General features: G+C 40.8%; 27 protein-coding genes and 2 riboswitches. Of the genes, 22 read left to right on the plus strand and 5 right to left on the minus strand.

All coding sequences use genetic code 11. The features are described 5' to 3' along the window. Positions 1-295: 295 nt before the first annotated feature. Positions 296-646: a hypothetical protein gene (locus V3595_RS26380; RefSeq protein WP_485910737.1), complete on the minus strand. Its 351-nt coding sequence runs from the start codon at positions 644-646 to the stop codon at positions 296-298. 1,457 nt (positions 647-2,103) lie between these two features. Between V3595_RS26380 and V3595_RS26385 the strand changes: the two genes are divergently transcribed. Next, positions 2,104-2,796: a hypothetical protein gene (locus tag V3595_RS26385; RefSeq protein ID WP_485910739.1), complete on the plus strand. Its 693-nt coding sequence runs from the start codon at positions 2,104-2,106 to the stop codon at positions 2,794-2,796. Between the two features lie 37 nt (positions 2,797-2,833). Beyond that, positions 2,834-6,019 carry a biotin/lipoyl-containing protein gene (locus V3595_RS26390; RefSeq protein ID WP_485910741.1) on the plus strand — a complete coding sequence of 1,062 codons (3,186 nt, stop codon included), beginning with the start codon at positions 2,834-2,836 and terminating at the stop codon, positions 6,017-6,019. A gap of 332 nt (positions 6,020-6,351) precedes the next feature. Here V3595_RS26390 and V3595_RS26395 read toward each other — a convergent pair whose 3' ends face one another. Genes V3595_RS26395 through V3595_RS26405 form a run of 3 tightly spaced genes read right to left on the minus strand, consistent with a single transcriptional unit; the run spans position 6,352 to position 10,248 of the window. Then, on the minus strand, positions 6,352-7,566 hold the full coding sequence (locus V3595_RS26395; protein WP_485910743.1) for a Ger(x)C family spore germination protein: 1,215 nt from the start codon (positions 7,564-7,566) through the stop codon (positions 6,352-6,354). Next, entirely contained in the window at positions 7,550-8,653 is a 1,104-nt protein-coding gene (locus V3595_RS26400) for a spore germination protein (RefSeq protein ID WP_485910745.1), read from the minus strand. Before V3595_RS26400 ends, V3595_RS26395 begins: the two co-directional genes overlap by 17 nt. A gap of 26 nt (positions 8,654-8,679) precedes the next feature. Beyond that, on the minus strand, positions 8,680-10,248 hold the full coding sequence (locus V3595_RS26405) for a spore germination protein (protein ID WP_485910774.1): 1,569 nt from the start codon (positions 10,246-10,248) through the stop codon (positions 8,680-8,682). A 620-nt stretch (positions 10,249-10,868) separates the two neighbouring features. Between V3595_RS26405 and pbp4b the strand changes: the two genes are divergently transcribed. The 6 genes from pbp4b to V3595_RS26435 all read left to right on the plus strand — a co-directional run bounded on the left by pbp4b (position 10,869) and on the right by V3595_RS26435 (position 20,219). Then, positions 10,869-12,242, plus strand: a complete 1,374-nt coding sequence (gene pbp4b / locus V3595_RS26410; RefSeq protein WP_485910747.1) for a penicillin binding protein PBP4B — start codon at positions 10,869-10,871, stop codon at positions 12,240-12,242. Positions 12,243-12,501: 259 nt separating this feature from the next. Further along, positions 12,502-12,951, plus strand: coding sequence for a histidine utilization transcription antiterminator HutP (gene hutP, locus V3595_RS26415; protein WP_095392619.1), 450 nt, complete (start codon positions 12,502-12,504; stop codon positions 12,949-12,951). A gap of 114 nt (positions 12,952-13,065) precedes the next feature. Beyond that, positions 13,066-14,583 carry a histidine ammonia-lyase gene (hutH, locus tag V3595_RS26420; protein ID WP_485910749.1) on the plus strand — a complete coding sequence of 506 codons (1,518 nt, stop codon included), beginning with the start codon at positions 13,066-13,068 and terminating at the stop codon, positions 14,581-14,583. A 322-nt stretch (positions 14,584-14,905) separates the two neighbouring features. Then, positions 14,906-16,303 carry an amino acid permease gene (locus tag V3595_RS26425; RefSeq protein WP_485910776.1) on the plus strand — a complete coding sequence of 466 codons (1,398 nt, stop codon included), beginning with the start codon at positions 14,906-14,908 and terminating at the stop codon, positions 16,301-16,303. Positions 16,304-17,281: 978 nt separating this feature from the next. Then, positions 17,282-18,487, plus strand: coding sequence for a quaternary amine ABC transporter ATP-binding protein (locus tag V3595_RS26430; RefSeq protein WP_101225643.1), 1,206 nt, complete (start codon positions 17,282-17,284; stop codon positions 18,485-18,487). Further along, on the plus strand, positions 18,480-20,219 hold the full coding sequence (locus V3595_RS26435) for a glycine betaine ABC transporter substrate-binding protein (protein ID WP_485910752.1): 1,740 nt from the start codon (positions 18,480-18,482) through the stop codon (positions 20,217-20,219). The genes V3595_RS26430 and V3595_RS26435 overlap by 8 nt, the downstream gene beginning before the upstream one ends. 62 nt (positions 20,220-20,281) lie before the next feature. Here V3595_RS26435 and V3595_RS26440 read toward each other — a convergent pair whose 3' ends face one another. After that, positions 20,282-20,464 (minus strand): hypothetical protein, encoded by a 183-nt coding sequence (locus V3595_RS26440; protein WP_101225656.1) that lies wholly within the window; start codon positions 20,462-20,464, stop codon positions 20,282-20,284. A 359-nt stretch (positions 20,465-20,823) separates the two neighbouring features. Between V3595_RS26440 and V3595_RS26445 the strand changes: the two genes are divergently transcribed. The 14 genes from V3595_RS26445 to ptsG all read left to right on the plus strand — a co-directional run bounded on the left by V3595_RS26445 (position 20,824) and on the right by ptsG (position 44,060). Continuing rightward, positions 20,824-21,738 carry a nucleoside hydrolase gene (locus tag V3595_RS26445; protein WP_485910754.1) on the plus strand — a complete coding sequence of 305 codons (915 nt, stop codon included), beginning with the start codon at positions 20,824-20,826 and terminating at the stop codon, positions 21,736-21,738. Positions 21,739-22,176: 438 nt separating this feature from the next. Continuing rightward, positions 22,177-22,467 carry a WXG100 family type VII secretion target gene (locus tag V3595_RS26450; RefSeq protein ID WP_034306171.1) on the plus strand — a complete coding sequence of 97 codons (291 nt, stop codon included), beginning with the start codon at positions 22,177-22,179 and terminating at the stop codon, positions 22,465-22,467. 95 nt (positions 22,468-22,562) lie between these two features. Next, positions 22,563-22,802, plus strand: coding sequence for an ESX secretion system protein YukD (gene yukD / locus V3595_RS26455; protein WP_053537134.1), 240 nt, complete (start codon positions 22,563-22,565; stop codon positions 22,800-22,802). 71 nt (positions 22,803-22,873) lie between these two features. After that, positions 22,874-24,223: a type VII secretion protein EssB gene (essB, locus tag V3595_RS26460; RefSeq protein ID WP_485910756.1), complete on the plus strand. Its 1,350-nt coding sequence runs from the start codon at positions 22,874-22,876 to the stop codon at positions 24,221-24,223. Positions 24,224-24,253: 30 nt separating this feature from the next. Continuing rightward, positions 24,254-28,735 (plus strand): type VII secretion protein EssC, encoded by a 4,482-nt coding sequence (gene essC / locus V3595_RS26465; protein WP_485910758.1) that lies wholly within the window; start codon positions 24,254-24,256, stop codon positions 28,733-28,735. Further along, on the plus strand, positions 28,728-31,655 hold the full coding sequence (esaA, locus tag V3595_RS26470; RefSeq protein ID WP_485910759.1) for a type VII secretion protein EsaA: 2,928 nt from the start codon (positions 28,728-28,730) through the stop codon (positions 31,653-31,655). Before essC ends, esaA begins: the two co-directional genes overlap by 8 nt. Next, positions 31,642-32,124 carry a type VII secretion protein EssA gene (essA, locus tag V3595_RS26475; RefSeq protein WP_485910761.1) on the plus strand — a complete coding sequence of 161 codons (483 nt, stop codon included), beginning with the start codon at positions 31,642-31,644 and terminating at the stop codon, positions 32,122-32,124. The genes esaA and essA overlap by 14 nt, the downstream gene beginning before the upstream one ends. A 706-nt stretch (positions 32,125-32,830) precedes the next feature. Further along, a complete protein-coding gene (locus tag V3595_RS26480) occupies positions 32,831-33,787 on the plus strand; it encodes an AAA family ATPase (protein WP_485910763.1) in 957 nt (318 codons plus the stop codon). After that, on the plus strand, positions 33,787-34,980 hold the full coding sequence (locus tag V3595_RS26485; RefSeq protein WP_485910765.1) for a DUF58 domain-containing protein: 1,194 nt from the start codon (positions 33,787-33,789) through the stop codon (positions 34,978-34,980). The genes V3595_RS26480 and V3595_RS26485 overlap by 1 nt, the downstream gene beginning before the upstream one ends. Continuing rightward, on the plus strand, positions 34,977-37,181 hold the full coding sequence (locus V3595_RS26490) for a DUF4129 domain-containing transglutaminase family protein (RefSeq protein ID WP_485910767.1): 2,205 nt from the start codon (positions 34,977-34,979) through the stop codon (positions 37,179-37,181). The genes V3595_RS26485 and V3595_RS26490 overlap by 4 nt, the downstream gene beginning before the upstream one ends. Positions 37,182-37,217: 36 nt before the next feature. Continuing rightward, positions 37,218-37,319: riboswitch (purine riboswitch) on the plus strand. A gap of 178 nt (positions 37,320-37,497) precedes the next feature. Next, a complete protein-coding gene (guaA, locus tag V3595_RS26495) occupies positions 37,498-39,018 on the plus strand; it encodes a glutamine-hydrolyzing GMP synthase (protein WP_164855120.1) in 1,521 nt (506 codons plus the stop codon). Positions 39,019-39,243: 225 nt separating this feature from the next. Then, a riboswitch (purine riboswitch) is annotated at positions 39,244-39,345 on the plus strand. A 100-nt stretch (positions 39,346-39,445) separates the two neighbouring features. Then, positions 39,446-40,777 (plus strand): NCS2 family permease, encoded by a 1,332-nt coding sequence (locus V3595_RS26500; RefSeq protein WP_063235528.1) that lies wholly within the window; start codon positions 39,446-39,448, stop codon positions 40,775-40,777. A 157-nt stretch (positions 40,778-40,934) separates the two neighbouring features. Next, a complete protein-coding gene (glcT, locus tag V3595_RS26505) occupies positions 40,935-41,777 on the plus strand; it encodes a glucose PTS transporter transcription antiterminator GlcT (protein WP_485910770.1) in 843 nt (280 codons plus the stop codon). 213 nt (positions 41,778-41,990) lie between these two features. Beyond that, on the plus strand, positions 41,991-44,060 hold the full coding sequence (gene ptsG / locus V3595_RS26510; RefSeq protein ID WP_485910772.1) for a glucose-specific PTS transporter subunit IIBC: 2,070 nt from the start codon (positions 41,991-41,993) through the stop codon (positions 44,058-44,060). Positions 44,061-44,447: the final 387 nt, after the last annotated feature.

The raw sequence follows: 44,447 nt of genomic DNA on the forward strand, positions 1-44,447 counted from the left end.
TAAAACTGCATTTGATTTTTCGTCTATCGTATATTTAGTCAAAAAAACTGCACCTCCAATTGTTAGATGTTGTCTAACAATTGGGGTGCAGTTCACTTGGCAGCTCTTTTTTTATGTAACAAAAGGGGGTCCAAAAAAAAGTTGATTGGAACTGGTGTGAGACTCCTGCGGGGAAAGCGTGTCAAGGGAGACATCAAAGGCGCCGAGGGCGGACCGCCCGCGGAAAGCGAGTTTCTTGAGAGGTAAATCAACGTTCAAATTGTACAAGCCTTTAAATAACTGTAGACTCGAAATTTTAGATGGGAAATTTAATTGGTGTATTTAATTGATAATAATCCCTATATGATCGATAAGATACCATTTTTTTATTCTCATAATACCCATCCAATTGCAAAATTTTGGATTTGTTGGTTTCTAAATAATAATGATACCCTTCTGTTTCTAAGCTATAGAAGGCATAGGAAATTCCAAGCATTTGTTTCTTGGTGACTTTTGTATCAGGGTGATGTTGTATAAAATCAGCCAATTGCTGTACAGATGTTGCTGGAATTTCTGCGATATCAAATAATGTTTCCTTAATATTAGTCTTTATTTTATTCAAAGTAGTTTTTGCTTTATGTTTGATTTTTTTGGAATGTCTTTTCAAAAATATCACTCCTACTCTATTTATAGTTAAAAGATTTATTATGTTATTTCCAATCAGCAAACGGAGTAAACGCAAATTTGAATCCTGGGAGAAATTCTACCAAAAGAGAAAAAATCTTGGTGAAAAGATTGACGGCAACGAATAATGTTTTTGGGGGAGGTTTAATACTCAGGTTAAGTGGTATATAAATGATAGCGGTTTATTCCCCTGTTGTGCCTTTATTAATGGTCGGGGTTCTTTACGAAGAAAGAGTATCGTTTCATGAATGATGTCGACAGGTAACACATATTCTACTTTTGATTATTACCAATTATTTCTGCATGAAAAAGGAGTGATATATCATGAGGCAAATGTGTATTTACTGTTTTAAATGGGCTGACATAGATATGATGACACCACTTTTTGAACAAGGTAGAGAGTTCGTCAATTATTATTGCGAGGATTGTGTTACTGCTGTTATGGATAATTTGTTTAAGCTCCCATACAAACATGGTCGTTCCTTTACCGATGTATGCGAACAATCAAGAACACACTAGCATCAAGCAATGCGTTTAATAAGTTAAGTGATTGCTCATAAAATGTATAGCTAAAATCATATTTTTTTCAATTACCGACTAGTTAGGTGAGCAATACTGCAACTTATAACGTATTGATCACCAGCCGATTCCTTTAAATATTGAAAGCGTCATTGGCAATAACTCCACTTATTGTAAAGGGCTTGTTGTTGTCATTATTTGCTATCGAAATGAATTAAGCTAAACTAAACAGCATAACTAGAGGCCATCTCAAACGAGAAGGGCTTTTTTTGTTCGCGTTTGTCCTCTTCTTAATCATATCGATTTAAAATTATCTAGTCGAACTCATGCGGAATAATGATATATAGTCCTTTTCTTATCCAGTAAGCAGGCGGTTTAAACCTAGTTATTTCAACCCACTAAAACAATATGATCATACCGAATATTATTAAGTAGTACTTATGAGACAGTATATCGGATTGAGGAAAAATTACATGATTTAATACTGCTAATTATTGAATTTGGATTAGATATTAACAATAAAAACAGATAAAGAAACTAAAGCATTTAAGGGGAAGATTAACCTGTTAAAGGAATTCAATGTTTGTTATACTCTTGACGCCGATGTTAAGTGGGAGAAAATAAAAAAAGAATTGAGCAGTAAAAAAGAGGATGTTTTACAAGAAGTCTTGAAAAGGCTGGAGCACTGTGAGTATTTTATCGTGAAAAGTGATAGTAAGCATCATATTATCAATACTTCATTAATACGGTATATACGCATTTTTGAAAATAAGTAATCTCACTACTGCTTTCTTGGAATATAAGTTATGGTTGTATTCTCCTAACAGTCTATCTGGGAGGGGATTTTTCTATGGCAAAAAAACCTTTTCATACATATACAGAGCGAGTAGGGTTGGTTAACACTTTGAAAGGAGTGTAAAGATGAATAAAGAATGGGATGATGGTTTTATTGAGGCATTAATGGTTTCTCTTCAAGACGAAAGAGTCATTGAAAAGATACAAGCAATAGCAGAATCTGGCTCGTATAGTCAATTGGGGGAGCATAAGGAGCTGCTGAAAGAAAAAGAAAATGAAATAGCAAAACTTCAACAAGAGCTTGCCTCGAAAAAAGCAGAAATTAGTGAGTACCAAATAATGATCCACCATCTAAATGAGAAAATGGAATCCTATTATAATGAATTGCAAAAGAGAAGAGCGGACTATCGGGAAGCGGAAGAACTTTACGAAGCTGTTCAACAATTATCCGAAACCACTAAAAGTTCGTTAAAAGGTATTTTCAAGGGCGGGTCGGTGCAGGAATTCATTGTTTGTGGCGTGCAATATGAAAACATTTCATCTTTGTGGGATTTTATCAAAAACGAGATTATGGAAGGACGGGAGCAGGAAAGAGAGACTTTGCTCGCCCTTTTTCTGTATTTCTTTCAAGAGTACAGTAAAACATACGATACCCCTTTATATAAAATACAGCAAGTGAAAATGAATGAGGTCTTCAGAGAGGACTTGTACATAAGGGCCCTCAATAGCAAAATATCCGGGAACATCTTGGACGTCCTGCTGCCGGGTTATATAAGCATTAATGGTAAAACCATTAAAAAATCCGTTGTGAGAATCTAGCAGGCGAAAAAGAGAATGATAGTAAAGGAGAAATACAATGACATCGATTATTATCCCAGAGATTGAAGAAGGCATTGAAAAAATCCTTCTTGTGCAATGGTATAAACAGCCAGGCGATTATATTACGGTGGGCGAAAGCTTAGCCAAATTCAGCTGTGAGGGCATCGAATTTGACCTCTTTTCAGAAAAAGAAGGTACCCTTAAAGAATTGAACGTAGCGGAGGACACTATAGTCAAGATTGGTGACCTGATATGTTATTTGGATTCTGGTGATGCAATTTCTGAAGAATTATTAAAAGAAGTTGAAAAACAAGAAACGATGGAAGATAAAGAGCCGATTGAGAACGTAACAAGCTTAGCTGAAAAAAATAACATAGACAGTTCCATATACTTAATGAATAAGAACGAAGAGCAGGTTCTATTCTCACCTGATTCCCAAACCGTTCCGGTCTCTGCCATTTCAATGACTTATAAAGAAGTGAGATCGTTAATCAGCCATTTATATCAGAGTGCAGAAGAAACCTTCTTCAAGGATGAAGCGAGCTTCTTTCAAGACATTAAAAAGATGCTCCGTTCCAGATGGGTTTACATGAATAATGGGAATATTATATATGATCACAACATCGCAGCGGTATTTCCTTATAGAAAATACTATGAATTAATGGAAGAGGATTTTGACTACAAAAAGCACCTGGACGTTTCCGGTTTTAATGGTGATGTCATGACACGGGAAGAGGCTGTGAAAAGTTTCAATACAACCGATCACCCTGTATATAAGAGAATACTAACTTTAGACGATTATTCCGCGAGTAAAAATCCTTCCATTTCAAGGATATTTGCCAATCAAACGGCTAACTCTTCTAAATCGATAGCGTTTAAATCCAACGGGTACGACATTCAAAGCTACGATGTAGTAAATCAAAAAAACAATTTGCTAGGAAAAGGGTTTTTCGTTCCCGTTTTCCGTTTAAATGGGGAAAATGCTTTTGAAATCAATGACCGAAAGGCTCTCCATCTCTGGCTGGAAAACCGGTTAGTTCCAAGCGGATTAAGCGCAGAACGCCAGAAGGAGTATGAATATTTGCTGGAATTGTATCAATTAAAGGAATTAGATCATGAAAGTTTTCTTAAAGAATTGCCATCGATCGCTATCGATTCCAACACGTTTTATGAGAAGCTTTTAAACTCTGAAAAAGTAAGAGCTGATATTGATACATATGATGAAAAGATGTTAACAGATCCAAACCGGGGACATTGGGATTTATGGCCTGTCACCTCTGATGAAAAACCTTTAACGATAAAACTGAACGAAGAAATAATGGCCAGAAACCCTAAAATGGATATTAGGGAGGACGGCATAGTTGGCATTGATTTTGGAACGAAAAGTACAGTGGTCGTTCATCAAGAAGAAAGTGATTTTACTCTTCCCATGCGTATTGGGGTTGGCTACCATAACACGGAAGTACAAGACTGGCATTATGAAAATCCAACCGTGATTGAATTTATTGATTTAGAACATTTCCTGGAGCTTTATCTAGAAAAAGAAGGAAGACCAGATACAAGGTGGCAGGATGTGACGGTTTCCCACAATGCTCTTAACAACTTGATGAATGGAAAGAGTGACCATTATTATTCCATATTGAATAATCTAAAGCAGTGGGCTGGAGAAAAGAATAACGAACTCCGATTAAAAGACAAGAGGGGATATGCCGTTGTACTGCGTTCCTTTTTGGACTTAACCGATCAGGAAATCAACCCAATCGAGTTATATGCCTACTACCTCGGTTTGTACATCAATAACCAGAATAATGGGATTTACCTCGATTACACCCTTTCTTTCCCGGTGACGTATGAAAAAGAGGTAAGGGAAAAAATTCTAAAATGTTTTGAACGTGGGTTAAAAAAGACGCTTCCTATGCCGATTCAGCAGGATGAAGAATTAATGAAAAAGTTTCGTGTCACTGCTGGGGCGAGTGAACCTGCTGCCTATGCCGTTTGTGCGTTACAGGAATACGGGTTTGAACCGGAAGAGGATGAAAAAACGTACTATGGTGTGTTTGATTTTGGTGGAGGAACGACAGATTTTGATTTTGGGATTTGGCGTGAAGCGGGCTTGAAAGAGAGCAGATATGATTATGTCATTGAGCATTTTGCAGCGGGCGGGGACCGGTATTTAGGCGGTGAGAACATGCTGGAGCTTTTGGCGTTCCAAGTGTTTAAAAACAACCAAAGAACAATGCGTGAGCTAAACATTCCTTTTACCCTCCCAGCGGAATGTGTGAAATTTCCCGGAAGTGAAACGCTGATTAATGAGTCACAAGAATCCTATTTAAATACGAAACAATTGGTAGAAAAATTAAGGCCGCTTTGGGAAAGGCATGAACGGTATGAAGAACAGTTTGGAAAAGGCATGATCCGGGCAGACTTGTTTGACAAAGCCGGCCACGCAAAACTCAATGTGGAACTTTTGATCGATCAAGATGAAATGGAACAACTGATTGAGGAAAGAATTGAAAAAGGCATTAAAAATTTCTTTGAGTCATTAAGGCGCGCTTTTGCCCGGTCAGAACACAGTAAAATTAATAAAGTGAATATACTGCTTGCGGGTAATTCAAGTAAATCCCCAGTCGTTATGGATCTATTTAATAAATGGATTGAAAGGGAAGTGCAGAACACTCAAAACTGGGGAGAAGTGTCTAGTGATCTTTTTGAGATTCTCCCGCCACTGGGGACAGAAGGCGCTTATTTAAAGCAAGAAGAGAGAAACAGAGTGGTTAACCGAGATACAATAACCGCTCCTACAGGAAAAACAGGCGTTGCCTTTGGACTTGTACAAAGCAGAAAAGGCGGAAGTATAAAAGTTATTGACCGCGATATGGTGAATGGTGAATCAAAGTTCAAGTATTTTCTTGGCATCGGGAGAAAAGGGAAATTAAAAACAGTGATTGATCAAGAAGAAGAGTATAACAAATGGCATCTTTTCATTGATGCGTCAGAAGAAGATTTTGAAATTTATTACACAAGCCTGCCGGAAGCTAGTACCAACCAGCTTGATATTAAACAGGCACAGAGGAAAAAGCTTCGAATTGACCATGTAGACGATTCAGCTTTTGTTTATATTCGAACCATAAGCCCGACTGTTATTGAATATGTTGTTGCAGACGAAGGCTCGATTTTAAATGGGGATTATTTATCTGAAATTACTAAAGTGGAATTAAGCTAATAAGATATGTTGAACGAAAAAATTTCGTAAACACACAACAGATCATTCATTTGTATGGGCTAATTGAATATATCAAGATTAAAGATGTTATGTTCATTTGAGTGGTATATAAATAGAAGATATCCTCGCTTGGTGCATCGGTTAAGGTTTTATGTAGGACCTTGAGTGACTTTAAAGTTAAAGACCTCCCACAGTATACTGTGGGAGGTCTTTTCATGCTCATCGTAATATGTATTCCCATGGACCCCGTTTTAATAGCCTTTATAATGTTTAAGAAATAGTATTCATTTCCAACATTTAATGCTGGAAGCTCTATTTTTTATCCTGAGGGTTCACTTCTTTGATCCTCCTGATGCTCCATAATCATTAATAGTTAATTTTACATCGTAGTTGATCTGAGTTTCACTAAATGTTTGGTCCCAATCGTTTTTGACTTTCTTCCATACTTTTGGGTGCTCAATTCTCAATCGATTTCCGAAGCCAGCAACGTCCACCTGGTATTCTTTTTGCATTTTTTTCAATACATTCCCCACCATGCGTTTCACTTCTTTTTCGGATGATTTTTCTGCTTTTTTGAGAAATTCATTTTTAAAAGAATCCCCTGAAACTACCCAGTTTTCAGACAGTCTACCCACTGATTCAATGTTTACATCAAAAGAGATGCTGTCTCCTTTAACTAGAGGTACGATACTGCTTTTCATGGACTCTATTTCATATACAATCTGCTGACCGGTTTCTTTATCAAAGCTTTTCACTACACCGCCTTTCCCCTTACCTGTTATCCATGTTACGCCCTCCAGTTCTTCCTCATTTAAAGTACCAGTCATTTTGTGTGTCTTTCCATCGATTACGGCAGCTCCCGCAAATTTGACTTGCCCATCCACTGATAGAACTTTTTGCATTAGAAAACTAGATCCTGATTTGATCTTGCTTTCTGCTTTAATATGCGACATGGGAGGTAAAATCCTCGTTGTTCGATATGCATTTTCTACAATGCCAGCCAGACGAAACGCTGGAATTTCTCCTGCTCTCTTTGTTTTCAGTGTCTTGCTTGCTCTTCCTTTACTTATGAGCAAAAGACAGCTTGGTCTAATCTCACTTTCTCGAAAGTTTTGATCAAGTAATTGTTCCAACCTATACAATTTTGCAAGATCTTCGCCGATAACAACCACTTTCATATGGTGAGCGGTTACCGGTTGTTCACTTCTCAATGATAATTCACGAACCATTTGATGGAAGGAATCTCCAGTTTCAGAAACGTTAATATAAGATTTTTGTTGTGGTCCTGATTGTTTCGTTGTTGAACTTGCTACTTGTGGAGTGATAAATTGATAGGTTGCAGTAATCAGGTCCTTTTTTGAATAACCATCCCCTTGTTCGTTTAACTTTTTCTCGATGGAGGACTGCTTGGCTTTATCGAATGCCAAACCTATACCTAGACTTTGCTCTTCAATTTCATGACTGCTCCAACATCCTGTAAGGGATAAGAACAAAAGAACGGAGAGGGAAATGAAGAGGGGGCGTATATTGTTATGTGATTGTTTCATATTTTCCTCCCTTTATTCTTGAGATAATAAGCAGGAGAAGCGGGAGAAAACCAAATAAAAACAATGCCATATGGCCGACGAAATCCCCTTGTTTAAATAGGTCATTCATATTTTTCGGAATCATGGCAATGATGTATAGAATCGGAAGCAAGCCATACATAAATGGGTGAATGCTCTTTTTCGTAAGTTGAGCCAGCCCTAAAGCAGCTGCAAAGTATGAGATGGTAAATGTAGCAAATATTTGCATGATCCAAACCCCGAGCAATAAAGATTCAAACCGTTCAAAGATTAAACCGGAGATTTCAAAACTCCGTATAAGATCCAGTGTCGGCCATGTTCTCAGGACCACTCCATCAACAGATAATGCCCCGATAACCATTACGACCGTTATCACATAAAAAATCAATGGAATGGAAACTCCAACAAGCAGGGCTTTTACTGCTTTTTTTGGCTGATTCATAAACGGAACAAGCAGTAACATGATTTCAGGCCCTGAAAAAGCGAGAGCCGTTGTTTTTACTCCTTTTAGTACAGGGATGACTCCGTCTCCTAATACAGGACGCAGATTATCGATCTCAAATATTTTGAAGCTCATAAAGGTAACAACCAAAAAAAGGATAACTGCCAAAGGTAATATAATCTCAAAAAGACGGGCGAGGGGGTTAACTCCGCCGATGATGAGATAAAGACTTACCCACATGAAAATCATAATAATTGCCCATGTAGGCGTACCTTCAAGAAGTAAATACCTTACTACCTCAGCCATTGCACGGAGCTGAAATCCGGAAGTCATAAGAAAATAAAGTATTATAACTAAACTAAGTAAACTCCCCAACCATTTTCCTACAATTTCATTGATGTATTGATAAACGGTTTTTTCGGGAAACTGTTGGCTTAATTTGACCATGATCACCCCCGCGATTATAGCGATAATCCCGCCTAAAATAACGCTTATCCATACATCTGGTGTATGCACCTTCTCGGTAGCTGATCTGGGTAGGGTGAGTAATCCTGTGCCGAGTACAAAGTTGATGACAATGACAGCTGTTTGAGGAGTTGTAATTTGGTCTTTCGGACTGAGAATCATTCTTTAACCACCCTTTCACCGATAGGTTATCCTTTGCGTATGGGATTTTTTGTATGCATCATCTTTGGACGGCGTTTCATCATCATAAGTGGCATGCGAACCATCAGGTCTTTCCACTCACTTAAGCGATAAGGAACGGCTGGACTCAAATAGGGCACACCAAAGCTTTTTAATTTAACTAAATGGCTGGCCATTAAAAGAAAAAAGAGAATGACCCCGTATAATCCAAATGTGGCAGCACATAGCATTGCGGGAAAACGAAGCATCCTTAATGTAATCCCGATACTATAGTGCGGAATGGAAAATGATGAAATAGCAGTTAAAGCTACTACAATCACCAAAACAGGGCTAACGATCCCTGCTTGTACAGCAGCTTCCCCAATGATTAAACCTCCGACAATTCCCATTGCGGGACCGATTGGCTTAGGTAATCGCAGTCCTGCTTCCCTCAAAATTTCGATGGCTATTTCCATGAATAATGCTTCGATAAGTGCTGGAAACGGAACCCCGGACCTGGTTCCAATAATGGAGATGGCCAGTTTGGTCGGAATCATCCCTGAATGAAATGAGATGAAAGCTATATACAAAGACGGTGTGAAAAGAGCCAGAATAGCTGCGAGGTAACGAAGCATACGGATGAATGTACCAGGAATCCACCTTTCATAATAATCTTCCGGTGATTGTAACATCATGCTTAATGTTACTGGAACGATCAAAGCGAAGGGCGTCCCGTCTAATAAGATGGCCACTCGACCTTCCATTAAAGCAGCGATCACGCGATCCGGACGCTCTGTATTCTGTACCTGCGGAAAAGGACTAAGGTAATTATCTTCGATAAGTTGCTCTACATAACCTGATTCAGGAACATTATCAATATCGATTTTCTTAATTCGGCTTTCCACCTCTTGAACTAATTCGGGATCAACAATATCTTTTATGTAAGCGACAACTAAGTCTTTTTTTGAACGCTTTCCTACTTGGAATTTTACTAACGATAAATTCTCAATTTCACCACTACCCCTTAACAAAGATGTATTATCACTCAATGATTCAGTGAAACCGACCCGTGGGCCTCTGACTAATGCCTCTGATACCGGTTCTTCGATCGTCCTTGTTTTAAGTTTTGTAGTTCCAAGGATCAGCGCATCCAATGATCCATCAATTAAAAGAGCAGTAGAACCTGTTAGTACTTTAGATGCTAATTCTTTAATGGATCGAACTGCTTCTATTTCACTAATGGATAACACTTCGTTTTTTATAAATTCTTTTGAAATGCTTCCTTTGAGGTAGGGAAGGTTCTGTTTATATTCTGCTGAAAAATCAACCATCAATGATGGCATAATATGCTTATCAATGAGATCTTTGTCCGATATTCCATCCACAAAAATGATGATTGACCGTATACTGGTTCGCCCTAGATTAAATTCCCGAAAATGCACATCCCAATTATGGCCAATTTCTTGCTTAACACATTCAAGATTAAAATTAAGATTATCTGTAAACTGATGTGTTGGATCTTGGGAGGTATATGCTTCTTGTTTGTCTTTTTCGTTACCTTTTCCTTTTTTACCAATCTTTGATATCCACTCTTTCATCATCATCACTCATCCTTTGAGGTGCGAAGCAAATTAAACAATTTGCTGATTAGATACGGAATAACAAACACAATGAAAGCTTGTATAAAAACCTGCCATTCTGGAAGGTAGGAAACAATCGTTTTCCACATTTTCATCACCCTATACTTGTCTCAAATAGCAGCTGGAATTCCTTTATTTCTCAAATAGTATTAATATCTTCTGTGTTTCTTATGCAATGAAGTTAAAAAACCATTAGCCGTATTAGCCATCAATTTATACTTCGTATTAGCTAAACGGGAAAGCTGATTTAGAATATAGTAGAGGAAAAATCGATGTCTGGGACTTATACGAATAATTATAGTGAGCTTTAATAAACATTGGTTTTTCCTCTTTGAACTGGGGATGACTTATGCTCATGATTTGAAATATAATTTTAAAAATATCAATATCAAATTGAAATGAAGCTCGAAATAACATATACTGAAAATTGAGAATTATTTGTAAATATTATCCGCTTTTGGAAATTGTGCACTTTTATAAACTTAAATATGAAAAGAGACGGAATGAATGAGATTATTATTATCTTTCGGTAAAGTTGTTCTTTATTTTCTAAAGTGATTTCAAAGGGGTGGAAAATGATGAATATATGGACAAGCTGCACAATTAGTTCAATTCTGGCACTTTCCTTACTAGCACCATCCGTGTCTGTTGCTAATGAAAATTCAAATCATGAAGCCGCTGTGAGTAAGGAGACTGCCAGCCAGTATCCAATATTAAAGAAAGCAAAAAAACCAGAAGAAGCGGGCTTTTCGTCTGAAAAGCTGGAAAAAGTGGATCAGCTTATTGAAATGGAAGTGGCAGCCGGTTTCCCTGGTGCAGCCCTGATTGTCATAAAGGACGGAAAGATCGTTAAAAATGAAAGCTACGGGTACAAACAGAAGTTTAATGAACATACACCTCTTAAGAAGTTTCAGAAAATGGAAAATGACACGTTATTTGACCTTGCTTCAAACACGAAGATGTATGCAACCAATTTTGCCATTCAGAAATTAGTCAGCGAAGGCAAGCTGAATATCCAGGCAAGAGTCCAGCAATACATTCCTGAATTCAAAGACACGGAGGAGGATGTGATCAAAGGAAAGGATAATCTGAGGATCATAGATGTTCTTCATCATACAGCAGGGTTTAGACCCGATCCGCAATACCATAATCCAAAGGTTTCGGAAGAACTTTATTCCCAGGAGCGGGACAAGACCATCGAGTTCATTTCCAAAACACCGCTCACATATGAACCTGGAACACAGAATGTATACAGTGATGTCGATTATATGCTGCTTGGTGCCATTGTTGAAGAAATAACGGGTCAGCAGCTTGATGCCTATGTTGAAAATGAATTGTACAAGCCGCTTGGTTTGAAAAATACAAAGTTCAATCCTCTTCAAAAGGGCTTTAAGCCAAAGGATTTTGCCGCAACTGAATTGCTTGGCAACACCCGGGATGGCGTGATAGACTTCCCTAACATTCGCACATACACACTTCAAGGGGAAGTACATGATGAAAAAGCCTTTTATTCGATGGGAGGCGTTTCAGGGCATGCCGGTCTTTTCTCCAATACGGAAGATATGGCTGTCCTTCTGCAGGTGATGCTGAATGGCGGGGGATACGGTAAACATACTTTGTTTGATCAAGAAACCATCGATGAATTCGTCGCACCTTCCGAGATGAATCCTACATATGGGCTTGGGTGGAGACGAAATGGCGATGCAAGCATGGAGTGGATGTTCAGTCCTCATGCAAGCGACAGTGCCTACGGTCATACTGGATGGACTGGTACGGTCACGATCATTGATCCGGAAATGGATTTAGGGATTGTTTTACTTACAAATAAAAAACACTCTCCACTCGTTAACCCTGTAGCCAATTCCAACCAGTTTTTTGGCGACCTTTTCAAAACAGGAAGCTATGGAAGTGTTGTAACTGCTATTTATGAAGCATTGGAAACGAATGAATGAATGTATATTTCCCATAAAGTTTAAGGCCTCCTATTAATGGAACAAAAGTCCATTTTCCAGGACGTTTATGGGGATGGGCTTTTTTACAGTTTTCAAAGAATATTGATGAGAACTGTACGGGCATAAAGCGGCTTTCGGGAGTGATGAATCATCCCCTAAAAGAACTATTTTAAAAAATATATTGACCGAACAGCTTGTATCCGCTTACAATTATATTTAGTTATTAGTGTATTTAGAAAATTGTAAAAGAGGTACCTGCATGACAAAGGAATTCGACAGAAGAATCGGGCGCCATGCAATCATGTACGCGTTTGCGAACGAAGAAGAAGAAGTCATATTGACGAATGACCTTAAGCGGATGGATTGGCTTTATGGAAAAGGTAAAGTCGGTTCAATGGAGCTGCAGAAAATAGTTGCGGCCATTGAGACATCAGCGAAAAGACTTGGATTAGTCAATCCCGATATGTATCGTGAAATGCATGCGCTGTATCATGCGATCATCGAAGCACTCCAAGGAGTGACACGCGGCCAAGTTGAGCTTGGCGGTCTTTTGAGGACTGCGGGCCTTCGGTTTGCCATCGTTCGGGGCAGGCCGTTTAAAAACGGGGACGAAGGTGAATGGATTGCTGTAGCCGTGTATGGAACGATTGGAGCACCGGTTCGGGGATTTGAACATGAAGCCGTTGGCTTGGGAATTAACCACATTTAAATAATTAGAAGCCTATAGTTATTTAGTGAAATAGGGGGCTGTATTGAAAGACTGGATAAGTCTGTCAATACGGCCTCCTTTTGTTTGTTTAAAAAAAGAATAGGGGTGCATGAAATGATTATGTTAACGGGCCAAACTTTAACGATTGAAGAAGCGAAAAAAGTGTTGTATGGGGAGGCATTTGTCACGGCTTCTGCCGAGAGTGTCAAGAAAGTTGAAAAGAGCCGGGAAGCGGTTGAAAATATCGTGAAACAAAAGAAAGTCATCTATGGCATCACAACAGGTTTTGGAAAATTCAGCGATGTATTGATTGATGCAGAGGACGCAGAGCAGCTACAGTGGAATTTGATTCATTCCCATGCTTGCGGAGTCGGGGAGCCGTTTCCTGAGGTCGTTTCGAGAGCTATGGTCCTTCTCCGTGCCAATGCGCTATTAAAAGGGTTTTCCGGCGTGCGTCCTGTCGTCATTGAACGTTTGATCGATCTTTTGAATGCTCATATCCATCCGGTCATCCCTCAGCAAGGTTCTCTTGGAGCAAGCGGGGACTTGGCGCCGCTTTCCCATTTGGCGCTAGTATTGATGGGAGAAGGGGAAGTGTTTTATAAAGGAGAGCGAATGGAGGCCATCGTAGCTTTATCTAAAGAAGGCATTCTTCCTCTGACACTTAAAGCAAAAGAAGGTCTTGCATTAATTAACGGAACACAGGCCATGACTGGGATGGGCCTCGTCAATTACATTGAAGCCGAACAGCTGGCCCATCAAACTGAAGCGATCGCTTCACTGACGTTAGAAGGTTTACGCGGCATAGAAGATGCCTTTGATGCCGATGTTCATCTAGCACGAGGCTACCGCCAGCAAACAGACGTCGCGGAACGGATTCGTCGCATGATCAGCGGCAGCCAGCTCATCACCAAGCAAGGAGAACTGCGGGTACAGGATGCTTATTCGCTCCGCTGCATTCCGCAAGTGCATGGGGCATCATGGCAAACACTTGATTATGTAAAAGAAAAACTGGAAATCGAAATGAATGCTGCGACGGATAATCCGCTTATTTTTGACGATGGGGAAAAGGTTATTTCAGGGGGTAACTTCCATGGCCAGCCGATTGCATTTGCGATGGACTTCATGAAAATTGCTGTTGCCGAGCTTGCGAACATTTCAGAGCGCCGGATTGAGCGACTCGTCAATCCTCAGCTGAATGATTTACCGCCATTCTTAAGTCCGTCACCTGGCTTGCAGTCGGGAGCGATGATCATGCAATATTGTGCCGCTTCATTAGTTTCTGAGAATAAAACACTCGCACATCCTGCAAGTGTTGATTCCATTCCATCTTCAGCGAACCAGGAAGATCATGTAAGCATGGGAACTATTGGGTCCCGACACGCACATCAAATCATTCAGAACGTACGCCGCGTTTTGGCGATTGAGCTTATTTGTGCCTTACAGGCGGTGGAATACCGCGGAACAGAAAAGATGGCTCCGTTTACAAAAGAGTTTTATACGGAAGCAAGAAAGCTCATTCCAAGCATTACACAAGATCGTATCTTTTCTAAAGATATTGAAGCAACGGCAAGCTGGTTACATCAAATCGATTGGAATTCATTTATTCATAGAAGTTTACCTACAACATAATATAGTGCGGAATACCCGAATGAACGTTAGGCTTATAGCCCTTTGACCTGGGTTTTAAGCCTAACATCGTTATGTAAATGCTACATAGATCCCAGAAATCCAAAAAGGTCTCAGCATTAGAGAAAATGACCTTGAAATAGTAATAAATGCAGGAAATGACAATTGATGGAATGATCGGCTTTACCTATTCGTGCTAGATTAAAAATGCATTTTTGGAGGGGAATCTAATTTGGAAAATCGGCAATTGCAACCACCTGTCGTAAATGAAAAAAACCAGCCGTCAAATACTTTACAAAGGAAGCTGAAAGCGCGCCACCTTACGATGATCTCGCTAGGCGGTGCAATTGGTACAGGGCTGTTTCTCGGAAGCGGGCCGGCCATTCACTCTGCAGGACCTGGTGGTGCTTTGGTCGCTTACGCCGTAATAGGTATAATGGTTTATTTTATTATGACAAGCCTCGGGGAACTGGCATCATTTATGCCAGTCAGCGGAGCTTTCAGTACCTATGCTACGCGTTTCATCGACCCGGCATTAGGGTTTGCGCTTGGTTGGAACTATTGGTTCACTTGGGCGATGACACTTGCCGCGGAACTATCTGCCGCAACGATGGTAATGAAGTTTTGGTTTCCTGACAGCTCGTCTTTTTTATGGAGTTCTTTGTTTTTAGTTTTGATATTCTTATTGAATTACGTATCCGTTAAAGGGTATGGCGAAGGGGAATATTGGTTTTCCCTCATTAAGGTGGCAACCATCATCATTTTTATCGTTGTCGGAATATTGATGATATTCGGGATTATGAACGGAGAGGCGATTGGTTTTAAAAACTTCACAGTTGGTGACGCGCCGTTTGCCGGTGGTTTTTTGGCTACATTGGGGATTTTCATTGCTGCTGGATTTTCTTTTCAAGGTACAGAAATAGTAGGTGTTGCAGCCGGTGAAAGCGAAGACCCGGCAAAAAATGTACCTCGTGCAGTTCGCAGCATTTTCTGGAGGATCTTCCTCTTTTACATCCTGGCCATACTTGTTATTGGACTGATCGTTCCTTATACGAATGGCAGTCTGCAAGGACACACGATCATGGTTAGCCCATTTACGATGGTGTTTGAAAAAGTGGGACTGGCATTCGCTGCTTCCGTGATGAATGCCATCATTTTGACAGCCGTATTATCCGCTGGAAATTCGAGTCTTTACGTGACGAGCCGAATGTTGTACTCAATGGCAAAAGAAGGGCTGGCACCGCGTATTTTTGGGAAGCTTAACAAGCGCGGCGTTCCCATTTGGGGACTGGTAATCACTTCACTTGTAGGGATGCTGGCCTTTTTTGCTTCCGTTTTCGGTGATGGAGTTATTTATATTTGGCTAATGAATGCGGTTGGAGTCACTGGATTTATATTTTGGCTGGGTATAGCGGCGAGCCATTACCGGTTTAGAAAAGCTTATATTGCTCAAGGGTATTCACTGGACGATCTTCCCTATAAGTCAAAATGGTTTCCTTTCGGACCGATATTTTCCTTTGCTCTTTGTTTTTTCGTTTTAGCTGCGCAAAACTATCAGGCCTTTATCGGCGATGAAATTAACTGGGCCAGTGTGTTCGCTGCCTATCTTGGCATCCCATTCTTTCTGGTAATGTGGCTTGGATATAAGTTCATTAAGAAAACAAAAGTAGTTCCGCTAAAAGATTGCAAAATTGATTTTGATGAACATAGGAATGCCAATTAATATGTATCGATAGACCTTGAAATGAAATAGTTGTTTCAAGGTTTTTTTCTGTATATGTGACACATTTCCATGGATGTCTGCATAAAACATAACCTATAAAAAAATGTATAGATTGCCCGTTATTTTTGACTGAAAATCGCTTTTTCCGTTTTATGGATCATTTTGAAATTAAAAAAAACTGAAAAAAATTTATGGCGGATGATGGGCGTTTATGATTATGGGAAGCCAAAGTGTTGGTACATCAAGGTTTTTAGAGTCTTTCGGAACCTTTAGAATCGGTGGCGTAAATGGGCTTTTTAGGCAAGAATTCCGTTCCACATCATTTGAACTTATATTCATTCTTTGTTAAGGTAATTAAGTACTTTAGGGATACAGGTTCATTCCGTGTGCTGGGACTGAACAAAACTCTAAAATAAAAAAACCATTATATTTCAGTTGGTATATGCTGTGCCTGTTAGTTTCCTCAGTTGTATTGCACCTCTTTTCCCTGCAAGCTCAAATTAGACACATTGGGAATCCCATAATCATATTTCTATGCGTTTTGGTGTTATACTGCACTGCAAGTATCATTCCACCTGGTTAAGGAAATGAAGTACTTTAGAGGGTAGTCGTAAGTCCATCTGGACAAAACTCTAAGTGGAAATCGTTTATATTACAGTTGGTATATGTTGTGCCTGCTTGTTTCCTCAGTTGTGATTGCACCTCTTTTTCCCTATCTGAAATGCTCAATTAATCACACATAATATAATCCAAGTAAAGAATTACTTCTTGGGAATAATAAATATAGATTATTTTTCTATGCACGTTATGCCTCTGCCACTGAATAAGTGTCACTTCCGCTTTTTTTGAAGAAAAAGTATTGGGGTAGATTTTCGGTTATTTCAGGTACTTGTGCATTAATAATCATCACTCGCATAAAACGGGGGAATTCAGCAAAACTGAATATCATATGGGCAACTATTAGAATGAGGTGACTTGATGAAGCCGTATGTAGAAGTCAGAAATGTCTCGAAAATTTTTGGCAAATCTCCAAAAGCAGCAACAGACTTATTGAAGCAAGGCAAAACGAAAAAAGAAATCTTGAAAGAAACGGGACAAACGGTCGGAGTGAATAATGTTAATTTCGAGATTTATCCCGGCGAGATTTTTGTCATCATGGGCCTATCAGGAAGCGGGAAATCCACTTTGATCCGCATGTTCAATCGTTTAATCGATCCCACTTTGGGTGAAATCTTAATTGATGATGAAGATATCGTGAAGATGAACGCGGCCCGGTTAAGGGAAGTCAGACAAAAGAAAATAAGCATGGTCTTTCAGAACTTTGCTTTATTTCCGCATAAAACGATATTGGAAAACGCTGAATTCGGGCTCGAAATTCAAAAAGTGGATCCGGCAAAACGTCATGAAAATGCGATGAAGGCGCTTGAGGCCGTTGGATTGAAAGGCTACGAAAATCAGATGCCATCACAGCTTAGCGGCGGTATGCAGCAAAGGGTTGGGTTAGCCCGGGCACTCGCCAGTGATACGGATATCCTACTGATGGATGAAGCCTTCAGTGCCCTTGATCCATTGATTCGTAAGGATATGCAGGATGAACTGATTCAAATCCAAGATCAGTACAAAAAAACGATCATTTTCATTACCCATGATCTTGATGAAGCATTAAGAATCGGGGATAGAATTGCCCTTATGAAAGATGGAAGTGTAATTCAATTGGGTACCCCTGAACAAATCATGATGAATCCAGCCAATGAATTCGTCGAGAAGTTTGTGGAAGATGTTGATCTATCAAAAGTATTGACAGCGTCTCATGTGATGATACGCCCAGAGAAGATTGCGGTGGACAGAGGCCCGAGGGTTGCCTTGGAAATCATGCGCAAACAAGGGTATTCCAGCATTTTCGTTGTGGATAGGAAGCAGAAGTTATTGGGGGCCGTGACTGCTGAACAGGCACGTCAGGCAATGAGTAATAACCAATCGATCTCTGAAGTGATGACAACCGATATCCCAACTGTAAAAGAGGATGAATTACTTGGAAACCTCATGGATGTGATGGCGACTTCAAGCTTGCCAATCTCAGTCATCGATGATCAGAACAGAATTAAAGGAATTCTTCTTCGCGGTGCCGTTATCGGTGCTTTGGCCGGAAATAAAGATTCCTTGAATGAAATGGAGAGTGAATAATTCAATGAATATTCCGAAAATCCCACTAGGAGCTTGGGTCGATTCTTTAGTGGATTGGATAACTATTGTATTTGCTGGATTATTTACACTTATTACGAATGTGATCGAGGGACTACTGGATATTCTGGTCGATGTAATGAGTGCTGGACCTTCCATCGTGTTAATCATAGTCCTGACCCTTCTGGTTACCTATACAAGCAGATGGCCATTGGGATTATTTACATTAATCAGCTTACTATTGATTGATAATCTTGGTTATTGGGAATCAAGCATCCAAACACTGGCAATCGTTATCTTGTCAGGAGTCTTAACAATAGTGATCGGGATACCGATCGGAATATGGTGTGCCCAAAATAACACGGTACGTAAGATCGTTACCCCGATCTTGGATTTCATGCAAACGATGCCTGCCTTTGTTTATTTGATTCCTTCGATTTTATTCTTTGGAATAGGGGTAGTGCCTGGAATCATCGCGTCATTCATTTTCGCGATTGCACCGACAATCCGAATGACCAATCTTGGGATTCAGGAAGTGCCTAATGATTTGATAGAAGCATCTGATGCTTTTGGTTCAACCAGCAGCCAAAAGTTATTCAAGGTACAAATACCATTGGCTACTCCTACGATTATGGCAGGAGTTAACCAAAGCATCATGCTGGCACTATCCATGGTAGTTACAGCTTCATTGGTTGGAGCACCCGGACTTGGGGCGGATGTCTACAGGGCTGTCAGCCAAATTAATGTGGGGCAAGGATTTGAAGCAGGATTATCCATCGTAATCATTGCAATCATACTCGATCGTATCACGCAAAACCTACGTAAGCCAGCTTACGAGCATATCATTAGCAGAAAAATCATTTTTACAATATTGGCTTTACTTGTTGTGGTTACTGCACTATTCAGTACTTTTACAAAAGATACGGCTGTGAACGGGGATAAAAATAGTTTTGCTGCCAAAACCGATTATGAAATCATCGGAATTGAACCTGGAGCAGGGTTGATGAAGTTGACTAATACGGCTATAGATGATTATAAGCTGGATGATTGGAAGTTGGTTGAAGGGTCTTCGGCGGCAATGGTTGCTGAATTGAAAAAAGCGATTGATAAAAAAGAACCGATCGTCGTTACAGGATGGTCACCGCATTGGATGTTCTCGAAATATGACTTGAAATATCTCGAAGATCCGAATGAATCCTTTGGCGGGGCTGAAAATATTAATTCGATTGCTAGAAAAGGCCTTGAACAGGATGCCCCTGGCGCTTATAAAATCCTTGATCAATTCTTCTGGGATACTAAAGATATGGAAAATGTAATGGTCCAAGTTGCTGAAGGGATGTCTCCTTCAGAAGCAGCAGAAAAATGGATAAAGGAAAATCAGGACAAAGTATCCAAATGGACCAAAGGTGCACAATCAGGAAATGGTGAAAAAATCAAACTGGTTTATGTTGCCTGGGACACTGAAATTGCCAGCACAAATGTGATTGGCAAGGTTCTGGAGCAGAATGGTTATGATGTAACATTAAGTCAAGTTGAAGTGGGACCAATGTTTGCCGGCGTTGCAAACGGAAGTGCGGACGCCATGGTGGCCGCATGGCTCCCGGGAACACATCTTGAATACTATAATAAGTACAAAGCTGAAATGGTTGACCTTGGACCAAACTTAAAAGGAACAAAGAATGGTCTGGTAGTACCTGATTACGTCGATATTGATTCGATTGAAGACTTAAAATAAGAAAAAAGAGGGAATTTCAGAAATGGAATTCCCTCTTTTTTTAGTTTATATGGGCCGCTGGGTCAATGGATGGAAACGAATTTATTCCTCAATTCCTCTTCCGTTACTTCGATCTTTCCTTTCAAATCTTCAGCCAGTAGTACATAACTTTTCACGCCAATGAATTCTGAATGTGATATTAAAAAGAATTTTGTTCCTTTTTTATACGCAGAAGGATCATCTTCAATCAATTTAAACATTTTCATCCTTTTTCCACCTTGGATATCATATTCGTAACGCATGTATTCATAACTACCTAGACGTAATTGCATCGAACAAGTTGAAAAGGAATTAGGTCACTACTAAGATACAACTTCTTCTTTTCACTTTTTATATCATTGATATTTATGGGCGGTCAACTATTTTTACTGGTAGATACAAGAACCAGCTGGCATTGTCATTTGTTTGCAAATTATGATTATTCCTAACTTTCTGTGGAACTGCCTATCGTTGAATGTTAAAATTCAGTTGGAAAACAGTGATTCTTTATACATAAGAAAGAGAAAAGAGAGGCAATGAATTTTTTAAAAGGCTCTCAATAAGTGTTTTGGAAGGTGTGGAAATATTGAAACCAATCATATTTGATGTAGATACTGGGATTGATGATGCCATGGCGATGGCATATGCTTTAAATTCCCCTGAATTGGAAGTGCTCGGATTTACCACTTGCTTTGGAAACGTGCCCGTTGTTGAATCGACCCGCAATACGCTTGCCGTTTTGGAGAAATTAAATAGGCGCATTCCGGTTTTTGAAGGTGCTGACCAAACTTTGGTGCGCGGAAGGAAGAAGAGGTATCCCAAGCATGTACATGGGGAAGACGGGTTAGGAAATACCCTTCGGTTTGAACCATCCATCAAAGCATCACAAGGAAATGCAGTAGATTTCATTATCGATCAAGTGCAAAGCCGACCGCATGAAATCACGATAATTGCAGTTGGACCGCTGACTAACATCGCATTGGCGATTAAAAAAGCCCCAATGACCATGTCCTTAGTAAAAGAGGTCGTTATTATGGGCGGTGCCGTAAACGTACCAGGAAATGTAACCCCTTATGCTGAAGCGAACATAATATCAGATCCTGAAGCAGCTGATCAGGTATTTGCTTCAGGACTGCCAATCACCCTAGTGGGGCTTGATGTGACGCTGCAAACATATCTTCTGAAATCGAAGCTTGATGATTGGCGTGCCACTGGTAAGGAAAGCGCCGAATTTTTAGCGGAAATGACCGATTATTATATGAAAGCATATGAAAACTCCCATCCAGGTTTGGGCGGTTGCGCCCTTCATGACCCGCTTGCAGTCGGGGTTGCGATTGATTCAAGTTTTGTGAGTGCAGAATGGATGAACGTCAAGGTGGTGACCGAGGGTGAAGAAACAGGCAGGACAATCGGTCAAAAGGATGGCGAACCAAGAATCCGCGTCTGTACGAATGTGGAAAGTGCTCGGTTTGTGAAACATTTCTTGGAACGGGTTATTTGACATTGAATCATGTATTAATTATAAAGGCTGTCTCTTTTCCCAGAACCTTTGGGAAGAGATGGCCTGTTTCTGTTGAATAAATAGATCGGAGTCAGACCGAATTATTATAGTGGCATTCAAACTTTAATCAAACGTTTGATTAAAAAGAAAGTCTAAAGTTACTATTATTATGATGAAAACCATATTATTGGGTTATGGCTCGGGAATATTGGGTATAAAGAACTTTTTTTACCATAAAAAAGTAAAATGTTTTAAATTACTTAAAAAATGGGTTTGAAAATATGGAAAAACAGGTACATAGACTTTCAAAATGCCATATTTAGGGTTTTGTGCATAATCATAATTTACCATTTTTCGACTTTGCGGTTATTTATATGGCAGAAAATGTATGGTTCTATTAAAATGTACTATATAAGATAAAAGGAGGAGTTTTTTTCTATGTCACAAATTCGCGTAACACCTTCAGAACTGAAAGATGTAGCCAGACAATATGATAATGAGAGCCAACAAGTAACTGATATGATTGGTCGTTTAGATAGAATGAGAGATCATTTAACTGGTATTTGGGAAGGTTCTTCCAGTGAGGCTTTCGTAGGCCAGTACGAAGAATTAAAGCCTTCATTCATGGATATGGCTCGCTTGTTGAATGAAGTTTCTCAACAATTGAATAAATCAGCTCAAATCCTTGAAGACACAGATAATCAGATTGCTAGTCAAATTCGCGGATAATCATTAGGTCAATGAGATAAAGATATTTCTAGGAAAAAGCGCCGCGACTCTTTATGAAGATCGTGGTGTTTTTTTGCTTTAAAGAGGTGATTTCCATATATATTCAACTAACGATCGATTTAAACAGGTATACAGGGGAAGTGTTTGATTTGCAAGTGTCGAATTACCGCTCCATCAAAAAGGTTGTAGAAATTATATGGCAGGTAAAGGATATTGCCAGTGCACCTAAAGAAGGCTATTGGGTGCGGGTCCAGAATAAAGAGTTCGTATGTTCAGGTTATGAAACCCTGCTTGATAGCGGAATTACGACGGGGGACCGCCTAGAGATCCTCTAATGGATCAAGTGTGGACTCTTTATAGGAAAAAAGTCTAAAGCCCTTTAGCAGGGGTAAAGGAGTTACATAAAATGGATGAGAAAAAATCCTCATATCTGGAGAAAAAAACAGAAGCTGCAATGATGAAGGATGATAATGGGCATTTGTTCGTTTTCCAACGGGCAAAATTATCGATGCAAGACCCACTGGAATTACAGCTTATTCATGAAGCGGATGATGCTCTCCAGAAACATATAGAAGTGACAGAGGACGAGGTGCAGATCAGAGTAAATCCACCAGCCTCTTTTTTTGTTTTTTCCAAAGCTAAAGATAAAAATCCATTGAGTAGATGGTTATCGTCTTATCAAATCTTGAAGAAAATCAGGAATCATGAATTGAGTCGCCTGCAACTTGTCGTTTGTCCGGAAAATATCGTTTTTGATTCAAGCTTGGCTCCATATTTCCTGCATTATGGCGTAAAAGACAGTTTGCCTCCTTATGAGCATAATCAGGATGAGCTATTTAAAGAAACGAAGGCAACGATTTCAGCGCTTGTGGATGGGCAGTATACATTCGAAGAGTATCTGCTTTACCATAAAACCCTGAAACTATCGAGCGAATCACAAAGCATATTGGCAGCGGGGACTTGGGATGAACTTTCCACGGTCATTCAAAATCGGATAGAAGATTTAGAGAAGGAAGAAAAATCATTTGTGCATATCCCTGAAAAGAAATGGAAAACGGGCCGTTATACACTTTGGGGTACGGTGATCGTTCTAGTGCCGCTGCTGTTGTTTACGATCTACACACTATTCTTCTCCCAACCTAAGCAGGATGCATATGTAGAAAGCGGTGAAAGCTTTTTAAATCAAAAATACAGTGAAGTCATTGACCGGTTGGAGAACTACGATCCGAAAAATATGCCGTATGTCGTTCAATATGAACTGGCGAAGTCCTACGTCGCTTATGAACCGTTGGATGATGTCAGGAAGAAGAATGTAGAAAATGCAATCACTTTGCAGACTGATAGCCAGTATCTCTTATATTGGATTTATATAGGCAGGGGTATGAGTGAAGACGCGATCGATTTGGCGAGAATCATGGAGGATCGTGAATTGATTATGTATGGACTCGTAAATCTGAAAGAACAGATTAAGTTGGACGATAACCTTTCCGGGGAAGAAAAGGAAACGCAAATTAAAGAAGTCGATACGGAGCTATCCCAATATGAAAAGGAACTAAAGGAATTGAAAAAGCAATTGGAGGAGCAGCAAGATGAGAACCAGCCTTCAACAGAGCCGAATTTAGAGGACAAAGGCGAAACGGAAGCAAAGCCTGCTGTAAAAGAAGAAGCGGAAAACGAACCTGCTTCTGGTGAGAAAGAGGAAAGTAAGGATTCCTCCAATAAATCATCTGAAGAAAAAGAGAAAAGCAAAGAGTGAGCAATGGGCCTTTTGCGGAGGTGAGATTTAATGAGTTTATTATGGATTTATTCTAAGGGAAACTACCAATCCTATACGATCAAGGATAATCATAACGGTCCAATTACGATTGGGTCATCAAAGCAGGATACGATCACTATATATTCCATTCCCTTTGAACATGGTCCTATCAAGCTGAATAAACCTGAAGGACTTGATGGATATGAGGTGTTTAGAGAGGACATGAAGCTTGGCGATCTAAAGCCATTCCAGAGCTTCACCTTTCATGAAGGAGAAGAAAAGGTCGAGATTTTTTATACGGCTGGGGAATTGGAAGAAAGCCTCTATTATATAGGCAACTTGAAAGAAATCACTTTATCGGCCAAGGCGGGAGCGAATATCCGTAAAGAAGGACCCGTTTCCGGCAATGGGGTTTCCTTTGTGCTTCATAAAGGGCAGTGGCTACTCATGCCAAAGGAAAATAGCCGGATATTTCTGAATGGTGAAAGAGTAACGAAAGCTGTTCCCATTCAAAATGGTGATCTGATTTGCTGGCCGAATATGGTGCTGAGGTTGATTGAAGGCGACTTATTGATGATTCATAGTGCCGAGAGCTATGAAACATCTTTAGCTAAAATGAAGAAGCCAATCTCTGAAATGAAAAAAAACTATCCACAATTTCGCCGGACACCAAGGATGATCTACGAATTGCCGGATGAGAAAGTGACGATATCTTTTCCGAGCCAAGAATCGGAAGATAATAATAGAGGGTTATGGCTGATCCTTATGCCGCCTTTAATGATGCTAATCGTCATGGGGGTAATCACGGTCATTCAGCCTCGGGGCATTTTCATCATCATATCGATTGTTATGTTCACAACGACTTTAGTTACCTCGACGGTACAATACTTTAAAGACAAAAAGAAGCAAAAACTCAGAGAAGAAAAACGTCAACGTGTATATACAAGGTATTTAGAGCAGAAGAGGGAAGAACTGCAAGAGCTGTCTGAAAAACAAAAGAATGTGCTGTTCTATCATTACCCTTCCTTTGAAAGGATGAAGCTGCTGACTGACAGTATTAGCGACCGTATATGGGAGCGAACTTTGGAAAGTGAAGATGCTCTGCACTTTAAAATCGGAACGGCGACCATACCATCAAGTTATCAGGTGTCGGTAAATAGCAGTGATATGTCCAATCGGGATATAGATGATTTACTTGAGCAGTCGCAGGAACTTGTGGATGTATACAAAAACCTGGATGATCTTCCGTTATCGATCGATTTATCAAGCGGATCGATGGGCCTGGTCGGAAAGGAATCGATTGTTAAACGGGAGCTGCAGCAACTGATTGGGCAACTGGCCTTTTTTCATAGTTATCATGATGTTCGCTTTGTGGCCATTTTTCCGGAAAAGGATTACCAGGAATGGGAATGGATGAAATGGCTCCCTCATTTTCAATTGCCGCATGCCTATGCAAAAGGCTTTATATATAATGAGCAGTCACGTGACCAGCTGCTGACCTCGATTTATCAGCTATTGAGAGAAAGAGATTTGGATGAGAACAAAGGGAAAGTGAGATTCACTCCCCACTTTGTCTTTATTGTCACGGATCGTAATTTAATTGCGGAGCATGTCATATTGGAATATTTAGAAGGTAAAACAGACGATTTAGGCATCTCGACGATTTTTGCAGCGGATGCAAAAGAGAGTTTGACGGAAAATGTCCATACGCTAGTGAAGTATATCAATGATTTTGAGGGTGAGATTCTCATCCAGCAAACGAAGGCCGTTCATACTCCATTTACACTTGATGCACATTCAAAAGAAGGGAATGAGCGTTTTGCACGTACGCTGCGTTCACTTGATCATCAAAAAGGCATGAACAATTCCATACCAGAAACGGTATCATTTTTGGAATTATTGAAAGCTCGTGAAGTGGAAGATCTGCCTATCAGGCAAAACTGGCGGACCAATCAGTCTTCCAAATCCTTGGCTGTTCCCATTGGATTGAAAGGGAAAACAGATAGGGTTGAATTGAATTTGCATGAAAAGGCGCATGGCCCCCATGGTTTGGTTGCTGGAACGACAGGATCGGGAAAAAGTGAATTACTGCAAACCTACATCCTTTCATTAGCCGTTCATTATCATCCGCATGAAGTTGCCTTTTTGCTCATTGATTATAAAGGCGGGGGAATGGCACAGCCATTCAGGCAGATTCCGCATCTGCTGGGAGTCATTACGAATATTGAGGGGAGCAAGAATTTCAGTGCCAGGGCACTAGCCTCCATCAATAGCGAATTGAAGAAACGCCAGCGCATGTTTGATCGATACGAAGTCAATCATATCAACGATTACACGGATTTATACAAAGAAGGCAAAGCGGATGAACCGTTACCGCATTTATTTTTGATATCAGATGAGTTTGCGGAACTTAAAAACGAAGAACCCGATTTCATCCGCGAATTAGTGAGTACGGCGCGAATTGGACGGAGCTTGGGAGTTCATTTAATTCTTGCTACACAAAAGCCGGGCGGTGTTATTGATAACCAGATTTGGAGCAATGCCCGCTTTAAAATTTCCTTGAAAGTGCAAGATGCCAATGATAGTAAGGAAATTCTTAAAAATAGCGATGCGGCAAATATTACTGTCACCGGACGGGGATATTTGCAGGTAGGAAATAACGAGGTTTATGAATTGTTCCAGTCTGCGTGGAGCGGTGCACCATATTTAGAGGATACGGTTGGATCTGAGGATGAAGTGGCACTTGTCACAGACCTTGGTCTTGTTCAAATCTCAAATGTAACGGAACAAACCACTAATAAGAGGAAAGAAAAGATTAGTGAAATTGAAGCCGTGGCAGATCAAATTGTGGCGACACAGGAAGAAATGGAGATTAAGAAGTTGGCAAGCCCATGGCTGCCTCCTCTTTCAGATCGCTTATCGAGAAATGCTGAAAGAAGCCTGACGAGGAATCAAATCCACCTGGGAATGAAGGATGAGCCCGAATTGCAGAGCCAGACAAATTATGTCTATAAATGGATTGAAGATGGGAATGTTGGGGTTTTTGGTTCTTCCGGGTACGGCAAGTCAACCACCGTATTGACACTTCTCTTTAGTTTTGCAGATCAATTCAGTCCTGAAGAATTGCATTATTATATTTTCGATTTCGGGAATAGCGCTTTACTGCCAATGCGCCAGCTGCCTCATACTGGGGAATACTTTAGGTTCGATGAGCTAAGGAAAATCGAAAAATTCATGTTATTCATGAAGGCGGAAATGGAAAGGCGTAAGCAGCTTTTTTCAGAAAAGGAGCTTAGTAACATAAAGCTTTATAATGCATTAGTGGAAGATAAATTGCCGATTATTTATATCGTGGTCGACAATTTTGACTTAGTGAAGGATGAGATGCAGGACCAGGAAGCGCAATTCGTTCAGTTTGCACGTGATGGACAATCACTTGGAATATTCATGATTTTAACGGCAACGAGAATCAATGCGATTCGCCAGCCGTTAATGAATAGTCTTAAGACGAAGGTCGTCCATTACTTAATGGACAGTTCGGAACAATATTCGGTTTTGGGAAGAACCCCTTATGAAAATGAACCTGTTCCGGGAAGGGCGTTAGTGAAGAAGGACCAAACCTATCTCACGCAGGTTTATCTTCCGGCCGATGGAGCGGATGATATAGCCGTTTTGGAAGAAATGAAACAGGCCGTGGCAGATCATAAGGTTAAATATAAGGAAATGGCCAAACCGCCGGCGATTCGGATGTTACCGGCACGTCTTGATTCCAGCAGCTTCAAGAGTTACTGCTCACAAGCCATTAAGAAAGATTCCATTCCAATCGGACTTTCAGAGGAAAGCGTTACACCTGTTTTCTTGGAGTTGAATTCCAATCCATTCCTGCTTGTTGTAGGGCAGTCACGTAAAGGGAAAACGAATGTCCTTAAAGTGCTCTTGGAATCATTGCTTACACAGACAATTGGGGAAATTGGTTTGTTTGACGGAGTTGATCGCGGCCTATCTTCTTATGCCTTAGAGGAGAAGGTGCGCTATGTGGAAACAAAAGATCAGATAACCGAATGGCTCGATCATATCACTGGAATATTTGAAGAACGTGAACGAAGTTATCTAGCGGCATTGGAAATGAAACCGATGAAGCAACTGGAATTCCCAAGGATCATGTTTATCATAGATAGCATTTCAAGGATCCAACAAACGATCGACGGCAGGATTCAGGATAGGATCAGCGGTTTGATGAAACAATACAGCCATCTCGGGTTTAGTCTGATTGTCGCTGGAAATGCCAACGACTTCACCAAGGGATATGATTCGTTGACAACCGAACTGAAACAAGTCAGACAGGCTGTTTTACTTCTTAAAAAATCGGACCAAAGCTTGTATACCCTCTCTTATTCAAGAAAAGAAGAAGAAATACAGCCGGGTTACGGATACTTTGTGCTGAATGGCCAGGAGAGTAAAATCCAAATTCCACTAAGTGAAGAAAGAAGGAGAGTGCAAGAGAGTGTCTGAAAAAATAAAACCGATGCTGTTAATCGGTAAAATACTGGTGATTTTAGCGCTGCCAATCTTGTTTTTTTCTTATATTGGCCAAAATCCAATGAAAAAGACAGAAACGGCTTCTCGTGAAATCGCCATTGTAAATGAAGATAATGGCACTGAATTTAACAATAATCCCATTTATATGGGCTCAGAGCTTGTTACTACATTGGACAAGGATTCTGAATATGAGTGGTTTGTGGTGAATAGGAGTACGGCGGAAAGTGGACTTGCAAATGAAAAGTATGATGCAGTCATATATTTTCCATCCGATTTTTCAGAGAATATTTATACATTCGATGATGAACAGCCTATCAAGGCAGGGATAAAGTACAAGGTACAACCTAGCTTGAATGCAGAGAACATGGAAAAGGTACAAAAGGAATTAGAGAAGACAAAGAGCAAAATGAATAAGCATATTTCAACACAGTATTGGAGCTATGTTTCCCAATCAGTTGAGGATATCCGTAAGAAGTTCGATAATGTCCTTACTAAAGAAATCGCTTTTCAAAACACGATGTATGAGTTTTATACTCCAAGCTCGGAAAGCCTTGCCGGCGAAATCAAGCAGCATAAGGACATGCTTGAAGGAGTCTTTGCCGAGACGAAGGATGCTGGCAAAACAAGTAATGAAACAATGGATGAAATAGGGAACACGAAGACTCAAATGGCTTCCTTTGTGAAAGATGTTGTTTCTTTTGAGGAATATCAAAAAGCTCAAAGTATCCTTTTTGAGAAGGCCTCTGCCCAAAATCAGCAGCTTGTCAATGAGAGTGTACAATCATATGACAAGGTGCTGAATGAGGGGAACCAAACAATACCTGAGATTCAGCAAGGGATGAATACGAAATACAGTCTTAATGATCAAGGCATTAGTGAGAATGTTGGAATCATGCAGCAGAAGCTCGATTCAAGCAGTAATGAATTGGAACAATTTTCAACAAGCATGAAGGATAAACAAGTAGAACAAATTACAAAAATCACTCAAGATCAACAAAGCTCGATTGAGCAATTGAAACAATCGGAAGAGGCGGGTCTTGATAACCTTCAGTCTACCTTGCTTGCGCAAAGAGGGAATCTTGCAAGCAGCTCTGGTGATGGGGAGGTTATTGGTGAAGGAACGACGCCTATAGAAGATATTGAAACGGAAACGGGGAAAGGTGAATCGGTTGCCGCACCTGAAAAGAAGGATCCGATTGATGAACTGTCACTGCAGGTACTGCTGGATCAAATCACTGGGATTAACACGGCACTTGAAAGTTTGGTGCCGGCAGAAGGAAGTGAAGGAGCTGCTGAACAAATCAACATCCTTACTGCGGAACTCCAAGCGGAAATCAATAATCTCAGCGGAACGGTAAACGGCAGAACGGGAAATTATAATCAAGTGATCACGGAGTTTAATACACTGGTAGATTCATATAATGAACTGCTGGCGCAGTTTACGCAATTACAAGCTGATTATAATGAACTCGGCACGAATTACAAGGATTTAGGTGACCAATGGAAAAAGTCACAGGAAGATATTCAAAAATTACAGGACATCCAAAGCATGACAATCGAAGAGGCCATCGCAGAAATCAAGACTCTCGAACAATCACTTCTTGAAAAGGTGGGGGGAGAAAGGCGAGCGGTGCTGGTGAAGGCCTTTGAAAATCCTATCACGAATCGGGATTCAACTACCCTCCTTGCCTATTACGGTTCACTCTCATCTTATGGTGAATTGGCTGAAAGAGTCACGGAAGCAAATGTAGATAAGGTATTTGCAGCCAATATAAAAGAATTGGAAAACTTGAAAAATGGGGTTTCCGGAAACGTAGATGAAGAAGCGAAACTCGTTAAAGCCAGTTTAGCAGGAGTCAATGAGAACTTCGGGATGTTCTCAGATTCCATTATGGGTTATATGAAAGAATATGATGCTAACGTTGAAACGGGACAGAAAGCTACTTTAGCTGAATTAGCGGCAATTACCGGTAAGGCTCAAGAAGTGTCTGCCAATTTGTCGGATGATATGGAAGTTCCTGAGATGGAGGCCGAACCGCCAGTTAACCTTGATGGAGAAATGTTTGTATCACTTCAAGACAATACGGCAACAACTGTCGGCTTCATTTCCGAGCTTGTCAATTCTGTAGCGGAAAGACAGGACACGGTCACGAAGGATACAGCAGACCTGCAAGCGAAAGTGGGGTCAGTGCAGGAAAGGGCCGATCAACTTAATGATAATTGGTCCCAAAATGTAGACTCAACCGAAAAAATCAAGACGGACGTATATAGCGTCTTGAACAACACTCTAGTCGATGATCAGGAGAACGGGTATGTGTACGAATATTTAGCGAATCCCGTACAAATCAGCGGGGAAGTCCTTCATCAGGAAAAGGTTAATATCCCGCCGATCGTCATGTTGGTGATCATACTCATTTCTGGGGTATTGATCGGTTTCTTCCTGCATCATTATGAAACCATTCCAATGATGGTCCATGCGGCCTTGTTTACCTTATTGAATCTGATTGTAGGTTTAATCATCAGCATGTATGGTTTGAAGATCTATCCACTGGGAGATATGCAGGAGATTAAATGGACTGTTTTCACCGTCCTGCTTTTATTCTTCTGTTCAGCGTTTACCCGACTTGCCTTCTCGATTGGGCCGTTTGTCGGTGCTATCCTGGTGATTGGTTTGATCAGTTTCTTTACCATTCCATTATTGGATTTAATCATGCCTAATTTCAATGTAGACCACCCAGTTGCGGATGTATATATGTCCATTCAATTCGGTAATCAGTCGGCATTCATTCCGGCTAGTATCATCTTGATTGTGCTGACGCTTATTGCAACGATCATTCCATATATAGTGAAGCGTCTTACAGAAAGAAGAGCAATGGCCCATGAAGTGGAATAAATACGTAATACCTGTCTTGCTCATCCTGTTTTTTAGCCATGCACCTCATGGCGAGGCGGAAGATGAACCCATGGTGGAGCCCAATGAATATCAAGAAAACGATATTGATATTCAAACGGAGTATTTCCATGAAGAAGGATTGTTGGAACAGAAGCGGAAACTGCCTGAAGAACAAAAGGACCTCACTTTTGAAAGAGGGAAATATGATGTCATTGACTCGGTGGAGGACTCATTGTTTCTGTCTCCGGTAACGGGGAATCAAAATAATACCATCGCTTCAAAAGCAGATCAGCTTGGATTATTCTCGGAGGTCGGCGTTCGAACGAAAAGCGAAGAAGAAACAGAGCCTCCCCTTAATTTTGACCTGACGATATTGCTCGGCATCGTTTTGGCACTTTTGGTCGTTTGTTTGTTTTTTGTCCTTATCCCGAAAATGGGGAAACTGAATGGAGAGGTTAAACGAAAATGAAAAAAGCCCGATTCCTGGAAAAAGTCAGGAATCGGGCTTTTTGCTACATATCCATAACGGTTTTAATAAGCCCTAAAAGAAGGGCGACTGCGAAGATCAAAATGAAGAATTTTTTATACATGATCAGTACCTCTTATATCTTATGAGTGGATTGCATTCATTTTAGCATAAACAGAAAAAGAATATACAGATCAGAGGGGCGTGACTTGCCCTAAAGACCGGAGAGGGAAATTATGAAAAGGTGGATAATTTATTGGAGTTTGCCTGCCGTTTTTTTATGGCTTGTACAATTTGGACGTTGATCTCCGCTCCAGGCACTCGCTTTCCGCGGGCGGTCCGGGAGCCTCCTCGGCTTGCTCCTGCGGGTCCCTCAGGAGTCTCGTACCTTCCTCTTGTTATAACATATAGATATGGCTCATCCTATCGGTTATTTGAACAAGTCAGGATAAACAGTCTTTTGCGAGTTCAACAGCTTTCCCGATCCTTGGTCCAGGGCGTGACATGACATTTTCATTAAACAAATGGACGTCATCGTTGGTTCATATTCACTTAGCAACAGTTTAACATACCTTTTAGAACAAATTCGTTTATGGTTTACCGATTATCTAGTAAACTTACAATGTAAGGTTTAATTGGAGCTTAATGTAAAATGCGTGATATAGAGAAGGTATGAAATAGTGATAATGTGAATCCCGGGAGGTAGAGAATGATTTATAAGCAGGTCAATCAAAAACTGGAAATGGTTCTGGGGAATATCGAAAAGGTGATTATCGGAAAACGGGATATAGCGGAACTAAGCATCGTGGCACTCCTTTCCGGCGGACATGTCTTATTGGAGGATGTTCCGGGCGTCGGAAAGACAGTCATGGTAAGGGCACTGGCAAAATCAATAGGTGCAAGCTTTAAGCGAATTCAATTTACACCTGATTTACTTCCTTCTGATGTTACTGGTGTTTCTATCTTCAATCCTAAGGAACAAGAATTCATTTTTAGGCCAGGTCCGATAATGGGACATATTATTTTAGCCGATGAAATTAACCGGACCTCGCCGAAAACTCAGTCTGCATTGCTTGAAGCAATGGAAGAGGCAAGTGTGACGATTGATGGTGTCACAAGAGGATTGGAGAAGCCGTTCTTCGTAATGGCGACGCAAAATCCGATCGAGTACGAGGGAACATATCCGCTTCCGGAGGCTCAATTGGATAGATTCCTATTAAAAATGAAAATGGGCTATCCCGGTGTGGAAGAAGAGATAGAGGTTCTTCATAGAGCTCAATACACGGCACCGCTTGAGGAGCTGGAATCCGTCATCACCTTGGATGAATTGATAGAATTACAGGCTGAGGTAAAAGCGGTGATAGTGGATGACACAATAAAACGATATATTGTTGAATTGGCGAATCAAACACGTTCGCATGAAGGGGTCTATTTAGGGGTGAGCCCGCGTGGATCGATAGCATTGATGAAGGCAGCCCAGGCTTACGCGCTGATCCAGGGCAGGGACTATGTCCTGCCGGACGATGTTCAATATTTAGTTCCATTCGTATTTTCCCACCGGCTTATTTTGAAACCTGAAGCGAATTATGATGGCTTCGATGCTGGAATGGTGATACATGAAATTGTCGCGACAACACAAGTGCCAGTGAAGCGGGCTGTGACCTAATGCGCAAATTCATCAACATTTTAAGAGGAAATATGAGTGTGATCGGGCTTTTATTACTCATGACCGTTTCCTTTTGCTATGCCATGTTTCAAGGCGGTTTTGTCAGTTGGTTCATTTTTTATTCATTTTTACCGTTTTCTGTGTACGCTTTGATTCTGCTGTTTTATCCGCTGCATGATTTTACCGTTGAGAGAAAGGTCAATAAAAGGGAATGCCAGGCCGGCGAATCTGTTGAGATAGCATTGACGTTTACCCGTAAAAATCGGCTGCCCCTATTATTCATGGTGGTAGAGGAGGAATTGCCTCAGAAGATGGAAGATAGGGGATTCCAAAGGAAAATAATTATCTTTCCGGGATTCAAGCGTACCTTCAGCATGTCATATACCTTGGAAAACTTGCAGCGCGGAGAGCATTCGTTTCAATCGATCCGCTTTTGGATTGGGGATTTTTTCGGGCTAGTCGAAAAGGAAGCGATATATAGTTCACCTTTGAAAATAACTGTTTTTCCTCGTTATCATGAGCTTGCCTACAGTGATCTTGATCGAGTGTTCAATCAGGGTGCAGTGGTTTCGGCAAAGAAAACACAACGGGAACATTCAGTTGTCTCCGGGGTAAGGGAATATCAGCCAGGCGATCAGTTGTCATGGATTAACTGGAAGGCGACGGCTAGAACGAGTGAAATCATGACGAAGGAATTCGAAGTGCAGAAAAACCGGGATGTATTCATCATGCTTGATGAAAGGCCGTCGGATTTATTCGAAGAAACCATTGAAATGGCCGCTTCCATTGCACACGACCTGTTAAAGAAAGGCATGGAAATTGGGTATGTGAGCAGGAGATCGAGGTTAATCATACCGGCAGCAGCGGGCAATAACCAGAAACGAAAGATTTTTTACCGACTTGTTAAAGAAGAGCCGAGAGTGGCAAACGATTTGTACGAAAATGTCAGGAAGGGAATTCTTCCGGCAAATGCTGCTGTGATATTCATCGTTTCAGACTTAACCTTAGAAAAGGTGGACATATTGAGTGCTTTACGGCCTAATCAGGGATTAATGTTATGTGTGAAGAAACATGCGGATCTTACTGATGAGGAAAGGCTGTCAAGCTCTGCAGCTGTTTCGAGGGGGATAAAGGTTAGCTTTTTTGAACATGGACAACTAAAGTCTGACAGATCAGAGGTGATGGCGAAATGAATGTCACCACCGCAAAGTTGGAAAGCTTCATGCACGTCCTCATGTATGTATTTGGTCTGTTGTTGATTACTGAATGGTTGAGGCCTGTCGATAAGCTCACAGATACAGGTAATATCATCATTTTTATCGTATTTTTGCTCTATTCCCTGCTACTGCATTATTTCCGCATACATTGGTCAATCCGGTTTATTCTCATTAGTGCTTATATAATGATTTCATTGCAGTTCCTCCATTCAAAAGGCGCTTTATTTCAATTATCATGGCTGAAAGAAGGATTCCTAGCGGATTTTACGGCCAATCTTGGTTTTATATATGATGGTAATTGGGAGCTGATCACAAATCCATTTCGAACGTTTCTATTTTTTGTCCTTCTGTGGCTTGTAACATATTTGATCCATTACTGGGTGATGGTAAGGCAAAGCATTTTTTTCTTTTTTATGTTAACGGTGATTTTTATATCTGTACTTGACACATTCACTCCCTATGTGGGGGATAAGGCAATGATTAGAATCATCATCATCGGGTTCTTGATGCTAGGTCTGCTGTCCCTGCTGCGACTTACGATACAGGAGCGGATCAAGTTTTCGATGGCTTCCATCAATAAGTGGATATTAATGCTGACCGGCATGATATTGGTGAGTGTCCTTGTCGGTTTCGCTGCCCCAAAGCTCTCTCCGCAGTGGCCGGACCCGGTGCCTTATATTACCTCTTATTCTGATAAAGCGGGGAAAGAAGACGGTGGTTCGAAGCGTAAAAGTGTCGGATATGATGAAGATGATTCGGATCTTGGCGGTTCGATAGAGCCGGATGGTTCCATCGTTTTTTATAATAATGCTCCTGCAGGACATTACTGGAAAGTCGAGAACAAGGATATTTATACCGGTAAAGGGTGGGTTTCCATACTGGAAACGGACTTTCACACTTTTTCCAACGGGCAGGATATGGCATCTTTAGATATTTACGACGTTCCTAAAGTGGTGAGGACAGAAGAAATGACGGCAAAAGTGTCCATGACGGAATCATATTCCCATATACTTCATCCGCAGTCAGGGTATTTAAAAAAGATTGAGGGCAAAAACGGGATGGATTTCAAATATTATGAGGGTATGGACAAAGTTATTTCTGAAAAGGATGATGGCGAACGACTGTCCATGAAAGAGTATGAGCTGGTCTATGATATGCCGAGTTTTGATATAGCTGAGTTAAGGAAGGTAACGGAACCTGACGATTCAATGGATTTATTAATGGAAAAGAACACGCAGCTTCCAGAGGGAATGCCAAATCGGATATATGAATTGGCATCCCGGCTTACAAGGAATGAAACGAATTGGTACGATAAAGCAAAAGCCATTGAGAATTATTTTGACGGGCATGAATTCATTTATTCTAAGGACGATATTCCGTATCCGGAGAGCAATCAAGATTATGTCGATCAATTTTTATTTGAGACACAGATAGGGTATTGCGATAATTTTTCAAGTGCAATGGTTGTTTTGCTAAGAGCCGCCAATATACCTGCAAGGTGGGTAAAGGGCTATACGGAAGGGGAAAAATCAATCCTTGATGGCGAATCCGTTTATAAGGTGACCAATAATAATGCACATTCCTGGGTCGAGGTTTATTTTTCAGGGATAGGCTGGGTTCCCTTCGAGCCGACAAAGGGTTTCAATGGGGAAGTTGAATTTTACGATTCGGAATTGAAACAGGAAGCGATCAAGAAGCCTGAAGAAACTCCAAATAATGAAGAGCAAACAAAGATAGAGAACAGGGAACGCCAGGATACACCCGATAGGGAAACTCAATCATCCGTGAAAACGGGTATCGGGAACATGGATGGGTTCTTAAAATGGACTGCCATCTCACTGTCAGGTGCATTGATTCTCGCTTCTATTGGTTATTTCTTCAGAAGGAAGTGGATTCCTCATCTGCAGATTCTTCGTTATAGAAAGAAAACCGGTGCTCATTTCTCGACAGCCTATTTAATTTTATTGAAACAATTAAAACGAGCTGGTTTAGTTCGTCCGGAGGGGCAAACCTTAAGGGAGTACGCCGCCTATGTGGATGCAGTGTATGATACGGATGAGATGAGTGAATTGACGGCTGGATACGAGTTAATGATATATCGTGGAGACGTGGAAGATGGCGAATGGAAACACTTTCAAAAGGGTTGGGAAAGCTTAATGAGAAAAACTAGCTCTTGACCAGGTTTTTATTATATTGATACAATAACAAAAACTAACTTAAACTAATATATCCTTCATATATCCTCGATAATATGGATCGAAAGTTTCTACCGAATCACCGTAAATGATTTGACTATGAAGGCGGATTTTAACAGGAAAGCTGAAAATCTGCCTTCGTCTATACTTTTTCTGTATTTTTGAGGGTGGATTTTTAGTTTTTCTTTTTTTATGATAATATTTTTTATAAGAAATTATCACTCGATTTTATGAGTGAATTACATTGATAGAGGTGACGTTTGTGCCGGGGAAAACAGAATTGCAAAAAAACCAGGAAATGATCGTAGTACTTGATTTCGGAAGCCAATATAATCAATTGATCACTCGTCGTATCCGCGAATTTGGTGTGTACAGTGAGCTTCATCCTCATACAATTACTGTAGAAGAAATCGAGAAAATGAACCCAACGGGAATCATTTTCTCAGGTGGTCCGAATAGTGTTTATGATGCAAATGCATTTGGTTGTGATGAACGCATATTCGAAATGGGCCTTCCGATTTTCGGTATTTGTTATGGCATGCAGCTTATGACTAAACATTTTGGCGGTAAGGTGGAACCAGCGAAAAACCGTGAATACGGAAAAGCGACACTTGCCATCCAAAATGAGTCTAAGTTATTCAGTGACCTGCCGAAAGAACAGATCGTCTGGATGAGCCATGGTGATCTAGTGGTGGAAACGCCTGAAGGTTTCCAAATTGATGGGACGAACCCGTCTTGCCCAATTTCGGCTATGAGTGACGAGTCACGTAAATTATATGCCGTGCAATTCCATCCTGAAGTCCGACATTCCGTATACGGTAATGACATTTTGAAAAATTTCGTATTCGGCGTTTGTGGCTGCAAAGGTGACTGGTCAATGGAGAACTTCATTGAAATCGAGATGGAGAAAATCCGCCAAACGGTCGGAGATAAAAAAGTGTTATGCGCTTTGAGCGGCGGAGTTGATTCATCCGTTGTTGCTGTATTGATCCATAAAGCGATTGGCGATCAGCTGACATGTATTTTCGTTGATCACGGATTACTTCGTAAAGGGGAAGCCGAAGGTGTAATGGAAACATTCCGTGAAGGCTTCAATATGAACGTAATCAAGGTTGATGCAAAAGAACGTTTCCTATCGAAGCTTGCTGGCGTTTCAGATCCGGAACAAAAACGGAAAATCATCGGTAACGAGTTCATCTACGTATTCGATGACGAAGCAACGAAGCTCGAAGGAATTGATTTCCTTGCACAGGGTACACTTTACACAGACATTATTGAAAGTGGTACGGCCACTGCACAAACAATTAAATCGCATCACAACGTTGGCGGTCTGCCGGAAGATATGCAATTTAAATTGATTGAGCCTTTGAACACCCTGTTCAAGGATGAAGTGCGTGCACTTGGAAGTGAAATGGGCATTCCAGATGAAATCGTTTGGCGTCAACCATTCCCGGGTCCAGGTTTAGGCATTCGTGTATTAGGTGAAATTTCAGATGAAAAACTTGAAATCGTTCGTGAATCTGACCATATCTTACGTGAGGAAATTAAAAAGAATGGTTTGGAACGCGAAATTTGGCAGTACTTTACGGTGCTTCCTAACATTCGAAGCGTAGGGGTAATGGGCGACGCGCGTACGTATGACTATACAATCGGGATCCGTGCAGTTACATCCATTGACGGAATGACTTCCGATTGGGCAAGAATCCCTTGGGATGTACTTGAAATCATCTCAACGAGAATCGTTAATGAAGTAAACCATGTAAACCGCGTAGTTTATGACATTACGTCTAAGCCACCTGCAACGATCGAGTGGGAATAGAAGATTAAAATCATCCAATCAGTGAAGGAAATATCCTTCACTGATTTTTTTGGTTAAAATAGTATTTGAATATGTAGATTACTTACATTTCACGTATGTTGGCGAAGATATAGCCATAATAAGTAAGGAATATATAGCGAAAAGCGAACATTGCCTAAAATTACATAAAAAATATTCGTTTGATATATTGACGATTATTTTAGTGACTGATACACTATACCTATAATAATAAAAAAACATAATTGTCGTATAATATTGGGGATATGGCCCAAAAGTTTCTACCAAGCTGCCGTGAACGGCTTGACTACGATGTGGAAGGATTGGCGTGGATAAACCGCCACTTCTTTACATGACCGCAGTCAAGCCCCGTTCGTAAGCGAATGGGGCATTTTCTGTTGGCACGATTTTATGATAGGGGAGACTCATAATGAAAAATTATTTTCGGTTTAACGAGCTGGGAACTAATTATCGCCGTGAAATACTTGGTGGACTGACTACGTTCCTTTCAATGGCATATATCCTGGTTGTTAACCCTGTGATGCTGACTTTACAAAGCATCGAGGACTATCCGGATGAATTGAGAATGGACTACGGAGCGGTTTTTGCAGCGACCGCCTTGGCAGCCGCAATCGGCTCGATATTGATGGGACTCATAGCCAGGTATCCAATCTCGCTTGCACCAGGGATGGGATTGAATGCTTTCTTTGCTTTTACCGTTGTGCTCGGTTTTGGAATTCCTTGGCAGACGGCTTTATCGGGAGTACTGATTTCAGGTATTATCTTCGTTTTGCTTTCCCTATCGGGGATACGTGAGAAAATCATTAATGCAATTCCAGTCGAATTGAAATACGCAGTTGGTGCCGGTATCGGTTTATTCATTACTTTTGTAGGGTTTCAGAATGCTGGGATCATCACGAATGATGACAGCGTTCTTGTCGGACTGGGCGACTTGACATCAGGAAACACTTTATTGGCTGTGTTTGGAATTGTCGTAACCGTCATTTTGATGACGAGAGGCGTCAAAAGCGGCGTGTTCATAGGGATGGTCATTACAGCCATTGCAGGAATGATTTTTGGACAAGTTCCGGTGCCGGAGAAAATAATCGGTGCCGTTCCTAGCATAGCGCCTACATTCGGGGTTGCGTTCGATGCCTTCGGAAATCCCGGTGATCTCTTCACTGGTCAAATGTTAATCGTGATACTGACCTTCTTGTTTGTGGCATTCTTTGATACAGCCGGTACGTTGGTGGCTGTCGCGCAACAAGCTGGTTTGATGAAGGATAATGTTCTTCCTAGAGTGGGAAAAGGATTACTTGCTGATTCATTATCCATCGTTTCAGGTGCAATTCTTGGTACATCCACCACGACATCTTATGTAGAGTCTACATCAGGTGTTGCTGCTGGTGCTCGAAGCGGTTTTGCGGCTGTGGTGACAGGATTGCTGTTTGTCCTATCCTTATTCTTCTTCCCGCTTCTATCAGTGGTAACATCTGCGGTGACTGCGCCGGCATTGGTTATAGTCGGAGTATTAATGGCATCATCACTTAAAAATATTGACTGGCAGAAGTTTGAAATTGCGGTTCCTGCCTTCTTTACGGTTATCATGATGCCTATGACATATTCGATTGCGACAGGTATAGCTTGCGGATTCATCTTCTATCCGATCACCATGTCGATGAAAGGGAGAGCTAAAGAGGTTCACCCAATCATGTGGGGCCTTGGAGTCGTTTTCCTACTATATTTCATTTTCTTGAAGTAATAATGCAATGCAATAAGTAAGGAGAGTCCTGATTTCGGGGCTCTTCTTTCATGTTGTAAGAGAAAGCTCATATCGTGTATAGTAAAAGGACTAAGTACTAAGTACTTTATCCTGTATGGGGCATAGGGATGACTTTGAGAAAAAAAGAGGGAGAAAAATGAATGGTTTTATCGTTGAAAAGGTTTTGAACAATAATGTGGTGATTGCCACGCATCCGTCGTATGGAGAAGTCGTTTCTATTGGAAAGGGCTTAGGCTTCAACCGAAAGAAAGGCGAAGAGTTAAGTCCGGAACTTGCGGAGAAAACGTTTGTCCTGAAAAATGTCAAGGAACAGGAAAGTTACAAAAAACTTTTGCCGCAGATCGATCAAAATCTTCAAGCTGCCATTATAGAATCCATTCATCTCATTAACGACCGAGTAACTGGAAAACTCAATGAACATATACATGTCGGTTTAACTGATCATTTATTGTTCGCCCTTCAGCGTGTTTCACAAGGAATGACTATCAAAAACCCATTCTTGAAAGAAACGATAACCCTTTATCCTTTTGAACATGATATTGCTGTTGATGTAGTAGAATTAATTCAAGATAAGACAGGCATAGGCCTGCCCCAAGGGGAAATCGGTTTTATTACACTTCATATTCATAGCGCAATATCAAATAAAGACTTATCGGAAGTCAACCAGCATTCGCAGTTAATCTATCAGCTTATCCAAGTTGTTGAAGAACAGCTAAACGTACAAATTAATAAGGATAGCATAGATTATTCACGTTTGGTCCGTCATTTAAGATTCATGATAGACAGGGTGTTGGCTGGGGAAAAAGTAGAGGAACCCGAAAAAATAGCAATGCTATTGAAAGAAGAATATCCTTTGTGTTACAATATCTCTTGGAAGCTAATAAAGATTATGCAGCAGAAATTAGGCAGTCCGGTTTGTGATGCGGAAGCTGTCTATCTAACGATGCATATCCAACGATTACAAAAGAAAATTAAATAAACATACATTAACTTACGTGTTACTGATTCGATCAGGCATAAGTGAGGAGAATGATTGTTATGAAAGAGGGTATTATATACCTGAATTTTCATTTCAATCCTATCTTTGCTTATGCCTTTTTTGTATTTGAATTCTGATGCGTGGGAAGATGAATACCATCGTTAAATGTAACCGTTTTATTAGCAGGGAAAAACAGTAAGAGGAGGAAAACCTATGTTTAAGAAGTTGTTTGGTGTTTTGCAAAAAATCGGAAAAGCTTTGATGCTTCCTGTAGCCATTTTACCAGCGGCCGGAATTTTGCTTGCGTTTGGTAATGCGTTGCAAAACGAGACTTTGTTGGATATCGCCCCGTTTCTCGCGAGTGGCGGAGTGGAAATGGTCGCATCGGTAATGGAGAATGCCGGGAATATTATTTTTGGGAATCTTCCCTTGTTGTTTGCTGTGGGGGTCGCAATTGGGTTAGCTGGCGGAGATGGTGTTGCCGGCTTGGCGGCGATTATCGGTTTCTTGATTATGAATGTAACGATGGGAACTGTTCTTGGCATTGACGCTGCCGACATTGCGAACAACAGTGCGGTGTATAGCAATGTTCTGGGAATCCCGACGTTGGGAACTGGTGTGTTCGGCGGTATTATTGTCGGTGTCATGGCTGCTGTTATGTATAATAAGTTTTATGAAATTGAACTGCCTTCTTATTTAGGATTTTTTGCAGGTAAACGTTTTGTACCAATTGCAACAGCCGCAAGCGCAGTTATTCTTGGATTGCTGATGATCTTGGTTTGGCCGACGATTCAATCGGGGTTAAATTCATTTTCCGAAAATATGTTGGGTGCTAACCTGACTCTGGGAGCTTTCGTGTTTGGGGTTGTAGAACGTGCGCTGATTCCTTTTGGGTTGCATCATATCTTCTATTCGCCATTCTGGTTCGAATTTGGCAGCTATATCCCTCAAGGCGGGGGAACGCCAGTCAGAGGAGACCAGGCTATCTTCATGGCACAAATTAAAGATGGCGTACAGAATTTAACGGCAGGTACCTTCATGACTGGTAAATATCCATTCATGATGTTCGGGTTACCAGCTGCGGCTTTGGCCATTTATCATGAAGCAAGACCGGAAAGAAAGAAAATAGTCGGTGGCTTGATGGCTTCTGCGGCACTTACATCTTTCCTGACTGGGATTACTGAGCCACTTGAATTTGCATTCTTATTTGTTGCACCGGTACTTTTCGGGATTCACTGTCTGTTTGCAGGTCTATCATTCATGACCATGCATTTACTGGACGTGAAAATCGGGATGACGTTCTCGGGTGGTTTGATCGATTACGTACTGTTTGGTTTAATTAATCCGCAAACCAATGCATGGATCGTTATTCCGGTTGGTTTGGTCTTTGCGGTTATCTATTACTTCGGATTCCGATTTGCGATAAGGACGTTTAACCTTAAAACTCCTGGCCGTGAAGTGGAAGAGAATGAAGAAGAGGGCGGATCTGAAAGTACAGCTGGAAGTCTTCCTGGGGATATCTTGGATGCTATGGGCGGAAAAGAAAATATTGCTCACTTGGATGCTTGTATTACCCGTCTTCGTGTATCGGTCAATGACATCGGTAACGTTGATAAAAATAGACTGAAGAAACTTGGTGCCGCTGGAGTTCTCGAAGTGGGCAATAACCTCCAGGCAATCTTCGGACCTCGTTCAGAAACGATCAAGGGGCAAATGAAAGATATCATCGATGGAAAAAGGCCTCGTAAAGTAGAAGCATCTCCTGAAGTGGGTGTGGAAAAGCAAATCGAGGATGTCGTCCCGAAACCTTTACGGACGGATGAAGTTTCCGAGCGCTTTGTTTCTCCTATTAAAGGGGAATTAAAACCGATCACGGAAGTGCCTGATGCAGTCTTTGCTGAAAAAATGATGGGTGATGGATTTGCCATTGTGCCTGAGGAAGGGTTGGTTGTTTCTCCTGTAGACGGTACGATCGTTAACCTATTCCCGACTAAACATGCAATAGGTATCGTTTCCGAAGCTGGTCGTGAAATCTTGATACATGTCGGGATCGATACAGTTAAGTTAGAAGGCAAAGGTTTCGAAGCACTAGTCTCTCAAGGAGATAAAGTGACAAGCGGACAGCCATTGCTCAAAGTTGATATAGAGTATGTCAAAAACAATGCCAGCTCTATCATTACGCCAATCGTCTTTACTAACCTTTCCGAAGGTGAAAGTGTGAAGATCGAAAAGGCCGGAAATGTAGATAGAGAAGAAGCGGACGTAATTACCATTAATAAATAATCATTAATAACAGGAGGGTGGCTATAATCAGCTGCCCTCCTGTTTTTGATGTTTCAATGGCAGGGTCCGGCTTCTATAGAAAGAAAGTGGTGTATATATAGAAGAAGTTGGCTCATGAAAAAATGAAGTGAATTTTAAAAGATTGCATTGACTTATCTAAATGCAAGTGCTAATATATTAAATACACCGCTTGAGACAAAAAAGACAAACAAGTAAATGATAACTTGTTGTTGACTTTATGTTTGAAGGGTGTTAGACTAATTAAGTCGCTAAAAAGCGATGAAAAATATTGCTCTTTGAAAACTGAACAAAACAAAGCGCCAACGTTAAATTTTAAGTGAGCACACACTATCAAAAAAGCAAATGAGCAAGTCAAACATTTCTTCG

It is taken from the genome of Bacillus sp. CFBP9009, from assembly GCF_036541465.1.
Lineage (GTDB): Bacteria > Bacillota > Bacilli > Bacillales > DSM-1321 > Peribacillus.

Coding starts and splice junctions, on each gene's coding strand:
- V3595_RS26385 (WP_485910739.1), top strand. CDS start 2,104: ATGAATAAAGAATGGGATGATGGTTTTATTGAGGCATTAATGGTTTCT.
- V3595_RS26390 (WP_485910741.1), top strand. CDS start 2,834: ATGACATCGATTATTATCCCAGAGATTGAAGAAGGCATTGAAAAAATC.
- V3595_RS26395 (WP_485910743.1), bottom strand. CDS start 7,566: ATGAAACAATCACATAACAATATACGCCCCCTCTTCATTTCCCTCTCC.
- V3595_RS26400 (WP_485910745.1), bottom strand. CDS start 8,653: ATGATTCTCAGTCCGAAAGACCAAATTACAACTCCTCAAACAGCTGTC.
- V3595_RS26405 (WP_485910774.1), bottom strand. CDS start 10,248: ATGAAAGAGTGGATATCAAAGATTGGTAAAAAAGGAAAAGGTAACGAA.
- pbp4b (WP_485910747.1), top strand. CDS start 10,869: ATGAATATATGGACAAGCTGCACAATTAGTTCAATTCTGGCACTTTCC.
- hutP (WP_095392619.1), top strand. CDS start 12,502: ATGACAAAGGAATTCGACAGAAGAATCGGGCGCCATGCAATCATGTAC.
- hutH (WP_485910749.1), top strand. CDS start 13,066: ATGATTATGTTAACGGGCCAAACTTTAACGATTGAAGAAGCGAAAAAA.
- V3595_RS26425 (WP_485910776.1), top strand. CDS start 14,906: ATGATCTCGCTAGGCGGTGCAATTGGTACAGGGCTGTTTCTCGGAAGC.
- V3595_RS26430 (WP_101225643.1), top strand. CDS start 17,282: ATGAAGCCGTATGTAGAAGTCAGAAATGTCTCGAAAATTTTTGGCAAA.
- V3595_RS26440 (WP_101225656.1), bottom strand. CDS start 20,464: ATGAAAATGTTTAAATTGATTGAAGATGATCCTTCTGCGTATAAAAAA.
- V3595_RS26450 (WP_034306171.1), top strand. CDS start 22,177: ATGTCACAAATTCGCGTAACACCTTCAGAACTGAAAGATGTAGCCAGA.
- essB (WP_485910756.1), top strand. CDS start 22,874: ATGGATGAGAAAAAATCCTCATATCTGGAGAAAAAAACAGAAGCTGCA.
- essC (WP_485910758.1), top strand. CDS start 24,254: ATGAGTTTATTATGGATTTATTCTAAGGGAAACTACCAATCCTATACG.
- essA (WP_485910761.1), top strand. CDS start 31,642: ATGAAGTGGAATAAATACGTAATACCTGTCTTGCTCATCCTGTTTTTT.
- V3595_RS26480 (WP_485910763.1), top strand. CDS start 32,831: ATGATTTATAAGCAGGTCAATCAAAAACTGGAAATGGTTCTGGGGAAT.
- V3595_RS26485 (WP_485910765.1), top strand. CDS start 33,787: ATGCGCAAATTCATCAACATTTTAAGAGGAAATATGAGTGTGATCGGG.
- V3595_RS26490 (WP_485910767.1), top strand. CDS start 34,977: ATGAATGTCACCACCGCAAAGTTGGAAAGCTTCATGCACGTCCTCATG.
- guaA (WP_164855120.1), top strand. CDS start 37,498: ATGATCGTAGTACTTGATTTCGGAAGCCAATATAATCAATTGATCACT.
- V3595_RS26500 (WP_063235528.1), top strand. CDS start 39,446: ATGAAAAATTATTTTCGGTTTAACGAGCTGGGAACTAATTATCGCCGT.
- glcT (WP_485910770.1), top strand. CDS start 40,935: ATGAATGGTTTTATCGTTGAAAAGGTTTTGAACAATAATGTGGTGATT.
- ptsG (WP_485910772.1), top strand. CDS start 41,991: ATGTTTAAGAAGTTGTTTGGTGTTTTGCAAAAAATCGGAAAAGCTTTG.